General features: G+C 61.7%; 56 protein-coding genes (1 of these 56 only partly in view). 25 read left to right on the plus strand and 31 right to left on the minus strand.

Annotated features, from left to right (window positions below):
* Together mutL and GA0061101_RS02700 are read left to right on the plus strand one after the other, a co-directional pair.
* On the plus strand, nt 1-134 hold the 3' end of the coding sequence (mutL, locus tag GA0061101_RS02695) for a DNA mismatch repair endonuclease MutL (protein WP_092573024.1). Its footprint begins 1,699 nt before the window's first position; the window shows 134 of its 1,833 coding nt (coding positions 1,700-1,833); the start codon falls outside the window, past its left edge; its stop codon occupies nt 132-134.
* 83 nt (nt 135-217) lie between these two features.
* Nucleotides 218-448 (plus strand): DUF2093 domain-containing protein, encoded by a 231-nt coding sequence (locus GA0061101_RS02700; RefSeq protein WP_047560846.1) that lies wholly within the window; start codon nt 218-220, stop codon nt 446-448.
* Between the two features lie 137 nt (nt 449-585).
* Here the strand turns inward: GA0061101_RS02700 and lpxK are convergent, their stop codons facing one another.
* The 6 genes from lpxK to GA0061101_RS02730 all read right to left on the minus strand — a co-directional run bounded on the left by lpxK (nt 586) and on the right by GA0061101_RS02730 (nt 6,460).
* Entirely contained in the window at nt 586-1,635 is a 1,050-nt protein-coding gene (lpxK, locus tag GA0061101_RS02705; RefSeq protein ID WP_047640425.1) for a tetraacyldisaccharide 4'-kinase, read from the minus strand.
* 84 nt (nt 1,636-1,719) lie between these two features.
* Nucleotides 1,720-2,451 carry an HAD family hydrolase gene (locus GA0061101_RS02710; RefSeq protein WP_092572962.1) on the minus strand — a complete coding sequence of 244 codons (732 nt, stop codon included), beginning with the start codon at nt 2,449-2,451 and terminating at the stop codon, nt 1,720-1,722.
* Between the two features lie 12 nt (nt 2,452-2,463).
* Entirely contained in the window at nt 2,464-3,783 is a 1,320-nt protein-coding gene (waaA, locus tag GA0061101_RS02715; protein WP_092572963.1) for a lipid IV(A) 3-deoxy-D-manno-octulosonic acid transferase, read from the minus strand.
* A 180-nt stretch (nt 3,784-3,963) separates the two neighbouring features.
* Nucleotides 3,964-4,209 carry a DUF4170 domain-containing protein gene (locus tag GA0061101_RS02720; protein ID WP_037200836.1) on the minus strand — a complete coding sequence of 82 codons (246 nt, stop codon included), beginning with the start codon at nt 4,207-4,209 and terminating at the stop codon, nt 3,964-3,966.
* Nucleotides 4,210-4,270: 61 nt separating this feature from the next.
* Complete coding sequence (locus tag GA0061101_RS02725) at nt 4,271-5,080, minus strand: 3'(2'),5'-bisphosphate nucleotidase CysQ (RefSeq protein WP_037200835.1); 810 nt, start codon at nt 5,078-5,080, stop codon at nt 4,271-4,273.
* 27 nt (nt 5,081-5,107) lie between these two features.
* A complete protein-coding gene (locus GA0061101_RS02730) occupies nt 5,108-6,460 on the minus strand; it encodes a TldD/PmbA family protein (protein ID WP_047560920.1) in 1,353 nt (450 codons plus the stop codon).
* A gap of 150 nt (nt 6,461-6,610) precedes the next feature.
* Here GA0061101_RS02730 and GA0061101_RS02735 point away from each other — a divergent pair, with 150 nt between their 5' ends.
* Nucleotides 6,611-8,431, plus strand: a complete 1,821-nt coding sequence (locus GA0061101_RS02735) for a monovalent cation:proton antiporter-2 (CPA2) family protein (protein WP_037200834.1) — start codon at nt 6,611-6,613, stop codon at nt 8,429-8,431.
* A gap of 34 nt (nt 8,432-8,465) precedes the next feature.
* Here the strand turns inward: GA0061101_RS02735 and GA0061101_RS02740 are convergent, their stop codons facing one another.
* The 3 genes from GA0061101_RS02740 to GA0061101_RS02750 are packed head-to-tail and all read right to left on the minus strand — an operon-like array spanning nt 8,466 to nt 11,987.
* Nucleotides 8,466-9,332 carry a patatin-like phospholipase family protein gene (locus GA0061101_RS02740; protein WP_092572964.1) on the minus strand — a complete coding sequence of 289 codons (867 nt, stop codon included), beginning with the start codon at nt 9,330-9,332 and terminating at the stop codon, nt 8,466-8,468.
* 18 nt (nt 9,333-9,350) lie between these two features.
* Complete coding sequence (rsmD, locus tag GA0061101_RS02745; RefSeq protein WP_047560834.1) at nt 9,351-9,917, minus strand: 16S rRNA (guanine(966)-N(2))-methyltransferase RsmD; 567 nt, start codon at nt 9,915-9,917, stop codon at nt 9,351-9,353.
* A 6-nt stretch (nt 9,918-9,923) separates the two neighbouring features.
* Nucleotides 9,924-11,987: a pseudouridine synthase gene (locus tag GA0061101_RS02750; protein ID WP_092572965.1), complete on the minus strand. Its 2,064-nt coding sequence runs from the start codon at nt 11,985-11,987 to the stop codon at nt 9,924-9,926.
* Between the two features lie 72 nt (nt 11,988-12,059).
* Between GA0061101_RS02750 and GA0061101_RS02755 the strand changes: the two genes are divergently transcribed.
* Nucleotides 12,060-12,518 (plus strand): nucleoside deaminase, encoded by a 459-nt coding sequence (locus GA0061101_RS02755; RefSeq protein ID WP_037200829.1) that lies wholly within the window; start codon nt 12,060-12,062, stop codon nt 12,516-12,518.
* A gap of 113 nt (nt 12,519-12,631) precedes the next feature.
* On the opposite strand, the gene GA0061101_RS02760 is transcribed toward GA0061101_RS02755, so the two are convergent.
* The 8 genes from GA0061101_RS02760 to GA0061101_RS02795 all read right to left on the minus strand — a co-directional run bounded on the left by GA0061101_RS02760 (nt 12,632) and on the right by GA0061101_RS02795 (nt 22,574).
* Nucleotides 12,632-13,267: a hypothetical protein gene (locus GA0061101_RS02760; RefSeq protein WP_037200826.1), complete on the minus strand. Its 636-nt coding sequence runs from the start codon at nt 13,265-13,267 to the stop codon at nt 12,632-12,634.
* A 135-nt stretch (nt 13,268-13,402) separates the two neighbouring features.
* Nucleotides 13,403-16,285 carry an isoleucine--tRNA ligase gene (gene ileS, locus GA0061101_RS02765; protein ID WP_092572966.1) on the minus strand — a complete coding sequence of 961 codons (2,883 nt, stop codon included), beginning with the start codon at nt 16,283-16,285 and terminating at the stop codon, nt 13,403-13,405.
* Between the two features lie 297 nt (nt 16,286-16,582).
* The gene (mctP, locus tag GA0061101_RS02770) at nt 16,583-18,058 is read right to left on the minus strand and encodes a monocarboxylate uptake permease MctP (RefSeq protein WP_092572967.1); all 1,476 of its coding nucleotides are present in this window, start codon (nt 18,056-18,058) and stop codon (nt 16,583-16,585) included.
* Entirely contained in the window at nt 18,048-18,245 is a 198-nt protein-coding gene (locus GA0061101_RS02775) for a DUF3311 domain-containing protein (RefSeq protein WP_034508488.1), read from the minus strand. The genes mctP and GA0061101_RS02775 overlap by 11 nt, the downstream gene beginning before the upstream one ends.
* A 134-nt stretch (nt 18,246-18,379) precedes the next feature.
* Nucleotides 18,380-19,363 carry a bifunctional riboflavin kinase/FAD synthetase gene (locus GA0061101_RS02780; RefSeq protein WP_092572968.1) on the minus strand — a complete coding sequence of 328 codons (984 nt, stop codon included), beginning with the start codon at nt 19,361-19,363 and terminating at the stop codon, nt 18,380-18,382.
* A 15-nt stretch (nt 19,364-19,378) separates the two neighbouring features.
* On the minus strand, nt 19,379-20,227 hold the full coding sequence (locus GA0061101_RS02785) for a TIGR01459 family HAD-type hydrolase (RefSeq protein WP_092572969.1): 849 nt from the start codon (nt 20,225-20,227) through the stop codon (nt 19,379-19,381).
* A 92-nt stretch (nt 20,228-20,319) separates the two neighbouring features.
* Entirely contained in the window at nt 20,320-21,777 is a 1,458-nt protein-coding gene (gene chrA, locus GA0061101_RS02790; protein ID WP_425349988.1) for a chromate efflux transporter, read from the minus strand.
* Entirely contained in the window at nt 21,753-22,574 is an 822-nt protein-coding gene (locus GA0061101_RS02795) for a chromate resistance protein ChrB domain-containing protein (RefSeq protein ID WP_092573026.1), read from the minus strand. Before GA0061101_RS02795 ends, chrA begins: the two co-directional genes overlap by 25 nt.
* Before the next feature lie 265 nt (nt 22,575-22,839).
* Between GA0061101_RS02795 and groES the strand changes: the two genes are divergently transcribed.
* From groES to GA0061101_RS02810, 4 genes are all read left to right on the plus strand, one after another.
* Nucleotides 22,840-23,136 carry a co-chaperone GroES gene (groES, locus tag GA0061101_RS02800; RefSeq protein WP_034508496.1) on the plus strand — a complete coding sequence of 99 codons (297 nt, stop codon included), beginning with the start codon at nt 22,840-22,842 and terminating at the stop codon, nt 23,134-23,136.
* A gap of 76 nt (nt 23,137-23,212) precedes the next feature.
* Nucleotides 23,213-24,850, plus strand: a complete 1,638-nt coding sequence (groL, locus tag GA0061101_RS02805; RefSeq protein ID WP_037200815.1) for a chaperonin GroEL — start codon at nt 23,213-23,215, stop codon at nt 24,848-24,850.
* Nucleotides 24,851-24,968: 118 nt separating this feature from the next.
* On the plus strand, nt 24,969-25,160 hold the full coding sequence (locus tag GA0061101_RS38520) for a hypothetical protein (protein WP_141694043.1): 192 nt from the start codon (nt 24,969-24,971) through the stop codon (nt 25,158-25,160).
* A gap of 170 nt (nt 25,161-25,330) precedes the next feature.
* A complete protein-coding gene (locus GA0061101_RS02810) occupies nt 25,331-25,777 on the plus strand; it encodes a hypothetical protein (RefSeq protein WP_037200814.1) in 447 nt (148 codons plus the stop codon).
* A 378-nt stretch (nt 25,778-26,155) separates the two neighbouring features.
* Here GA0061101_RS02810 and GA0061101_RS02815 read toward each other — a convergent pair whose 3' ends face one another.
* Nucleotides 26,156-26,863, minus strand: coding sequence for a glutathione binding-like protein (locus GA0061101_RS02815; protein ID WP_047560810.1), 708 nt, complete (start codon nt 26,861-26,863; stop codon nt 26,156-26,158).
* A 212-nt stretch (nt 26,864-27,075) separates the two neighbouring features.
* Here GA0061101_RS02815 and GA0061101_RS02820 point away from each other — a divergent pair, with 212 nt between their 5' ends.
* Nucleotides 27,076-27,519 (plus strand): DoxX family protein, encoded by a 444-nt coding sequence (locus GA0061101_RS02820; RefSeq protein WP_037200811.1) that lies wholly within the window; start codon nt 27,076-27,078, stop codon nt 27,517-27,519.
* A gap of 79 nt (nt 27,520-27,598) precedes the next feature.
* Here the strand turns inward: GA0061101_RS02820 and hisG are convergent, their stop codons facing one another.
* The 3 genes from hisG to hisS are packed head-to-tail and all read right to left on the minus strand — an operon-like array spanning nt 27,599 to nt 30,926.
* The gene (gene hisG / locus GA0061101_RS02825) at nt 27,599-28,294 is read right to left on the minus strand and encodes an ATP phosphoribosyltransferase (RefSeq protein ID WP_037200809.1); all 696 of its coding nucleotides are present in this window, start codon (nt 28,292-28,294) and stop codon (nt 27,599-27,601) included.
* A complete protein-coding gene (locus tag GA0061101_RS02830; protein WP_037200806.1) occupies nt 28,294-29,412 on the minus strand; it encodes an ATP phosphoribosyltransferase regulatory subunit in 1,119 nt (372 codons plus the stop codon). Before GA0061101_RS02830 ends, hisG begins: the two co-directional genes overlap by 1 nt.
* Complete coding sequence (gene hisS, locus GA0061101_RS02835) at nt 29,412-30,926, minus strand: histidine--tRNA ligase (RefSeq protein WP_037200805.1); 1,515 nt, start codon at nt 30,924-30,926, stop codon at nt 29,412-29,414. Before hisS ends, GA0061101_RS02830 begins: the two co-directional genes overlap by 1 nt.
* A 125-nt stretch (nt 30,927-31,051) precedes the next feature.
* On the opposite strand from hisS, the gene GA0061101_RS02840 reads away from it, so the two are divergent.
* The 3 genes from GA0061101_RS02840 to copM all read left to right on the plus strand — a co-directional run bounded on the left by GA0061101_RS02840 (nt 31,052) and on the right by copM (nt 32,463).
* Nucleotides 31,052-31,579, plus strand: a complete 528-nt coding sequence (locus GA0061101_RS02840; RefSeq protein ID WP_037200802.1) for a 2'-5' RNA ligase family protein — start codon at nt 31,052-31,054, stop codon at nt 31,577-31,579.
* A 69-nt stretch (nt 31,580-31,648) separates the two neighbouring features.
* Entirely contained in the window at nt 31,649-32,020 is a 372-nt protein-coding gene (locus tag GA0061101_RS02845) for a hypothetical protein (RefSeq protein ID WP_047640432.1), read from the plus strand.
* A 74-nt stretch (nt 32,021-32,094) separates the two neighbouring features.
* Entirely contained in the window at nt 32,095-32,463 is a 369-nt protein-coding gene (gene copM / locus GA0061101_RS02850) for a CopM family metallochaperone (RefSeq protein ID WP_037200796.1), read from the plus strand.
* Nucleotides 32,464-32,509: 46 nt separating this feature from the next.
* Here the strand turns inward: copM and GA0061101_RS02855 are convergent, their stop codons facing one another.
* Nucleotides 32,510-33,400, minus strand: coding sequence for a LysR family transcriptional regulator (locus GA0061101_RS02855; protein ID WP_245297426.1), 891 nt, complete (start codon nt 33,398-33,400; stop codon nt 32,510-32,512).
* Nucleotides 33,401-33,485: 85 nt separating this feature from the next.
* Here GA0061101_RS02855 and GA0061101_RS02860 point away from each other — a divergent pair, with 85 nt between their 5' ends.
* Nucleotides 33,486-33,782: a YciI family protein gene (locus GA0061101_RS02860; RefSeq protein WP_047560790.1), complete on the plus strand. Its 297-nt coding sequence runs from the start codon at nt 33,486-33,488 to the stop codon at nt 33,780-33,782.
* Nucleotides 33,783-33,922: 140 nt separating this feature from the next.
* On the opposite strand, the gene GA0061101_RS02865 is transcribed toward GA0061101_RS02860, so the two are convergent.
* Nucleotides 33,923-34,972, minus strand: a complete 1,050-nt coding sequence (locus GA0061101_RS02865) for an aldo/keto reductase (protein ID WP_037200791.1) — start codon at nt 34,970-34,972, stop codon at nt 33,923-33,925.
* 305 nt (nt 34,973-35,277) lie between these two features.
* Here GA0061101_RS02865 and GA0061101_RS02870 point away from each other — a divergent pair, with 305 nt between their 5' ends.
* Nucleotides 35,278-35,982 (plus strand): HAD family hydrolase, encoded by a 705-nt coding sequence (locus GA0061101_RS02870; protein WP_037200789.1) that lies wholly within the window; start codon nt 35,278-35,280, stop codon nt 35,980-35,982.
* Between the two features lie 3 nt (nt 35,983-35,985).
* Here GA0061101_RS02870 and GA0061101_RS02875 read toward each other — a convergent pair whose 3' ends face one another.
* Nucleotides 35,986-36,513 (minus strand): hypothetical protein, encoded by a 528-nt coding sequence (locus tag GA0061101_RS02875; protein ID WP_092572970.1) that lies wholly within the window; start codon nt 36,511-36,513, stop codon nt 35,986-35,988.
* Nucleotides 36,510-37,139: a DNA-3-methyladenine glycosylase I gene (locus GA0061101_RS02880; RefSeq protein ID WP_037200786.1), complete on the minus strand. Its 630-nt coding sequence runs from the start codon at nt 37,137-37,139 to the stop codon at nt 36,510-36,512. Before GA0061101_RS02880 ends, GA0061101_RS02875 begins: the two co-directional genes overlap by 4 nt.
* A 302-nt stretch (nt 37,140-37,441) precedes the next feature.
* Between GA0061101_RS02880 and GA0061101_RS02885 the strand changes: the two genes are divergently transcribed.
* From GA0061101_RS02885 to GA0061101_RS02900, 4 genes are all read left to right on the plus strand, one after another.
* The gene (locus tag GA0061101_RS02885; RefSeq protein ID WP_092572971.1) at nt 37,442-38,215 is read left to right on the plus strand and encodes a L,D-transpeptidase; all 774 of its coding nucleotides are present in this window, start codon (nt 37,442-37,444) and stop codon (nt 38,213-38,215) included.
* 229 nt (nt 38,216-38,444) lie between these two features.
* Nucleotides 38,445-39,143: a L,D-transpeptidase gene (locus tag GA0061101_RS02890; RefSeq protein WP_047560778.1), complete on the plus strand. Its 699-nt coding sequence runs from the start codon at nt 38,445-38,447 to the stop codon at nt 39,141-39,143.
* A 309-nt stretch (nt 39,144-39,452) separates the two neighbouring features.
* Complete coding sequence (locus GA0061101_RS02895; RefSeq protein WP_037200780.1) at nt 39,453-40,124, plus strand: outer membrane protein; 672 nt, start codon at nt 39,453-39,455, stop codon at nt 40,122-40,124.
* A gap of 76 nt (nt 40,125-40,200) precedes the next feature.
* Entirely contained in the window at nt 40,201-40,548 is a 348-nt protein-coding gene (locus GA0061101_RS02900) for a DUF6881 domain-containing protein (RefSeq protein ID WP_037200779.1), read from the plus strand.
* A 94-nt stretch (nt 40,549-40,642) separates the two neighbouring features.
* Here GA0061101_RS02900 and glcF read toward each other — a convergent pair whose 3' ends face one another.
* The 3 genes from glcF to GA0061101_RS02920 all read right to left on the minus strand — a co-directional run bounded on the left by glcF (nt 40,643) and on the right by GA0061101_RS02920 (nt 44,820).
* Nucleotides 40,643-41,962, minus strand: a complete 1,320-nt coding sequence (gene glcF, locus GA0061101_RS02905; protein WP_092572972.1) for a glycolate oxidase subunit GlcF — start codon at nt 41,960-41,962, stop codon at nt 40,643-40,645.
* Nucleotides 41,963-42,184: 222 nt separating this feature from the next.
* Entirely contained in the window at nt 42,185-43,384 is a 1,200-nt protein-coding gene (locus tag GA0061101_RS02915) for an FAD-binding protein (RefSeq protein ID WP_092572974.1), read from the minus strand.
* Nucleotides 43,381-44,820, minus strand: coding sequence for an FAD-linked oxidase C-terminal domain-containing protein (locus GA0061101_RS02920; RefSeq protein ID WP_047561094.1), 1,440 nt, complete (start codon nt 44,818-44,820; stop codon nt 43,381-43,383). Before GA0061101_RS02920 ends, GA0061101_RS02915 begins: the two co-directional genes overlap by 4 nt.
* 119 nt (nt 44,821-44,939) lie before the next feature.
* On the opposite strand from GA0061101_RS02920, the gene GA0061101_RS02925 reads away from it, so the two are divergent.
* A complete protein-coding gene (locus GA0061101_RS02925) occupies nt 44,940-45,839 on the plus strand; it encodes a LysR family transcriptional regulator (protein ID WP_037198940.1) in 900 nt (299 codons plus the stop codon).
* Between the two features lie 31 nt (nt 45,840-45,870).
* Nucleotides 45,871-46,434, plus strand: coding sequence for an O-acetyl-ADP-ribose deacetylase (locus GA0061101_RS02930; protein ID WP_092572975.1), 564 nt, complete (start codon nt 45,871-45,873; stop codon nt 46,432-46,434).
* A gap of 12 nt (nt 46,435-46,446) precedes the next feature.
* Here the strand turns inward: GA0061101_RS02930 and GA0061101_RS02935 are convergent, their stop codons facing one another.
* Both GA0061101_RS02935 and GA0061101_RS02940 read right to left on the minus strand, forming a co-directional pair.
* A complete protein-coding gene (locus GA0061101_RS02935) occupies nt 46,447-47,610 on the minus strand; it encodes an adenosylhomocysteinase (RefSeq protein ID WP_092572976.1) in 1,164 nt (387 codons plus the stop codon).
* Nucleotides 47,611-47,719: 109 nt separating this feature from the next.
* Nucleotides 47,720-48,619: a LysR substrate-binding domain-containing protein gene (locus GA0061101_RS02940; protein WP_092572977.1), complete on the minus strand. Its 900-nt coding sequence runs from the start codon at nt 48,617-48,619 to the stop codon at nt 47,720-47,722.
* A 303-nt stretch (nt 48,620-48,922) separates the two neighbouring features.
* Between GA0061101_RS02940 and GA0061101_RS02945 the strand changes: the two genes are divergently transcribed.
* The 3 genes from GA0061101_RS02945 (at nt 48,923) to GA0061101_RS02955 (ending at nt 51,776) form a co-directional block, all read left to right on the plus strand.
* Nucleotides 48,923-49,381, plus strand: a complete 459-nt coding sequence (locus tag GA0061101_RS02945) for an NUDIX hydrolase (protein WP_080760637.1) — start codon at nt 48,923-48,925, stop codon at nt 49,379-49,381.
* A gap of 97 nt (nt 49,382-49,478) precedes the next feature.
* On the plus strand, nt 49,479-51,020 hold the full coding sequence (locus tag GA0061101_RS02950; protein WP_092573027.1) for an inorganic phosphate transporter: 1,542 nt from the start codon (nt 49,479-49,481) through the stop codon (nt 51,018-51,020).
* Nucleotides 51,021-51,038: 18 nt separating this feature from the next.
* The gene (locus GA0061101_RS02955) at nt 51,039-51,776 is read left to right on the plus strand and encodes a 16S rRNA (uracil(1498)-N(3))-methyltransferase (protein ID WP_037198947.1); all 738 of its coding nucleotides are present in this window, start codon (nt 51,039-51,041) and stop codon (nt 51,774-51,776) included.
* 115 nt (nt 51,777-51,891) lie between these two features.
* Here the strand turns inward: GA0061101_RS02955 and GA0061101_RS02960 are convergent, their stop codons facing one another.
* Complete coding sequence (locus GA0061101_RS02960) at nt 51,892-52,503, minus strand: LysE family translocator (protein ID WP_037198948.1); 612 nt, start codon at nt 52,501-52,503, stop codon at nt 51,892-51,894.
* 245 nt (nt 52,504-52,748) lie between these two features.
* Between GA0061101_RS02960 and GA0061101_RS02965 the strand changes: the two genes are divergently transcribed.
* Together GA0061101_RS02965 and GA0061101_RS02970 are read left to right on the plus strand one after the other, a co-directional pair.
* Nucleotides 52,749-54,122: a glutamate--cysteine ligase gene (locus GA0061101_RS02965; protein ID WP_037198951.1), complete on the plus strand. Its 1,374-nt coding sequence runs from the start codon at nt 52,749-52,751 to the stop codon at nt 54,120-54,122.
* Nucleotides 54,123-54,259: 137 nt separating this feature from the next.
* A complete protein-coding gene (locus GA0061101_RS02970) occupies nt 54,260-55,138 on the plus strand; it encodes a DUF937 domain-containing protein (RefSeq protein WP_092572978.1) in 879 nt (292 codons plus the stop codon).
* Nucleotides 55,139-55,490: the final 352 nt, after the last annotated feature.

Consider the following 55,490-nt stretch of genomic DNA (forward strand, 5'->3'; position numbering starts at 1 on the left):
TGCGGCCGGCGGAGATGAACGCGCTGCTGCGCCAGATGGAAGCGACGCCGGGCTCGGGCCAGTGCAACCACGGCCGGCCGACCTATATAGAGCTGAAGCTCTCGGACATCGAACGGCTCTTCGGGCGCAGCTGAAGACGCCCCGTTTCGAAAGGACTGGAAAAGTCCCGTCCGGCGCGGTATGGCAAACAGGTGACAGAGATCGAGGACGGCATCAGATGAATCTTTTCGAAGGACATGGGAACCGCGAGGCGAAAGTTCGCTACCTCGACGGCGACTTCCAGATCCTGATGCCGGGCTCGTACGTCATCTGCGCCATGACCGGCCAGCGCATTGCGCTCGATGAGCTGCGCTACTGGAGCGTTGCCCGGCAGGAACCCTATGCTGATGTGATGTCCTCGCTGGAGGCCGAAAAGCGGGCCGGCGCGCTTCCCAACCAGAAACGCTGAATATCTTGGCTTTTGCCTGACACGGGCCGGCAGCTTTAGAGCAATTTCAGGAAAAGTGCGTAGCGGTTTTCCGTCCGGAATTGCGCAACAACAATAAGCCAGAGCGGTCAGGCGATTCCGTGAAGCGCGCAACCGCTCTAGCCGCTTTTGCCGGTCCTTCCTTCCCGTAAGCGCCGTTCGCGAGCCGTCGCGATCGCCCTGTCGATGATCAGCTTCGGCGCCTGCGGATCGTCGAAAACCATATCGATCTCGATGACGCGGCAACGCTCAAGCAGCTCGTCGGCGCGGCCGTGATGACCGATCAGGCGAACGTAATCCTTTGATGTCGTGACGATCTGGAGGCCTTCGCGCGCTGCGATATCGAGAATATCTGCAACCTCGTCCTCGCCCGGATGCTCATGATCTCCGAAAGTGCGGCGGATGGCGATATTCGCCCCGAGCGTCTCGACCGTGCGGAAAAATTTGCCGGGGTCGGCGATACCGGCGAAAGCGAGCACATTGCGGCCGCGCAGATCCTCCTGGCCGCGCACCTTGACGGAGGCGGCGAAGAAAGGTTTTCCGGCCCGCGCGGCAAGCCGAACGATGCGATCGGCGGCATTGCCATCGCCGACCTTCAACAAAGCGGATGCATAGAGAAGCTGCGTGCGCAGCGGCGCGCGCACCGGACCGCCAGGAACGAGATGGCCATTGCCGATGCCTCTGCCGGCATCGATCACCACCAATGCATAATCGATTGCTAGCTGCGCGCTCTGGAAACCGTCATCCATGATGATGAGATCCGCGCCTTCACGCACAAGCCGCTCCGCGCCCTCGGCACGGCGACGGGCAATCACCGTCAGCGCCTCGCGGGCAAGCAGCAGCGGCTCATCGCCGACAGCCGTGGCATGGTGATGCTCGGGATCGACCACTGTTGTAACATCGAGAGAGCCGCCATAGCCCCGGCTGAGGAACCCGGGCTTCATGCCCTTGGCTTTCGCAGCCTGAGCCAGAGCGAGCGCCGTCGGCGTCTTGCCGGCTCCGCCGACCGTGAAGTTGCCGACGCAAATGACCGGCACCGGCACGGAGGCTCGTTTGCCGTTCACCATGCGGTGTCCGGCAATGCGACCATAGAGGAAGGAAAAGGGTGAGAGCCCCCAGGCGCGCCAATCCGGTTTTCGCCACCAGAAAGGTGGTGCTTCCGATACCATATTTCTAATCCAGCCTCGCCCCTGCGCCTTCAGCAAAGCGGCAGAAAAGGGCAGATCGGGTGAAAAAGCAAGCCTTTGGCAAGATCACGCCAATTGAGCAACCGGCATGAGCAGGCTCTCCAGTTCGGTAATGTCGTTGAGGCAATAGTCGGATGCGGCTGTCAGCGTCTCGCGCGAGCCGGTTCCCGTCAGCACGCCGACGGTCAGCCCCACGCCGGCGTTGCGCCCCATGTGAAGATCGTGATTGTTGTCGCCGACGACAGCGACCTGTACTGGCGAAAGACCGGTTGCCGCATAGAAGCCGAGCACCATGCCCGGCTCCGGCTTGGTGCCGAAACCGCTGTCGTAGCCGGCGATGTAATCGAGATAGTCGATGAAACCGAAGCGGCGGGCGGTCTGGCGAATGGAGCGCTCGTTATCGCTGGAGGCGACCCCGAGCTTATAGCCCCGTTCATGCAACCGACGGAAGAAGCCGGCGAGATCGGTGACGGGCGAGGAAAAATCCGCCGCATGCGCAAAGAGCGCATCAAGCTTTTCTATCAGCTCCGATAGGTCCATCTTCGAGCCGGCCGCCACAAGACCTTCGGAAATCTGGCGCGTGTTGCCGGCCGCCAGCAGACTGTCCGGCACGATATGGCCTGTCTTGGGATCCATGCCGCATGCGGAAAGCAGATGATCCGCGAGGACGGCATCGTCATGCGCGGCAATTCGGGCAAGCTCGCGATTGACCGGCAACCAGCTCGCGTCATAGTCGAGCAGCGTGCCGTCCTTGTCGAAAAGAAGCCCCGCAATCGCTCCCAGCTTGACCGCCGCCATGCCGTTCCTTTCCTAGCCGTTCGCCATCGTCTTCGGCAGCAGCCGCGCCTTCACCGTAAGCGGATTGATATAGGGCTCGAGCCCCTTGATCGTTGCTGCCAGGGCGCCGCGCATCTCATGCACGGCCACGAAACCGGCATCGATCATGCCGCGCCGCGCCGTGTCGTTGGTCAGCAAATAATGAACGCCGCGAGCCAGCATCTCGGTGTCGCGCACCATGCGGGCACTGCCGCGACGGGCAAGCACCTGATAGGCATCGCGGAAATTCTGGACATGGCCGCCGGTCAGGATCGCGCAGCCGAGCATGGCCGGCTCCAGTGGATTCTGGCCGCCCTCGTTTAACAGCGATTTGCCCATGAAGGCAACTTCGGTCATGCGCAGATAAAGGCCCATCTCGCCGATCGTATCGCCAAGGAAAACATCCACGTCGGATGACAATATATCGTTGCGAGTGCGGCGCGCCACCTTCAGCCCCTGTTCCACGAGCATCGCCTCGATCGCATCGCAGCGCTCGGGATGGCGTGGCACGATAATGGTGAGCTGGCCGTTATGCTCCTTCAGCATCTTGTGGACGGAGGCTGCAGCGGCCTCCTCGCCCTCGAAAGTCGAAACCGCAGCCCAGGTCTTGCGGCCGCCGATCTGCTTCATGTAGCCGGCAAGCGTTGGCGCATCGTAGGACGGCGCGTCGGTATCCACCTTGAGATTGCCCGATCTGGTCACCTGCACGGCGCCGAGATCGCGGAAGCGTTCTCCATCGAGATCGGACTGGGCAACGACCAAAGCGAGATTTTCGAACAGCGCTTCGGCAAGCGAGGGATGCTTGCTCCAGCGGGCGTAGGAGCGGTCCGACATGCGGGCATTGACGAGGATCTGCGGAATGCGCCGGCGACCAAGCTCGGTGATGGTGGTCGGCCAGATCTCGGATTCGGCGAAAATCGCGCAATCGGGCTGCCAATAATCGAGGAAACGTCGTATCGCCGGCTTCAGATCGAGAGGCACATATTGATGGATGACCTCCTCGCCGAGACGCTCATGCGCCACCTTCGCCGAGGTGATCGTGCCGGTCGTCAGAATGACGTGAATGTCGCGACGACGGATTTCGCGGATCAGCGGGATGACCGCCGAGGTCTCGCCGACGCTTGCAGCATGGAACCAGATCAGCGGCCCTTGCGGGCGATTGGCGCTCGCATAGCCGGAACGCTCCAGTTTGCGGGAACCATCTTCCTTACCCTTCGCGGCACGAACCGCAAGGTAAGGCCCGATGAACGGATAGACAGCGATCCCGCCAAAACGATAGGCGCTCAAGGCAAAGCGCGCCCTGAGGCTGCTCATCTCGATCGACTCCTATCCCAGCTGATCATCATCGATGCCAAATCCCAATTATCAAACGGCCGAATAAACGGCCGATTTTTCGTTCTTATTGTGTCAAAGATACTGTTTCACAGCCGGATTTAAAGCGATAACGCCTCATCGGAGGGAAATATCAAATGCAAATTTCGGTATGAAACGACCTCAAGATCCCGCTTTTTCCTGCGGATCGAGCAGACGATGCAAATGGACGATGAAATAACGCATATGGGCGTTGTCGACAGTTTGCTGCGCCTTGGATTTCCACGCCGTCAATGCACTCGCATAATCGGGATACATGCCGACGATATCGAGTTCGTTGAGGTTGCGGAACTGGACCTCTTCGAGGTTTTCCAATTCACCACCGAAGACTAGGTGCAGGAGCTGCTTTTTGCCGCTGGTATCAGTCATTTTCGTCTCTTTCTACTGTCGTCCCCCTCCGCCCTTCATCTGCGGGATTTTGACCAAAAGGTCAACTGTCTCGTCGGTGCGAAAGTTGACGGAGAAATTCAGGAAGCTGCGATGCCGGCGCGCCGCAAAGCTCGTCATGCGATACTTCGGCGCGATTGTAGCGCAGCGCATTGCCGGAGAGATCGACGAGCGCGCCGCCGGCCCGCTCCAGAATAAGGTCGGCGGCTGCCAGATCCCAGTCGTGGGAATTGCGCTTGACGAGCGTTGCTTCCAGGCGGCCGTCCGCAACCATGGCAAGGCGATAGGCAAGCGAGGGGATGTGTTTCACCCGTTCGACCGTCTTGCGGAAATCCGGATCGAAGCCCGTGAGCATATCTTCGCCCGTCGCAAGCCGATGAGGATCGTCGCCCAACCTTTGCGAGACATGGATCGGTTTGCCGTTCTTCGACGCCTCGCCTCCGGCTGTAGCCACGAACAGCTCATCCAGGGACGGCGCGTACAGAACCCCCGCCACCGGGCGACCATCCGTGACGACGGCAACGCTGACGCACCACAAGTCCGATCCGGCGAGGAAGCCCCTGGTGCCGTCGATCGGATCGACGACGAAGACGGTTTGATGCGACAGCCGATCGGCGTCGTCATCGGTCTCCTCCGAGAGCCAGCCATAGCCGGGGCGCGCCGAACGCAGGATAGCGGCAAGGCTTTCATTGGCGGCAAAATCGGCGGCGCTCACCGGAGAGAGGCCACCATTCTTCCACCAGACCTCCGGCGATTGCCGGAAGAAACCGAGAGCGATCCTACCTGCCTCGAGCGCGGCCTCGACAATCAAGTCCACATCGCTCAGCCGGCCGGCCTTCTGGCTATCGCTCATTCACAGGTTCCAATCTCTACTTACTCCTCAGCGTCCGGCCAGCGTCATGCCTTCGATGGCGAGCGTCGGGGCGGCGACGCCGAAATCGCGGTCGATGTCGTTGGCCTGCGTCACGCGCATGAACATGTCCTTCAGATTGGAGGCGATCGTCACCTCCGAAACCGGGAAGGTCAACTCCCCGTTCTCGATCCAGAAGCCTGTGGCGCCGCGGCTGTACTCGCCGGTGATCATGTTGACGCCCTGACCGATAAGTTCGGTGACGTAGAAACCTGTTCCGACACTGCGGATCAGCTCCTCCGGGGATATATCGCCCGGTTCCAGCGCCAGATTGGTGGAGGACGGGGATACCGCCGTGCCGCCGCGAACGCCGCGGCCGTTGGTCTTGAGACCACCGCCGATCTCGCGCGCAGCTGACGTGGAAAGGAACCAGGATTTCAGCACGCCATCCTCGATCATGACCAGCCGCTTGCCGGAGACGCCCTCGCCGTCGAAGGGCCGAGAAGCCGGGCCGCGCACGATCAGCGGATCGTCCGTGATCGAAAGCCCGGCCTTCAAGACCTGCTGGCCCATCTTGTCACGCAGGAAGCTGGTCTTGCGGGCAACGGAGGCGCCGTTGATCGCGCCGGCGATATGGCCGACGAAGCCGCGCGCGACGCGCGGATCGAACACGACGGTGACGTTCTTATCCGTGGGAACCTGGCGCGGATTGATGCGCTTGACGACACGATCGCCAGCGCGGCGCCCGATCTCCTCGGCCGTGTCCAGCTCGGCGAAATAGAGGCGGCTGTCGAAATCGTAGTCGCGTTCCATGCCGGTGCCTTCACCGGCAATGACGCTGACGGAGCGGCCGAAGCGCGATCCCATATAGTGGCCGGCAAAGCCATGTGAGGTGACGAGAACCAGGCCGCCCATGCCGGCGGACGCAGACCCACCCACGGAATTGCTGACGCCGGGCACGGCGAGCGCCGCCGCTTCGGTCGCAAGCGCTGCTTCCCGCAATTCGGCGGAGGAAACCTCTGTGGGATCGAAGAGTTCGAGATCGGGGTAGCTCTTGGCAAGGTCGCCTTCGTCGGCAAGGCAGGCGAACGGATCTTCCGGCGACACCTTTGCCATTGCCACGGCACGCTCGGCAAGCGCCTGCAGATCGAAACCGGGATTGGCGGAAACGCTGGCGACACGGTTGCCGACGAAGACCCTCAGCGAGAAATCATCGCTTTCGGAGGACTCGGTGCCCTCCACCTGGCCGAGGCGAACGCTGACGGACTGGGCTCGCGATCGCACGACGACGGCATCGGCCGCATCCGCCCCGGCTTTCCGGGCAAGGTCGATCAACTGGCTGGCACGGGAAAGCAGAGCGGCGGAATCGATTTCTGAAGACATGATTTGGCCTTTCATTCGCGTTCCATTTATTGTGCACTACATAAAGCATCAAGGGCGGCCGAGCCGATTCTTGTTCTAATCTCTTCACGCATGGCTGTTTATCGCAGTCATGTGTTGCAACACCGCCTGCCCTACGGAAAGAAACAGACGATGTCCGCCCCCAATAGCCTTTTCACCGAAACCCTGATGCTGCTCGGAGGCGCCGTCGTCACGGCGCCGATTTTCAAGAAACTGGGGCTGGGCACAGTGCTTGGCTATCTGGCAGCCGGCGTGGTGATCGGCCCGATCCTGCACGGCATCGGCGACAGCGAAGCGGTGCTCGCCGTCGCGGAGCTGGGTGTCGTCTTCCTGTTGTTCATCATCGGCCTCGAACTGAAGCCGTCTCGGCTTTGGCAGATGCGGCGCGATATTTTCGGTCTCGGCTCCGCGCAGGTGATCCTCAGCGGACTGGCGCTGACGCTCGCCGCCTATCTCGCCAATATTGCCGGCTGGCAGGGCAGCATCATCATCGGCTTCGGCCTCGCCCTCTCCTCTACGGCCTTCGCGATGCAGATCCTGGAGCAGCAGGGCGACGTCAACACGAAGTACGGCCAGCGCTCCTTCTCCATGCTGCTCCTGCAGGATCTGGCGATCGTGCCGCTTCTGGCGCTCGTCACCGTTCTCGACGGGCCGAAGGAGGCCACCAATCCCCTGCCTGACCTGGCGGTCGCCGTCGGCGCGGTGGCGGCGATGATCATCGCCGGTCGCTATCTGCTGACGCCGCTGTTCCAGGTGATCGCCCGCACCGGCGCGCGCGAGGCGATGATTGCCGCTGCCCTCCTGGTGGTCATGGGATCGGCGACCTTGATGCAGCTTGCCGGCCTCTCCATGGCAATGGGCGCTTTTCTCTCCGGCGTGATGCTGGCCGAATCCTCCTACCGTCATGAGCTGGAGGCGGATATCGAGCCCTTCCGCGGCGTGCTGCTCGCCATTTTCTTCATCGCGGTGGGCCTGTCGCTGAAACTCGACGTGATCGTCGACAACTGGGTGCTGATCCTGCTTGCCGTCCCCGTCGTCATGATCGTCAAGGCAATCGTGATTTACGCGCTCTGCCGTGTGGCCGGCTCGCCGCATAACGACGCCGTCCGCATCGCCGGTCTGCTGCCGCAAGGCGGCGAATTCGGCTTCGTGCTGTTCAGCGCGGCCAGCGCCAGCGGCGGCCTCTTCTCGGCCAGCACCGCATCGATGTTGATCGCCATCGTCACGTTGTCCATGGCACTGACGCCGCTCAGCGCGGCGCTTTCGAAACGCCTGATAACGGCGGACACGCAGGAGGAATTGGACGAGGATTTCGAGGGCGCCGGTTCCGATGTGCTGATGATCGGCTTTTCGCGTTTCGGCCAGATCGCCGCGCAGATCCTGCTCGCCAGCGGCCGGGACGTCACCGTAATCGACTTTTCCGCCGATCGTATCCGCCAGGCGTCGAGCTTCGGTTTCCGCATCTATTTTGGCGACGGCACCCGCAAGGAGGTGCTGCGCTCCGCCGGGATCGATCGCGCCAAGATCGTCGTCGTCAGCACGCATCTGCGCGAGGTTACTGATAAGATCGTCGAGCTCGTCCAGACGGACTATCCGCATGCGAGCCTCTTCGTCCGCTCCTATGACCGCATTCATTCGATCGAACTGCGCCACAAGGGCGTGGATTACGAGCTGCGCGAGACGTTGGAATCCGGTCTGCTCTTCGGCCGCCGCACGCTGGAGGCCCTCGGCGTCAGCGAAGCCGAAGCCTATGAGATCGGCGAGGATATCCGCAAGCGCGACGAGCAGCGGCTCGTGCTGCAGGTGAGCGAGGGGCTGCAGGCGGGTACCGACATGCTCTATTCACGTCCTGTCAAGCCCGAACCGCTGGTCAAGCCGAAGCGCGCGGCCGAAGCGTATAGCGACGCTGACGATCTCGTGGCGCTGCCGCAGGAGGAGCCGGAGCGGGCTTAGTATCTTTTGACAGGATGTTGGTTCGGAATAGCGCCTAATTCTTCGCTGTCATCACCCGGTCGAGGGCGAATTTCAGCTCGTCCTTGACGCCGGCCGACATCGCGAGAATCTCGCGCGCCTTCAGGAAGTCAAGCACACCGGTGCGGCCGACGGCCGGCCGCAGGAAGATTTGCGGTGCCTGCAGGCGCAGTTTCAAGGCGATGTTGGACTGCATGGTCAGCTGGCCGGCACCGAACAGGCTTTCGATGCGGTTCGGAATATGCCTGCCATTGCCTTCCGGGCCGCCGACGACGTCGATGCCGATGATGATATCGGCAAGCCCGGCCAGATGCTCATAAGGAACGGGGTTCATGATGCCGCCGTCGATCATCACCCGTTCGCCGAGTTTGACCGGCATGAAAACGGCAGGGATGGCAGCGGATGCGGCGAGCACCGGAAAAAGTTCGCCCTTTTCGATCACCACCTCGGCCTGCTCGTAATAATCCGTCGTCACCACTTTCAGCGGTATGTGCAAATCCGCAAAATTCTCAGGAAAGGTGGTCGGCAGGAAAGTGCGCAGGATGCGTTCGAGATTGAACTGACCGAAGCGGATGCTGCGCATGTTTACCGGCCGCAAACTCCAGATCTTATTGAGCACGGCGGGGCGATTGCCGACCGTTGCGAGGGTATGATCGCGGATTTCGGCGCCGCTCATGCCAACCGCCATGGCAGCGCCCATGATCGAGCCGATGGAAGCCCCGGCGATCGCAACGGGGCGAATGCCGAGTTCGTCCAGCGCCTCGATGATATGGATGTGGGCGAGACCCCGCGCGCCGCCACAGCCGAAGGCAACCGCCACGCTCGGCGTGCTGGAGACAGCAAGCGTATAGTCGCTGCCGACGAAATCAGCGTAGTCGCCCATCTTTCTCTCCTTCCCCCGTCAGGCCGCCTGTGGCTGATAACGGAAGAAATGCATCTTGCTGTCGCCGAAGGTCCGCTCCTCCAGAAACAGGAAATCCGACGGGACGGCAATCGTCACGTCTGCCCGCTCTTCGAGGATAGCCAGGGCGCCCGGCACGAGCCAGCCGCCAGCTGCGGCGGCCGCAAAGGCCTTCTCGCCCATCCCCTTGCCATAGGGTGGATCGGCGAAGAGAAGATCGAAAGGTTCGAGGTTACCGACGCTGCCGAGATCCGTCGCATCGCGCCTCAGCATGCGCGTGCGGCCGTGAAGGCCAAGCGCATCGATATTTTCCCAGAGCAAGCCACGGCCCTCGACACTGCTTTCGACGAAAAGCACATGGCGGCAGCCACGGGATGCCGCTTCCAGCCCGACTGCGCCGGTGCCGGCGAAAATATCCATCATCCGCGTGCCGTCGATGGCTTCGGGATAGGCGTGGCTCAGAATATTGAACAGGCTCTCGCGCGTGCGATCCGCCGTCGGACGAATATCGTTCGACTTCGGCGTTGCAAGAGAGCGACCGCGAAACTCACCGCCGACGATCCTCACCGCGCGTCAACCCTTTCCGCCCTTGGGGCCGCCCCTACCAGGGCCGCCACGGCTCGGGCCGCTGCGACTTGGGCCACTGCGAGTTGGGCCACCGGACGGACGGCCCGCGCCGCCGGGCTTGCCTGAGAAACCGCGCGAACCGCCAGGCTTTCCAGCCGGCTTGCCGCCGAAGGATTTGCCGCCGCCCGGCTTTTTGCCGAAGGGCTTGCCGGCCGGCCGGTCACCGAAAGAACGTTCGCCCTGCGGGCGATCACCAGCGGGCCGGTCGCCACGCGGCGGACGATCCCCAAATGGACGATCGCCGCGAGGACGTTCGGAACGCTGCTCGCCATCGAACGATCTTGCGCGCGGACGTTCCTCGCCCTCGGCGCGGGGCCGGCGGTCGTCACGGGGACGGTCGCTGAATGGCCTATCGCCACGGGGCTTGTCACCATAAGGGCGAGCACCGCGCGGCTTGTCGCCAAAGGGACGGTCGCCACGCGGCGGGCGATCCCCGACCGGGCGCTCACTACGGGGACGCTCGGAGCGGGCTTCGCCCTGGAAAGATTTCGCGCGGGGACGGTCACTACCCTCCGGCCGCGAGCCACGTTCGCCGCGGGGACGATCGCTGAACGTCCGCTCGCCACGGGGCTTGTCGCCAAAGGGACGGTCACCACGGGGCTTATCGCCGAAAGGACGGTCGCCACGGGGGCGATCTGAGCGCTTGCGATCGGAGCCTTCGTCATCGCCGCGCGACTTGCGCGGTGCTTCCTCGCTCGAACGGATCCATTCACCATCCGCCTCGTCGACGCGATTGACGCGAACGCGGGGGCCTTCGTCCGGACGGTCGAAACCGCTGCGTTGCGGACGCTCTGGCTCGCCGCGCTTGGCGGCGGTTCTGGTATTCTTGGCAGCTTTCGCAGCAGCCTTTTCGCCGAGCGGACGGGCGCCGGGCGCCATCCAGACATTGGCGCTGCGGCGCGACCCGAGCGGCTGGCGCTTCGGGCGGTCATCCTCCTTGCGGCCGCCTTCGCGGCGTCCCTCGTCGCGACGATCGTCGCGCTTGGTGTCGAGGCGGCTCAAGGCGCGCTCGCGCTTGTCCTCGGGACGCTCGCGGTCACGCCTCGGGCGCTCTTCCTTTGCGGCGTGTGCTGCCGGCTTAGCCTCGGCCTCATCCTCGCCGGCAACCGCTGGGGCATTGTAGAGCGGCGCATCGAAATTCGCCTTGGCGTCTTCGACCAGACGCGGGCCGAGCTGATCGCGCAGCGTGCGGCCGCGCACTTCCAATACACGACCCTCCGGCAGATCGCCAAGCTGGAACGGGCCGTAGGAAATGCGGATCAGACGGTTGACCTCGAGGCCGAGCGCGCCGAGCACGTTCTTGATTTCGCGGTTCTTGCCTTCGCGCAGGCCCATGGTGATCCAGACGTTGGATCCTTGCGTGCGGTCGAGCGTCGCCTCGATCGAGCCGTAGAGCACGCCGTCGACGGCGATGCCTTCCTTCAGCTTGTCGAGCGCGTCCTGATCGATCTCACCATGGGCGCGCACGCGGTAGCGACGCAGCCAGCCGGTGGTCGGCAGTTCCAGCACGCGGGCGAGCCCGCCGTCGTTGGTCAACAGCAGCAGGCCTTCGGTGTTGATGTCGAGACGGCCGATCGACATGACGCGTGGCAGTTCTTCGGGCAGGTTGTCGAAGACCGTCGGGCGGCCTTCCGGATCGGCATTGGTGGTCACCAGACCGGCCGGCTTATGGTAGAGCCACATGCGCGTGCGCTCGATGCCGCGGATCGGCATGCCGTCCACTTCGATCTTGTCCGTGAGGGTCACGTTGACGACCGGCGTATCCAGCAGCACGCCGTTCAGCCTGACGCGGCCGTCCATGATCATGCGCTCGATGTCGCGGCGCGAGGCCACGCCGGCGCGCGCCATCACCTTGGAAATGCGTTCCGCCTTTCCGTCTCCGGCTACTGTCTCATCCGTAGCGCGGGCTACCGCGGCCTTTACCGGCTTCGCGCCATCGCGCTTTATCGTCTGCTTGTCGCCAGCAAAGGGTTTAGACCCAGGCCGCTTGGGCTTGTCATTCATTGTCATTTGTTGTTTGCCTGAATTTTTAAGGCGTGTTCCTATCAGGTCGCGCCCTTGCGGTTAAGTGGAAAATCTTGAATGGCGGCTACAAATCAATTCATGGAGCTTGCGCTGGCCGAAGCGCGCAGCGCCGGCGAACGTGGCGAAGTGCCGATCGGCGCTGTCCTCGTGCTTGACAACCGGGTTGTCGCCAAGGCCGGCAATCGCACCCGCGAGCTCAACGACGTTACCGCACACGCTGAAATCGTCGCCATCCGCCTGGCCTGCGAGGACCTGGGGCAAGAGCGTCTTGCGGGCGCCGATCTGTACGTCACGTTGGAGCCTTGCACCATGTGCGCCGCTGCGATTTCGTTTGCGCGCATCCGCCGCCTCTATTACGGCGCCGAGGATCCGAAGGGAGGCGGCGTCGACAATGGCGTACGCTTTTACCATCAGCCGACCTGCCATCACGCGCCGGAAGTCTACTCCGGTATCGGGGAAACAATATCTGCCGAGATCCTCAGAGGCTTCTTTCAACCGAAACGCTCCGAAGGCTGAAAAGCGGCGGCTTACAGCGCCGCGCGGCGCTGCAACACTTTAAAATGCTGCATAATTTTCCCTAATCGATTCCTATTTAGAGAATTATGCAGGAAGGCCGCCCTGTGAACTGCTTATTGGAAGGGCTTCCACCAACTGCTGTTGTTGGTCTGCTGTGCGGCTTCGGCGTCCTTCTTGCGCTGCTTTTCCTTCTTCGACTCGGGCGTACCGACATCGTTGAGGGCAGTCGGATCGGAAACCTGACGATATTGCTGCGGCGGGTCGATCAGGTAGCGGCGCTGGTCGATATAGGTGCCGGCCTGATCCTGACGCGCGGCGCGATAGGCCGCCGTCTGCTGTGCTTCGGTCATGCGGTTTTTGGTACTGTCGGCCTGAGCCAGCGGCGAACGATAATTGACGTCGTTCTTTTTCTGGTCTGCTTCATCGGCAAGACGCTTGCGTGCGTCTTCAGGCGATTCCAGCCAGGCCGGATTGTCCTTGCTTGCCAGCGACTGCTGCGGCTGAGTCAGGTTGGCCTTGTCCTTGTCGGGAGGAACGACCAGACCGGGGCGGTTCGGATATTTCACGCCCTTGTCCTTCGGCGTCGCGGCCGAAATGGAAGCGATATCGCCAAGATCGTCCAGAAGCTGCACACCTGCCGTCTTGTCGGTGCCGTAAGTCGGGCTGCTGAGGCAGCCAGACATCACGCCGCAGCCAATCACAAGTGCCGCCAAGCTGACGCCGACACGAACGCTATGCATCGCTCTCATGAAAACCCTTCCCAGCCATGCCGGAACAAAATGTAGCAGAACCCCATTCAACGGCAACTGCCGTAAAAATCAGGCCATTTTCAGGCAGCTTTTACCGGATGAACGCCGCAAAGGCAATTCACCCGGCAATTTTCTTCAGTTGACAGCCATCAATTCGCGCAGGGCCGCGGCGTCACGCGCCGAGACATCCGGGTATTGCGGATCGGAGCCGACATCGGTGGTGATGCGCCAGGAGCGCGCGCATTTGCGGCCTTCGGCAAGCTTCGGCACGACGCTGACCTTGGCGGCATCATCGAGACGGAAAGCATCCGCCGGGCCTTCGCCACTCTCGATCGCGATGCCCGAAGTGATGCAGATTTCCGAGAAATCCTGTCCTTCAAGCACCTTCAGCAGCTCCGGATCGGCGACATAGACGATCGGGGCGGCTTCCAGCGACGAGCCGATACGCTTGTCCTTGCGCTCGATTTCCAGCGCGCCGGTGACGACGCTGCGCACGGCACGGATCTTCTTCCACTTCTCGGCCAGGGCCTCGTTCTTCCATTCGACTGGTACGGCGACGAACTGTTCGAGATGGACTGATACCGCCGACGGATTGCGCGACAACCACGCCTCTTCCGTCGTGAACGGCAGCATCGGCGCCAGCCACGTCACCATGCAATCGAAGATCGTGCGGATGACGGCGAGCGACGCGCGGCGGCGCAGGCTCGACGGCGCGTCGCAATAGAGCGCATCCTTGCGAACATCGAAGTAGAAGGCCGAGAGCTCGACATTCGCGAAATCGATGAGGGCGCGGGCAATGCGCTTGAAGTCGAAGGCGTCGTAGCTTTCGCGCACCAGCTCATCGAGCTCGGCGAGGCGATGCAGCATCAGCCGCTCCAGCTCCGGCATGTCGGCGTAAGCGATCACCTCGCCCGTGTCGTGCGCCAGGGTGCCGAGCATCCAGCGGATGGTGTTGCGCAGCTTGCGATAGGCATCGACATTGGTCTGGATGATGGCCTTGCCGAGACGCTGATCCTCCCAATAGTCCGTGGTCATGACCCAGAGGCGCAGGATATCGGCGCCCGCGTCCTTCATCACATCCTGCGGGGCGACGACGTTGCCGAGCGATTTCGACTGCTTGCGGCCCTGCTCGTCCATGGTGAAGCCATGCGTGACCACCGTGTCATAAGGCGCGCGGCCACGGGTCGCAGCACTTTCGAGCAGCGACGAATGGAACCAGCCGCGATGCTGGTCCGAGCCTTCGAGGTAGACGTCCGCCGGCCACTTGAGGTCCGGACGATCTTCCAGCGTGAACGTATGGGTCGAGCCCGAGTCGAACCAGACATCGAGGATATCCATGACCTGCGTCCAGGGCTCGTTGGCCTTCTCGCCGAGGAAGCGCTCGCGGGCGCCGTCTGCGAACCAGGCGTCAGCCCCCTCGCCTTCGAAGGCTTCGAGGATGCGGGCATTCACGCCGTCATCCTGCAGGATGTTGCCCTGCTCGTCGACGAAGATGCAGATCGGCACGCCCCAGGCGCGCTGACGCGACAGAACCCAGTCCGGGCGCTGCTCGATCATGGCGCGCAGACGGTTCTGGCCGGCAGCAGGCACGAAGCGGGTATCGTCGATCGCCTTCAGCGCGCGCGACCGCAGCGTGGAGCCGTCCGCGAAGTCCTTGTCCATGTAGACGAACCATTGCGGTGTGTTGCGGAAGATCACCGGCTTCTTCGAGCGCCAGGAATGCGGATAGGAATGCTTCAGCCGTCCGCGCGCGAAGAGCGTGTTCGTCTCGATCAATGCCTTGATAACGAGATCGTTGGCATTGCCCTTCTTGCCGTTGTCGTCCATGACGCGGCCGCCTTCGAAACCAGGGGCATCGGCGGTGTAGAAGCCAGCGTCGTCGACGGGGAACGGGATGGTGGACGAGATTCCCCGCGCTTCGAGCGCACGCGCATGTCCCGTCCACGCGTCGAAGTCCTCGCGGCCGTGGCTGGGTGCGGTATGCACGAAGCCGGTACCCGCATCGTCGGTCACGTGATCGCCGTCGAGCAACGGCACCTTGAAGCCGTAGCCGAGCGAAGCCAGCGGATGCGCGCAGGTAAGCGTGGCCAAGTCGTCGGCGGTGACATCGTTCAGGCGCTTGTATTGTAGCTTTGCCTTGGCGAAGGATTCCTCGGCCAGCTTGTCGGCAAAGACCAGCTTCTCGCCGGGGCGCGGGCCAAAATCATTGGCGGCTTCCGTCACTTCGTAGAGGCCATAGGAAACGCGCTGGGAATAGGCGATCGCGCGGTTGCCGGGGATCGTCCAGGGCGTGGTCGTCCAGATGACGACAAAGGTCCCGGCAAGCTCGGCCGGGCCTTCAACGACCGGGAACTTCACCCAGATCGTATCACTCTCGACATCCGCATATTCGACTTCGGCTTCCGCCAGCGCCGTGCGCTCGACCACCGACCACATGATCGGCTTGGAGCCACGATAAAGCTGCCCGCTGCGGGCGATCTTCAAGAGCTCACCGGCGATACGGGATTCCGCATGGAAATTCATGGTCAGATAAGGATTATCGAAATCGCCAACGATGCCGAGGCGCTTGAACTCCTCGGCCTGGATCTTGATCCAGCCGGCGGCAAAATCACGGCATTCCTGGCGAAACTCGTTCACCGGAACCTCGTCCTTGTTCTTGCCCTTCTCGCGGTATTTTTCCTCGATCTTCCACTCGATCGGCAGGCCGTGGCAGTCCCAGCCGGGAACGTAGTTGCTGTCATAGCCGCGCATCTGGAACGAGCGGGTGATGACATCTTTCAGGATCTTGTTGAGGGCATGGCCGATATGGATGTGGCCATTGGCGTAGGGCGGGCCGTCATGCAGCACGAATTTCTCGCGGCCGGCGGCGGATGCGCGCAGCTTTTTGTAGAGATCCATGTCCTTCCACCGGCTCACCAGCTCCGGCTCCTTCTGCGGCAGTCCGGCGCGCATCGGAAAGTCGGTTTCCGGCAGGTAAAGGGTCTTGGAATAATCCATCTTTTCAGCGGTATCGGTCATAGTTCTGACAATTGCCTCGGTGTCTCGGGCGTCTTGCGCCAAACAGGCGCAGCCATATGGGGATTTTTCGGCGGCGGAAAGCGCCTCGGGAACGGGCGCCAAGAACCCGGACCTCCCGGCAGCTTAAAGCGCGCGGAAGGCCGGGCCAATAATTCGTATCGATAGGCTCAGCCGAAATTGGGTCATGATCGCCGGTTCATAGGCGTTTTTTCCAAGGAAAGGAAGAGGAAACAGTGCCGGCAACGCACAGAAAGGCCGCGGACGTTTCCGCCCGCGGCCGACAGGATATTGCTTCGATCAGGCGTGTGCCGTCGCCCGCGCCGGCATGACCGCATTGAGGATCACCGACACAACGATGTTTGCTGCCAGCGCCAGCAGCCCCGTATAGACGGTGAAGCTTGCGTCTCCGAGCGTGACTATGTGCAGCGGCTTCCAGCCGGCATCCCACACGAGGTAGGTGCCGCCGAAGAAGCCGACGAACCAGCCGGCAAGCAGAGCCGGCGCCCGGAACCACTTGGTATAGAGGCCGAAGACCAGGGCCGGCAGCGTCTGCAATATCCAGATGCCGCCCAAGAGCTGCAGATCGAGCGCGAATTGCGTCGGCAGGAAAATGATGACGAGAAGCGCACCGACCTTGACGACGAGCGAGGTCATCTTGGCGACCTTTGCCTCGCCGGCATCGGAAACCTGCGGATCGACATAGGCCTTCCAGAAGTTGCGGGTGAAGAGGTTGGCGGCACCAATGCTCATCACGGCGGCGGGAACCAGCGCACCGATGGCGATGGCCGCAAAGGCAAAGCCGGCAAACCAGCTCGAGAACAGCGACTGGAACAGCGCCGGAACGACATCATTGGGGCTATCCAGCTTCAGATGTGCCGCGTGGCCCATATAGCCGAGCAGGGCCAACAGGCCGAGCAGCAGCGTATAGGCCGGCAGCAACACCGCATTCTTGCGGATGGTATTGCCGCTGTTGGAAGCGAAGATGCCGGTCAGCGTGTGCGGATACATGAAGGCCGCGAGCGCCGAGCCGAGCGCCAGCGTCGCATAGGCGACATACTGGTTGCCGCCGAGCAGCAGGCTGCCTGCACCCTTGGCCTGGAAGTCCGCATCGGCTGCCGCAAAGACATTGGCGTAACCGCCGAGTTTCGCCGGAATGAGCGCGATGGCGGCAATGACAACGATGTAGATCATGATGTCCTTGACGAAGGCGATCAGCGCCGGCGCGCGAAGACCGGCCGAATAGGTGTAGAGCGCCAGGATGATGAAGGCGACGGCGAGCGGCAGTTCGCCGTGAAGCCCGAGGGCCTTGAACACTGCCGTCATGCCAACGAGCTGCAAGGCGATATAGGGCATGGTGGCGATGACGCCGGTGAGCGCGACCGCCAATTCGAGCGCCCGCGAGCCGTATTGGCCGTGCACGACATCGCCCGCGGTGACGTAGCCGTGATCCTTTGCCCGCCTCCAGAGAAGCGGCATCACCATGAAGACAAAAGGATAGACGACGATGGTATAGGGCAGCGCGAAGAACCCATAGGCACCGACCGTGTAGACCAGGGCCGGGACGGCGATCACGGTATAGGCCGTGTAGAAGTCGCCGCCGACGAGAAACCAGGTAATCCACGTGCCGAAGGTGCGGCCGCCAAGGCCCCATTCGTCAATATGGGCAAGGGTCTTCGGCCGGCGCCAGCGCGCGGCGACAAAGCCCATGACGGTCACGAGCGCCAAGAAGAAGATGAAGACGGCGAGTGCGGTCGGATCGATCTCAGTCGTCATGGCGCATGCTCCGATAGGCGATCCACGTCAGGACAGCGGTGATCGGCACCCAGGCCAGCTGATACCAATAGAAGAAGGGGAAACCGAGCAAGACCGGATCATGGCTGTTGTAGAAGGGGACCCAGAGCAAGCCGATATAGGGAATGACGAGCAGCCAGCAGGCCGCCGTTCCAAAGCGTTTATCCATTCGAATACCTTTCGGAGACTGGCGCGCCGACTCACGCCTCATCGCCGATAAGGATTAACGCATATGAAGGTTGGCTCAAGGCAAAAAAATGCTGCGGTGCGGCACGCTTCGCCCAGCCAACCCCTTGCATGGTATCAGGAAAAGGCGATGCAGCGATCGATTTCGCCAAGCGGTCGGACGCCGGCGAGCAGCGCCCTCGCCTCATCCTCGTCCTTCCTGATCTGCGCGACCAGCGCATCCAGACCGTCGAACTTCAGTTCGGGGCGGAGATAGCCGAAGAAGGAAACCGAACAGATCTGGCCGTAGAGGTCGCCGCTGAAATCGAAGACATAGGTCTCGAGCAGCGGCGCGCCGTTGTCGGTGACCGTCGGACGGCGGCCGTAGCTCGCAACCGCGTCGCGGATGACGCCGTCCGCTGCACGGAACCGCACGGCGTAGATACCGGCCTTCAGCGATATTTCCGGCGGAAGCTGCATATTGGCTGTGGGGAAACCGAGCGTGCGACCGAGCTTCTCGCCGCCGATGACAGGCGCTTCGACGGTATAGCGGTATCCGAGCATGCCGGCGACCTGGCCCACGTCTCCCTCGGCCAACAGCGTGCGGATGCGGCTCGAGGAGATGACCTCGGTATTCTCGTCGCGAAAGGCGTCGATAAGCGTCACGCCGAAACCATTGTGGCTGCCGGCGTTCATCAGGAAGGCGGGGCCGCCCTGACGGTCGTGGCCGAAATGGAAATCGAAGCCGGTGACGACTTCCGAGGCATGCAGCCAGTCGATGAGGATCGAATGGACGAATTCATCCGCCGAGCGCTGCGAAAAAGTACGGTCGAACGGATATTCGATGACGGCGTTAAAGCCGAGGGCTTCCAACAAGCGCGCCTTCAGCGGTGCCGGCGTCAGGCGGAAGACCGGCCGATCCGGCTTGAACACGGTGCGGGGATGCGGCTCGAAGGTCAGCACCAGAGCTGGAACGCCCCGCTCCCTGGCGATCTCCAGCGCCCGATCGAGGACCGACTGATGACCGCGATGCACACCGTCAAAATTGCCGATGGCGATGACCCCGCCCTTGAGATCGTCGGGAAGCGGGTCGCGGGTCTCGTTGCGATGGAAAACGGTCATCGTCTGCCACTCCGGTCAAGCAAGGCGCGGCATCCACCACTTCGGCGAGGCCTGCTCGCGCGCCAGGAAGGCGCCGAGTGCGGCTTCGTCGGTGTGACCGTCGACGACGTATTCGCGGGCGTGGATGCCATGGCTGATGTAAAGAAGATCGAGGCCGTAATCGAGCGCGCCGCGCACGTCGGTCGGCATGCCGTCGCCGATGGCGACGACGCGCGACAGCGGGAATTCGCTTCGCACCTCGCGGGCTGCCGCAATCGCGGCTTCGTAGATCGGCTGATGCGGCTTGCCGGCGATCCGCGTCTGCCCGCCGAGCCGCTCGTAATAGGCGGCCATGGCGCCGGCGCACGGGATCATCCGGTGGCCGCGCTCGACCACGAGGTCGGGATTGGCGCAGATGAGCGGCACCTTGCGGGCAGACCAGGCCGTCAGCATGTCGGTATAATCGTCAGGCGTTTCGGTCTCGTCGTCGAAGAAGCCGGTGCAGACGATGCTTTCGGCTTCGCCCGCCTCGACACGCTGCACGTCGAGCCCTTCGAGGATGCCGATGTCACGCTCCGGCCCCAGCAGGAACACTTTTTTCGGACCCTCGGCGATCAGGCTGCGGGTGACATCGCCCGATGTGACGATGCGGTCGTAGGCACTGTCGGGAACACCGATCACGCGCAGCTGCTCGACCACCCTCGGAGCGACGCGCGGGGAATTGGTGATGAGCACGACGGTCAGACCCTGGCTGCGAGCCGCCTCCAGCGCAATGGACGCTTCCTTGTAACCGGAGACGCCGTTATGCAGCACGCCCCACACATCGCAGAGCGCAACATCATAAAGTCCGCCGATCTCGCGAAAGCTTCCGATACGTTTGCCCATGCGGTCCTCGCGTCAAATAAATCACGGGCTGACATCGCAAACCGGCCGGCAAATTACAAGAGCGATACGCAGGTTTTTGCGTCGCACAGGGCTCAAGCGGCAAGCCGGAGCAAGGAACCCGCCACGGCGGAAACGCCGAGCACGGTGGCAACACCGGCGCGCTGACGGAAAACCAGGACGGCCGCGAGGACGAAGAGCAACAGCGCCGAAATATCAAGGGTGCCCCAATTCGGCCACGCGATACCAGCGATCGGTACATTGGCGAAATCGCCGCCGTCAATCCTGACGGGGTGACTGAACAGCACCAGCCGATCGACATTCGCAAACAGCACATGCAGCCCGAACCAAACCGAAAGGTTGGTCATGACGCCGACGATGGCCGCCGTGATGGCGGCAAGCGCGCCCGAAAGACCCGCATGGCCGCGCAATTTTTCGATGTAAGGCGCACCGGCGAAGATGAAGAGGAAGCTCGGCGCAAATGTCGCCCAGGCCGCGAGGCTCGCTCCGAGAAAACCGCCAAACAGAGGATCGAAGCCGAAGGGATTGCGAAATCCCGCCATGAAGCCGACGAAGCACAAAACCAATACGAGGGGCCCAGGAGTCGTCTCGGCAAGTGCGAGACCATCCAGCATTTCGCCCGGCTTCAGCCAGGCATAATGCTGTACCGCCGTCTGCGCGACATAAGCCAGAACAGCATAGGCGCCGCCGAAGGTGACGATCGCCATGCGTGAGAAAAAGGAGAAAATGGCGCCGAATACGCTTGTTTCACCGCTGAGCGCCTCGGAGACGACATCCTGTGGACCGTGGAGAGCATGCACCAACAACAGTGGCGCCTGCCAGATCAATACCCAAAGCAGGATCGTCAGGACGGACGCCTTCGCTTGAGCGCCTCCGAGCCATCCGAAGCGGCTGGTTGGCGCCGTCAGGCGCGGCAATCGTGGTCGCCACTGTTCGTCACGCCAGGCTCGATAGAGGACCCGCCCATATCCGGTAAGGCCGGCCAGCAGCACGACCATGGGAAAGGGCAGATCGAAGATGAAGAGAAGGACGAAGCTGGCAATCGCCATCGCCACATGGAAGCGGCTCTTGAGGGCACGGCCGCTCAGCCGCATCAGCGCCTGCAACACGATCGCCAGCACGCCCGCCTTGATGCCGAAGAAGATCATGGCAAGCAGGCTGGTGTCATGGAAAATGGCGTAGAAAGCCGAAAGCGCCAGAATGACGACAAAGCCCGGCAGGATGAACAGCAGACCGGCAATCAAACCGCCGCGCCAGCCATGCAGCAGCCAGCCGATGTAAGTCGCAAGCTGCTGTGCCTCCGGGCCTGGCAAGAGCATGCAGTAGCTCAAGGCATGCAGGAAGCGCTCCTCATCGACCCAACGCCTCTCGTCGACGATCATGCGATGCATGAGGGCGATCTGCCCGGCCGGGCCGCCAAAGCTCAAGGCGCCGACGCGCGCCCACACGCGTGTGGCTTCGCTGAGGGACGGGCTCGCAACCAGATCGTCAGCCAAAACGGTTTCGGTCACGATCTTCTTGCTCCATGCGATACCCAATCATGCTTTTCCTGGGTCGCGTCTCGCGACCAGCGATAAAGCGCGTCATAACACAACATGCCTGCATCCAACTGTTCGATATCGTCAGCAAACATGCGCGAAAGGCCGAGCGAAACGGCAAGCAAGCCAGCCGCCTGCGGTTCAAGATCGAGCCGGTTGGTATCGGCGCCCCTGATGATGCGGGAAAGATGGTGAAGTGCCGGGAGGTCGAGCTGGAATTCTTTCACCATGGTATCGAAAGTGCATTCCTCCTCGCGGTGGCTCCAGAATACCCCCTCCACATCGAAGGGTGTCGCGCCGAAGCGTTCGGCGACGCCGTCGACTTCCTGAGCCGTCACGAAGAGAAACGAAGCGCCGGGATCAACGAAGCGGCGGATCAGCCAGGGACATGCGATACGATCGATCTTCGGCCGGGCGCGGGTTACCCACACGGTTGCACCGGACGCGTTGGCATCGGGCAGGATCGAAACCGGGATCAACGGCAATCCTGCCGCCCGCCAGGCGTCGAGACCGCCGTCGAGGATTTCCGCCGCGGCACCAGCCAGCCGCAGCCAGGCGGCGACGCCTTCGCTGAGCTTGCCGCCGTGCTGACAGAGGCAAACGACATTCCGGTTGTGAAATTCGGCGGCCCAAGCCTGAACATCCTTGTAATCCCGGCGGCGCGAGGCCGGCACCAGACAGGGATCGGCGTCGAAATCCTCGACGCTGCGAACGTCGAGTATCGCGGGCGCTTTCGGCGTGCCCAGCAGACGAAGAAGCTTTTCGGGGGTGATGGCGCTGAACGAAGTCATGTTACGTCCCTTCCAAAAGAGATGGACGCGAAACTCCGGCATGACGCCTCGTGGGGTATCCGCAAACCCCATGCCCAGGATTTTCCGGCAAAACCGGCAGCAAGTCAATGAAGAGCGGTTTGAAAAAATTCACGGGCACGTTCTTGACTCGTTTGCTAGCCACCCCTAAATCACCGTCGCTAGCACTCGCCAATGCTGAGTGCTAACGCAGCCCATACGGATCCCCCGCTGATCCGTGAATGTCATTTGATCGAGGGATTAGACAATGGCAAGCACCAATTTCCGCCCCCTTCATGACCGCGTCGTCGTTCGTCGCGTCGAGTCCGAAGCAAAGACCAAGGGTGGTATCATCATTCCCGATACCGCCAAGGAAAAGCCGCAGGAAGGCGAAATCGTCGCCGTCGGCTCCGGCGTTCGCGATGACTCCGGCAAGATCGTCCCGCTCGACGTCAAGGCCGGCGACCGCATCCTGTTCGGCAAGTGGTCGGGCACCGAAGTCAAGCTTGACGGCGAAGACCTTCTCATCATGAAGGAAGCCGACATCATGGGCATCATCGGCTGATCCAGCCGGTTTCCCCTTTTCCGATACAGCTGACGGGCCATAAACCCGGACAATGCGAATTCAGGAGTTTTTAGACATGGCAGCTAAAGAAGTAAAATTCGGCCGCAGCGCCCGCGAAAAGATGCTTCGTGGCGTCGATATTCTCGCCGACGCAGTCAAGGTAACGCTCGGCCCGAAGGGTCGTAACGTCGTTATCGACAAGTCCTTCGGCGCTCCGCGCATCACCAAGGACGGCGTCACGGTCGCCAAGGAAATCGAACTCGAAGACAAGTTCGAAAACATGGGCGCCCAGATGGTCCGCGAAGTTGCTTCGAAGACCAACGACATCGCCGGCGACGGCACGACGACTGCAACCGTTCTCGCCCAGGCCATCGTTCGCGAAGGTGCCAAGGCAGTTGCAGCCGGCATGAACCCGATGGACCTGAAGCGCGGTATCGATCTCGCCGTTTCAGAAGTCGTCAAGGATCTCCAGGCCAAGGCCAAGAAGATCAACACGTCGGAAGAAGTCGCACAGGTCGGCACGATCTCGGCAAACGGCGAAAAGCAGATCGGTCTCGATATTGCTGAAGCCATGCAGAAGGTCGGCAACGAAGGCGTCATCACGGTTGAAGAAGCCAAGACCGCCGAAACCGAACTCGAAGTCGTCGAAGGCATGCAGTTCGACCGTGGCTACCTCAGCCCCTACTTCGTGACCAACCCGGAAAAGATGATCGCCGATCTCGAAGACGCGTTCATCCTGCTGCACGAGAAGAAGCTCTCGAACCTGCAGGCCATGCTCCCGGTTCTCGAAGCCGTCGTTCAGACCGGCAAGCCGCTCCTCATCATCGCTGAAGACGTCGAAGGCGAAGCTCTTGCAACGCTCGTCGTCAACAAGCTGCGTGGCGGTCTGAAGATCGCTGCCGTCAAGGCTCCTGGCTTCGGCGATCGCCGCAAGGCCATGCTTGAAGACATCGCCATCCTCACGGGCGGCACTGTCATCTCCGAAGACCTCGGCATCAAGCTCGAGTCGGTCACCCTCGACATGCTCGGCCGTTCCAAGAAGGTTTCGATCTCCAAGGAAAACACCACGATCGTCGACGGCGCCGGCCAGAAGTCCGACATCGAAGGCCGCGTTGCCCAGATCAAGGCTCAGATCGAAGAAACCTCTTCCGATTACGACCGCGAAAAGCTGCAGGAACGTCTTGCCAAGCTCGCTGGCGGCGTTGCCGTCATCCGCGTCGGTGGCTCGACGGAAGTTGAAGTGAAGGAAAAGAAGGACCGCATCGACGACGCTCTCAACGCGACGCGCGCTGCTGTTCAGGAAGGCATCGTACCGGGCGGTGGTATCGCTCTCCTGCGTTCCTCCACGAAGATCACCGCCAAGGGTGAGAACCAGGATCAGGAAGCCGGCGTCAACATCATTCGTCGTGCGCTGCAGGCGCTGGTTCGCCAGATCGCTGAAAACGCTGGTGACGAAGCTTCGATCGTTGTCGGCAAGGTTCTCGACAAGAACGAAGACAACTACGGCTACAACGCTCAGACGTCTGAATATGGCGACATGATCGCCATGGGCATCGTCGACCCGGTCAAGGTTGTCCGCACGGCTCTGCAGAACGCAGCTTCTGTTGCTTCGCTGCTGATCACCACCGAAGCCATGATCGCCGAACTGCCGAAGAAGGACGCTCCGGCTATGCCTGGCGGCATGGGCGGCATGGGTGGAATGGACATGATGTGATAGGGCTTTAGCCTTATTATGACTGTTCAATCCGGCATCCGGAATTGACGAAGGGCGGCCCTCGGGTCGCCCTTTTCATTTGTGCCGAAACAGTTTTGATGCAAGTTCGGCAAGTTTCATGGCCATGCAAATTTACGCAAACTGCCCCATTGCCGTTTTCAAAAAAGTCCCTATAAATCCCAGCGCAGCGATTTTAGAGGGTAAGCTGCAATGCACACAAATTTTACTTATTTTCGGCACGCTTAATCAGCGCCTGCGTACAATCATGACATCAGGGAATGATGGCGTCCGGATTTATTACTTGAAATGACTTCATAGACGGGATCGACAACCCGAAAAGCATGGCGAAAGACGGAATCGGCGGAGATGCGGCTCTGCTTTTCCTGAAGGCGCGACATGCGGGGGAGACGTTCCATCCGAAGATGGACGGAATTCGAATGAAGCGCGCTCGGGGGACCATGCGCTCAAGTGAGGATTATATTGTTCAAGATTGCCAAGGCCAATTTTTCCGCACCCTTTGCTCCCGGCTCGCTGGAATTCGGGGGGCATGATCCCGATCTTCTGGCGCAGTTTTGTGTTTCCGAAGGTTGGACGGGCGACCTGTCGAGCGGCATCATCCGGCTCGGTCAGTGGAGCACCATGCTGCACGGGCTGAGCTCCTCGGAATGCGGTCTCTTGAGCCTGATGCATTGCTATGATGCGCATGATCGCATCCGCATCCTCGATATTTTCGAGCAAGGGGCTACCGCTGCATCCTGCTTCTGCTACTCAACGACGATCCTTGGTACCGGCGGTCATCGCCAGCCAATCTTCTGCGTCGGCGAATCCATCGCCGCCGACGGAAAACATGCCGGCAGCCTGGTCGGCGTCTTCCTGTTTCCGCGCTTCAAGCTGGAGCCGGGCAGCCAGCTGGCCATCCGGCAGTAGAAGCCACTGTCGATGATAGTCAGGTGAATTCACCATCGTCGCCCCTGCGTGCCCGCCCCTCACCCCAACCCTCTCCCCGCAAGCAGGGAAAGGGAGTCTCGTCCTCTAAAATCGGCACCTTCATTGCTGAGTGAGATCCCGCCGCAAACGCGGGACGGACCCCCCTCGCCCCGTCTACGGCAGGGCAATCGCATATGAGATGAGATCGTCGCCGCACAACCCCTTCTCCCCTCGGGGAAAAGGGGTTGTGCGGCACTGGCATGCCCCATAAGCAATTGCCCTGCCGTCTACGGGGAGCGTGCTGGCGTGAGAGGCCAGGCACATAGACGCCGACAAAGACGGACCTGACCGACCTGCTCCCGAAGAGATCGGAGCCAATCAATCCCGCTTTGGAATGTTCAACCCGCGCTGGCTCGCCGGACGTGCAAGAGCGCGCTCCAGCCAGCTCATGACCGAGGGGAAGCTCTCGAATTCGAGAACGTCCCGGCCGCCATAAAACACATCGACGCCGCGAACCCACGGAAACGTCGTGATGTCGGCAATGGTGTATTCGTCGCCCATGATCCACTGGCGCCCCTTCAGGCGCTCTTCCAGAACCCCTAAAAGACGCTTGGCCTCGTCGCGATAACGTTCGACCGGATAGGGATTGTTGGCGACCTTATCAGCCGCAAACTTGAAGAAGTGGCCGAACTGGCCGAACATCGGACCAATGCCGGCCATCTGGAAGAAGACCCATTCCAACACCTCGTAACGCCCGGCCGCATCCTTGGGCATAAGCTTGCCGGTCTTTTCGGCGAGATAGACCAGGATCGCACCGGACTCGAACAGGCCGATCGGCTTGCCGTCCGGACCATTGGGATCGATGATCGCGGGAATGCGACCGTTCGGATTCAGCGACACGAATTCCGGCGACTTCTGGTCGTTGGTGCCGAAGGAAACCAGATGAGGCTCATAGGGCAGACCCAGTTCTTCGAGCGCGATCGACACCTTGACGCCATTTGGCGTCGGCAGCGAATAGAGCTGGATGATATCCGGATTACTGGCGGGCCAGCGCTTCGTGATTGGAAAAGACGACAGATCGGCCATGGGGGCTCCTTCCAAGATTATGATTTTGGCGGATGAATTTGCGTCACCATAACCGATACGGAGCCGATGGGAAGAGTGCCGAGCGCCAGCATTGTTCACTGATTGTGAACTAATTGTGCGCAGTTGTTTATCTTTTCAATCTCCCAAAAATCACGAATATCTGTCTTCAGAAATTGTCGCCACCGACCCAACCGCTTTCATTGGAGACTATCATGTCCAACACCAACAATATCGTCATCCTCGTGGCGCGCATCCTGCTCGCCTTCATGTTCATCTTCGCCGGCTTCGGCAAGCTGACCGATCCGGCAGGCACCGCCGGCATGATCGCCGGCGCCGGCATGCCCTACGCAACGCTTCTCACCTATCTCGCCGGCACCTTCGAATTCGTGACGGGCGTTTGCGTTCTCATCGGCTTCCAGGTCCGCATCGTCGGCTGGCTGCTCGCCGCCTTCTGCGTGTTCACCGGTGTTATCTTCCACCTGCCGACCGTCAACGTTCCGGACTTTCCGGCTGCCGCCAACGGCTGGATCAACGGCCTGAACTTCGTCAACTTCCTGAAGAACGTCACGCTCGCCGGCGCCTACATCATGCTCGCCACCAACGGCGCAGGCGTCTATTCGCTCGACGCACGCCGCGGTGCTTACGCCACCGCTTGATTGCAGCGCATCTCCCAGGACTAAAAAAGCCCGCCGGATCGCTCCGGCGGGCTTTTTTCATGCGTGAATATCCAAAAAATCAGAGCGCGGCACGCACCGCCGCGACGATGCGCTGAACCATGGGGTTGCCCTCGTGGCTTTGCTTGCGGGCGCGAACGAGGCACGCCTCCGAGCGCAGGATGACGCCATCAGACAGAACCTTGAGATGGTTCGCCCTCAGCGTCGAGCCGGTGGAGGTAATGTCGACGATGATATCGGCGGAGCCGGCGGCCGGCGCACCCTCGGTAGCGCCGAGGCTTTCGACGATGCGATAGAGCTGGATGCCGTGCTGGCTGGAGAAGAACTGCTGCGTCAGCCGCCAATATTTGGTGGCGACCGTCAACCTGCGGCCATGACGGGCGCGGAAATCGGCGGCGACATCGCCGAGATCGGCCATGGTGTCGACATCGAGCCAGATGTCAGGCACGGCGACCACGACATCGGCATGGCCGAAGCCGAGGCGGGCTGAGAATTCGACGCGGCGATCCGCCTCCGCCATGCCCTCACGCACGAGGTCCTCGCCGGTGACGCCGAAATCGACGCTGCCATTGCCGAGCTCGCGCGAGATTTCCGAGGCCGACAGGAAAGCGATCTCGACATCCTCCCAACCCTCGACGCGCCCGCGATAGGAGCGGTCATTGCCGACGGCGACAATGGGCATGCCGGCGCGTTCGAAGATCGCCGAGCAATCGTCCTTCATCCGGCCCTTGGAGGGAAGCGCAATGGTGATCGTCATCAGGCTGCCCTCGCGGTTTCGATGCGGTCGAGCCAGAGCGCAAAGCCGACGGCGGGGATGTGATCCCTAGCACCGAGCAGGGTCAGCAATCGGTCGAAGCGGCCGCCGCCGGCGAGCACCGCCGTCGACCCCTCCACCGTCGCCTCGAAGACGAGGCCGGTATAATAGTCGAGCGGGCGGCCGAAGGCGGCGCGATATTCGATCATCGATGTATCGACCCCGGCATTGGCGAGCGCCGCGACACGGGCATCGAAACCTTCCAGCGCCGCGCCCAGCTTCAGGCCCGCCGCGTCGGCAAAGCCGGCCAGCGCTGCAGACGCGTCTGCCAGCGGCAGGCTCAACGACAGAAACTCTTCCAGCACGCCGAAGGCGGCATTATCGAGACGGGTTTCCGACAGAACCAGCTTCTCGCGAAGACGGCGAGCGATCTCCTGTGGCGAGCGGCTGGCATTGGTGGAATAGCCGGTCGCCTGCATGGTGTTGTCGATATGAATGACCAGCCCCTGCTCGTCGCCGCGATTGAGGAAATCGAGGGCATGCGGATCGAGCCCGGTGACCGGATGCGGGCTTGCCAGACGCGCCAGCAGGGTTTCGAGCTGCATCATGTTGCCGAAGGCATGGATCAGCCGCTTCTGCCAGCCGGAGGGCAGACCGAGCGCCTGGACGACCGCCTCGAACACGGCCTGGTCGCCCAGCGTCACCGACAATGCCTTGCCGGGGACCAGGCGGTTGAGGATGGCGATGGCATCGCCGATGGCGCGCGCATCGGCGCTTGCCGTATCGCGGTCGCCTAGATCTTCGATGCCAGCCTGATAGAATTCATGGCCGCCCTCGCGGCGCTGGCGAAAGATTTCACCCAGATAGGAATAGCGCTTCGGCGTGCCGGTCGCGGTTTCGATGTGGCGCAGGCACACGGGAATGGTGAATTCCGGACGCAGGCAAAGGCTGGCGCCGGTCTCGCTTTCGGTCATGAAGATGCGGCGGCGAAGGTCTTCGCCCGCCATGTCGAGAAACGGCTCAGCCGGCTGGATGATGGGCGTGTCGACCCGCTCCGTCCGGCGGCCGGTAAATTCGGCAAGGAGGTCACCGGCAAAATCCGGAAGGTTGATCAGGGCCATCAGCCCGCCCTCTTCCTGTCTTCCGCCTGTGCCGCCAGTATTTCCTGTACCTTGGCGACCAATTCTGCCTCCGGCACAACGTCCTGCGCGACGCGGGCTTCGCGCCAGCTGGCATTGTCCTCGATTTCGCCGGAGAGGCGCTTTCCCTCGATCAGGTCTTTGAGCTGGACGACGCCCTGGGCGCGCTCATCGCCCCCCTGGATGATGGCGATCGGGCAGCCGCGGCGGTCGGCATATTTCAGCTGGTTGCCGAACTTCTTCCAATTGCCCTGGAACATCTCGGCGCGGATGCCGGCGGCACGCAGCTGCTGCGTGAAGCGCTGATAGCGGCCCATGGCCTCGACATCGCCGTCCATGACGGTGACGAGGACCGGAGCGATCACTTCGTCCTGGCCGAGCTTACCTAGGTTCTTCAGGGCCGTCATCAGACGGGAGACGCCGATGGAGAAGCCCGTGGCCGGCACCGGCTGGCCCATGAAGCGCGAGACGAGCCCGTCATAACGGCCGCCGCCGCCGACGGAGCCGAAGACGACCTTTTCGCCCTTCTCGTTGGTGACATCGAACAGCAGCTCGGCCTCATAGACCGGGCCGGTGTAATATTCGAGGCCGCGGACGACGGAGGGGTCGATCTTGATGCGATCAGCCTGATAGCCGGCGCTGGTGACGAGGCTGCCGATGAAATTCAACTCCTCGACGCCCTCGCCGCCATTCGAGGTGCCGGCGACCAGCTCGGCGAGCTGGACGGCGCTTTCGGCATAATCCTTGATGCCGACAAAGAAGAGCACCTTGTCGATCTGCTCGACATCGAGCCCGGCGCCCTTGGTGAAATCGCCGGATTCGTCCTTGCGGCCGGGTCCGAGCAGCAGTGCCACGCCTTCGGGACCGAACTTGTCGAGCTTGTCGATGGCGCGCAATACGTTCAACCGCTGGCCGGCCTTGTCGTCGCCGCCAAGGCCGATCGCTTCCAACACGCCATCCAGAACCTTGCGGTTGTTGACGCGGATCACATAGTCGCCGCGCTTGATGCCGAGGGCTTCCAGCGTATCGGCCATCATCATGCACATTTCGGCATCGGCCTGTACGCCCGGCGCGCCGACGGTGTCGGCATCGAACTGCATGAACTGGCGGAAGCGGCCCGGGCCTGGCTTCTCATTGCGGAAGACATAGCCGGCGCGATAGGTGCGATAGGGAAGCTGGATCTCGTTGAAGTTCTCCGCGACATGACGAGCGAGAGGCGCCGTCAGGTCGTAGCGCAGCGACATCCATTGCTCGTCATCGTCCTGGAGCGAGAACACGCCTTCGTTGGGCCGGTCGCTGTCGGGCAGGAACTTGCCGAGCGCATCGGTATATTCGAACAGGGGCGTCTCGACGGGATCGAAACCATAATGCTCGTATACGCTACGGATCTTTGCGGTCATCTCGTTGACGGCGCGGATATCGCTTGCCGAACGATCGACAAAGCCGCGCGGCAGGCGGGCCTTGAGCTTCTGTGGTTTCTTCTGCTTGTCGCTCATCTGTAGGGTAATCCGGTACGGGAACAGTGGCGGTTAACTAGCGGATTGGGCGGAATGCGGCAAGGATTGTTATATGTTAGCGCCTAGCAAAACCGACAAAAGCTAGAGAGGGCGACAGAGACGCCATGCCATACGCGATCGTTCTGAAATGTTCGAATGCCACCGCCGCTCCTGTCTTGGATCTCTGGCGAGAGGCCAGCGGGTTCGAAAGCATCCCGTCCATGGCGCGTCTGGACTATCCTCCGCATCTGACCTTCGCCATCTACGAGGACATTCTGCCGACCGTTCTCTTCGCGACGGCCCAAAAAGTGTTCGGCAATATGCCGGCCATATCGATCGAATTTGCGGATATCGGCCATTTCCTCAACGAGATGCTGGTTCTATGGGCGCGTCCCGCCGACGATCGAGTTCTGAGGCAAATGCATCGCACTATCCATGACGACATCGATCCCGCTCTCTGCCACGAGCACTATCGCCCGGACCATTGGCAGCCGCATTGCACCATCGCCATGAGCATTCCGGCTGCTTCGGCGGCGCAAGCACTGGAATGGGCGGCGAGAAAACGTTCGGGATTCACCGTGACCTTCGATGCCGTCGATTGCATCAGCTTTCCTCCGGTCGAAATCATCAAGCAGGTCGAACTGCTGCCCTGATCGCCACACAATGTCGCGCCGCTGCAATTTGCACTTGCCTTCGAAGCACGCGCATCTAGGTTCTTGCTCATGCGCTTCTTCGCGATCCTGACGATGTTGATTGCCTGGCTGTTCTACGGTGCCATGCCGGCGCTGGCGAGCTGTCCTATCTGCGATTCCGTGATGGCGATGCCGGCTGCATCCGCGATGAGCATACACGGCGATATGCCTGGCATGGCAGGTCATGGCGACATGGCTCAGCACGAGGACAGGAAGCCGGAAAATCCTTGTGCCGGCGGCATGGCGCATGTGCCGTCCTGCGCGGCCTGCCTGGCCGTGACGCCAGTGCTTGCGGCTGCCGACAGCAGGCAGGATGCATTCTCCTATCCGGTGCCGGCACCCGGCCAACGTCTTGCCGGCTCCCGCCCGGAGCCGACGGCGCCGCCGCCCCGTTTCGCCTGACGACCCTCTGTTTTCATCGCAAGAGCGGTTTTCCGCTCACATTCAGATATCGTCCAGAAATGGAAAGGACGCCTATGTCTATGTCAAGAACCCTTATCCTCGCCGGCGCTTTCGCCTTTGCCTTTACCCTTCCCGCCCTTGCCGACGACATGTCGGGCATGGACATGAGCAAGCCGATGGGCGACCAGGGCGCCTCCAGCAAGGCTTTCAACGATGCCATGGGCAAGATGCACAAGGACATGATGATCACCTATAGCGGCGATGCCGACGCGGATTTCGTCCGCGGCATGATCCCGCACCATCAAGGCGCGATCGACATGGCCAAGGTGGAGTTGAAATACGGCAAGGATCCCGAACTGCGCAAACTGGCGGAGGCCGTCGTCACCGCGCAAGAAGCCGAGATCAAGGAGATGAAGGCCTGGCTGAAGAAGCACGGCAAGTAATTTCGCGAAAACGGGAGGCGGCACGCGAGCGCCGCCTCCCTTGCCGTCATTCAGGCTGTTGAGAGGGTGGGCGGCAGAATACCTTGTCCAGCCAGCCCGAAACGGCGCGGATGCGGGCGAATTGGCGAAACTCCGCATGGATCAGCAGCCACACCTCACGCACCGGCAGGCTTTCGTCCCCGCTGTCGACGCGGCACAGACCGTCGGCATCCTCGGCCAAGACTCTTGGCAGGAGCGCGCGCCCCAGCCCGGCAATCGCGGCCTGGAGCAGGGATTCCGCATCATTGACCGCAAGAGCGCCGGCGCGGCCGGACTTCTCCGCTTGGGTTGCGATCCAGCGGGCGTGCGGCAGATGCGCCATCGCCTCTTCATAAACAATCCAGGGCAAGCTTTCCGCCTGATCCCGCTGCCCTTCCGCCACATAGACGGCATAGTCCAGCGTCGCGATGCGTCGCGCCACGACCTTGCTGTTCGCCATATCGGCCGGCCTTGCAAGCCGCAGCGCCATGTCTGCCTCGCGCCGGGTCAGGTTGAAGTTGCGGGCATCGCCGATGAGCTCGAATTGCAGGCCAGGATGTTGCGACAGGAGACCGGGTACCGCCGGGATCAGCAGGCGATTGATGAAGGATGGCGGCGCCGTCAAGCGCACCCTGCCGAGTGCCATGGGGTCGGCGGCCTCCAAGGCCCCTGACAGCGCCATGACTTCCGCCTCGATCGCGTCTGCCCGCGCCACAGCAATTTCTCCCGTCGGCGTCGGCAACATCATGCCGCCTGCATCGCGCTGGAACAGGGCCGCGCCAAGATGCCGTTCCACTATTCTCAGGCGTCGGCCAACGGTCGTCGCATCGGTGCCGAGTTCCCTTCCGGCCGCGGCGAAGGAGCGGCAGCGGGCCAGAGCAAGAACATAGCGCAGGTCATTCCAATCGATATCGTGCAATTTTGCAGCTCCTCACGGCAAATTCACCGCATGCAATCGCATTATTGCAGTCATAGGCTGGGAGGGTCCAGCCAAGGAGGCTACAATGAAACTATTCGCGGTTTTGTTCGAAGACGAACGGCAAGATGCCGCCGCCATTCGCAAGGAATATCTGGGGCGCCACTTCACCTTTCTGGAGGAGAACGCAGCCTCCATCAAGACGGCGGGACCGCTCAACCGGGAAGACGACACTTTTGCCGGCGGGCTATGGCTCGTCGAAGCTGAGAGTTCCGATGATGTCGACCGACTGGTGAAGAAAGATCCCTTCTGGTCAGCCGGGCTCAGAAAATCGGTGCAGATCCTGGCGTGGAACCGGGTGTTTGCAGACGGCAGGCGTCTCTAGCATCGACCATCGCTATAGTTTCGGCGAGGTTCCGGCCGCCTTCGATCATCTCGATCGCGGTGCCTTCGGCAAGATCGTCATCGGGTTGTGATGACAGGCGAGCCGCCGTCCCTCAGACGGCGGCTCGGTCTCGGCATAAATCAAGCCTTCGGTTCGAAGGGCTGGGGCACGCGCAAGGCGCCCTGGCGGACCAGCATCCAGCCGGGATATTCAGGCGCAAGCGCGCTGACCTGGTCGAGCTTGGCGATATCGTCGGCATCAAGCTTCAGCTTGACGGCGGCGAGATTCTGATCGAGCTGATCGAGACGCTTGGCGCCGATGATAATGCTGGTGACGAAAGGCTTCGCCAGGATCCAGGCAAGCGCCACGGTGGCGACGCTTGCGCCATGTTTGTCGGCCACTTCGCGCATGGCAGCGACGCAGGCCCAGGCACGGTCCTTGTCAACGGGCGGGAAGTCGAAGCTCGCCCGTCGTCCCTCGCCATTGCCCGGGGCTCCCGGGCCATACTTACCGGACAGCAGGCCGCCCGCGAGTGGCGACCAGACCATGAGGCCGAGCTTTTCCTCGGCCATCAGCGGCACGATTTCACGCTCCAGATCGCGGCCGGCAATGGAATAATAGGCCTGAACCGTCTCGAACCGGGCAAAGCCGCGGCGTTCGGACAGGCCGAGCGCCTTGGCGATGCGCCAGGCCTGCCAGTTGGAAACGCCGACATAGCGGACGAGACCGCGCGAGACGAGATCATCCATCGCCCGCAGCGTCTCCTCGATAGGCGTCACTGTGTCCGTCGCATGGATCTGGTAGAGATCGATGTGATCCGTCTGCAGGCGGTCGAGGCTTGCCTGCACAGAGTCCATGATATGGCCGCGCGATGCGCCGCGATCATTCGGCTTGTCGCCCATGACGCCACAGACCTTGGTGGCGATGACGACATCCTTGCGGGGAACACCGAGGTTCTTCAGGGCCTGGCCGAGCAGCTTTTCGGAATTGCCGAGCGAATAGACGTCGGCGGTATCGATGAAATTGATGCCGGCGGCGAGCGAGCTTTCGACGATCTTGTCGGCCAGCGCCTGGTCGACGTCTGCGATCGAGCCCCAGGTGCTGTTGGGATTGGCTTCGCCGAAGGTCATCGTGCCCAAGCAAAGCTCGGAGACGAACAGGCCGGTATTACCGAGTTGATTGTAACGCATAGGAGAAAATTCCCTTGTGGTCAGCCGGAAGAGACTTCCAGTCTGTGAGTTCTTATCTCTTGGCTATAATTGGCCCCGGCATGGCAGCCGCTTGTCCGTGCCGCCGTGGAGAGGTCAGAAGACAGTCGTCGAAGCTCGGCTCTGGCGCCGTCGCAATCGAGACAACAACGACATAATGCACCGGAATTGGCTTTCAACGCGAGACCTCCGATCGATCACGATGCGGTTACCATTGCTCGCTCTTGCTTCCAGTCCGGCGCAGGATAGACTCCAACCTTCATCCCCTGCGCAGAACGGAAATACCGATGACGCAACGCCCGCTGACCACGATCGGCTTCGATGCCGATGACACGCTCTGGCAGAACGAACAATTCTACCGGCTGACGGAACAGCAGTTCATCGATCTGCTCTCCGACCATGCCGACAGCGACCGTGTTTCGGCGCGGCTGCTGGAGGCGGAGAAGCGCAATCTGCGCCACTACGGCTTCGGCATCAAAGGCTTCACGCTCTCGATGATCGAGACGGCGATCGAGATCACGGAGGGCCATGTGCCGGCGACCGTCATCGCCGAGATCCTCGATATTGGCCGGGATCTTCTCGCCCATCCCGTCGAAACGCTGCCGCATGTCCGCCAGACGCTGGAAGCGCTGTCCGGCAACTATCTGCTGGTGCTGATCACCAAGGGCGACCTCTTCGATCAGGAGCGCAAGCTCGCCCAGTCCGGCTTGGGCGATCTCTTCGATGCGGTCGAGATCGTCTCGGACAAGAACGCCTCCACCTATCGCCGCATCTTTTCCAAGGTGGGCGACGGACCGGAGCGGGCGATGATGATCGGCAATTCGCTGAAATCCGACATCGTGCCGGCGCTTGCCGCCGGCAGCTACGGGGTCTTCGTGCCGCACGAACTCACCTGGGCCTTCGAACATGTCGAGGAGCCCACGGAAGCCCCGCGTTTCCGCAAGATCGGTCATCTCGGAGAATTGGCAAGCGTAATCGAAGGGCTGTCCTGAGCCCTACTGCCCCTGCTTGGAACGCGGCGGGAAAAGCATCGGTCCCTGATCCTTCCGCTGATCGGCGGGCGGTTGCTGCGCGGCCGGCGGATTGGGATCGATGAGGATTTCATAGGGCGCGCCGAGACCGCGACGACGCGTGACGCGAGAATAATAGGGCTTGATCAGCCAGGTGGTATCCTCGTTGACTGTGACATCAGCGGTGTTGCCGTCCTCGTCCGTGCCGAAGAAGGATTCGTCATCGTTCGAGGACAGATCGAAAATCGCCATATAGGTGTATGGGCTCTTCGAACTGAAGGTGATCCGCACATGCTGGCCCTTCTTGAGCGCCAGCATGTAGACCTTGCCCTTGCCGAACTTCGTCCAGCCCGTCAATTTCTCGAGCACGGCAGGCAGGCCGATCTTCTCGATCGTCTCTCCCCGATCGAGCTGCGGCAGTTGCAACTGCTGCTGCGTATCCTCCGCATAGACGACCCGGCCGTCAAGGAGCGCGAGGACGGACAGCGAAAGACCAAGGGCCAGACCTTTCATGGCCGCACCAATGCGCGGCGCATCGCCTCCACCTCTTTCCGGCAAAAGCAACCCTCTATGTGATCGTTGACGAGGCCCATGGCCTGCATGAAAGCGTAAACTGTCGTTGGGCCGACGAAAGTCCAGCCGCGCTTCTTCAGATCCTTCGAAATCCGCACGGAAGCAGGTGTCGTCGGGTTGGCGCGAAGGTGCGCAAAGTCGAAGACATCGGGGCGCTCCGCAGTGCCGGGCTCATGGCTCCAGAAATAGCGGGCGAGCGATCCGAATTCCCCGCGCAGCTCAATGGCGCGGCGGGCATTGTTGATGGTGGAGACGATCTTGCCGCGATGGCGGATGATGCCCGCGTCACCAAGGCAGCGTTCGATATCTGCCTCTTCGAACCGGGCAACCTTCTCGAAATCGAAACCGGCAAAAGCGGCACGAAAGTTCTCGCGCTTGCGCAGGATCGTCAGCCAGGAGAGGCCGGATTGAAAGCCCTCCAGGCAGATCTTCTCGAACAGCCTGATGTCGTTTACGACCGGGCGCCCCCATTCCTCGTCGTGATAGCGCAGATATTCCGGCAGATTGCCGTGCCAGAAGCAGCGGTCCTTGCCGTCCTCGCCGGTGATGATGCCCGTTTCGGTCATTTTTGCGATTCGTCTCCCAATTCAGCGGGCACCACCGGAAACCGGTAAGCAACTATCGGATAAAATCAGATCAATCAAACGCTTAAAATCATAGACGCATTTCGGCGATCGCGCATTCCGATTCCAGATTTACCACTTGCAAACCATATTTCCAAACCAGGCGGTAACCCTGACAAAGCTTTATCGGCTTTCCGGCATTTTGATGAATAGATGTTTACCATTCGCTCGCGCGCAGGTGGCACCATAGTCGTGACCGGGCGCTGTCGCGCCCATCCTCGGCCCATGTGTAGAGAGTTTGTCCGATGATGAAACACGCCATTCTATGTGCTGCCGGCGCCTTGAGCCTGGTTGCCTCAACCGCCTTCGCAGACGATCGCTACCAGTCGCGCCCGCCTGTGATCGTCAGTCCCGATCTGACCGCTCCCTGGGTGATGCAGCTCGGCGGCAACGGCGTCCAGCCGGTCGTCTATCCAGTTCGTCCGATGGCGCGGCGCGCCGCCGAACAGCAGGTCAATCCGCAGGTTCGCCAGGTCGTGCAGCCGCGTGGGCTGTTCTCGCGTCCCGTCGTGCAACAGGTCGCCATGGCCCGCCCGCAATATCCGGCAATCCGCGGCCAGATCGATCCTCAATTCCTGCCGCAGGTCGTCGACTACCAGACCAAGGAAAAGCCCGGCAGCATCGTCATCGACACCAACAACCGCTTCCTTTACCTGGTGATGGAAGACGGCAAGGCACGGCGCTATGGCGTCGGCGTCGGCAAGCCCGGCTTCGAATGGGCCGGCGCCCACACCGTCACCCGCAAGCAGGAATGGCCGGACTGGAACCCGCCGTCCGAAATGGTGGCACGGGAAGCTGCAAAGGGGCACTATCTGCCGGCACACATGGAAGGCGGCGAAGGCAATCCGCTCGGCGCGCGCGCCATGTATCTCGGCTCAACCCTTTATCGCATCCACGGCACCAACGCGCCCTGGACGATCGGCAACGCCGTCTCGTCAGGCTGCATCCGTCTGCGAAACGAGGATGTCATCGACCTCTATAACCGGGTGAAGGTCGGAACCCGCGTTATCGTAATGTGATCTGCAGATCACTCTGGGGAATGCGCGGCGATCTCGCTCCCGATCGAAGGAGCCTCGGGGTTCGCCGCGCCAGCCTTATCCTCCCACACACTACAGCCCCGACTATAGCCGACCGGACGACAGAAGAGATGGCGCTCCTTTGAGGCCAATCTTTGCATCGGACATTTTGATCTTGATCCCCTCGCAGGTTTCGGTAGTTTCTTGCTGAATTCAGCGAGGGGAATGACATATGAAACCAGCACTATCCGTCGTGGCGGCAGGCGTCGTTACGGCGTGTCTTCTTGCGGCATCGAACGCCGCGGCTTTCAGCGCTTCCGCACCCTATGCGGCGCCGGCCACGCGCAGCGATGTGATCCGGGTGGCGATGGAGCCGCGGGGCCAGGTCAAGCCACAGTTCCAGCGGCGGTTGGTCAGGCTGGCGACCAACGAGCAGCCGGGCACCATTATCATCGATACCAACAACAAGTATCTCTATCTCGTCGAAGGCGATAACCGCGCGCGACGCTACGGCATCGGCGTTGGCCGCGACGGCTTCGGATGGTCGGGCGTCGTCAAGGTTGGCCGCAAGGCGGAATGGCCGGGCTGGACGCCGCCGCCGGAAATGCGTGTCCGCGAAGCCAAGAAGGGCCACAAGCTGCCAGCCTTCCAGGAAGGTGGCGAGGACAATCCGCTCGGCGCACGCGCCATGTATCTCTATCGCAACGGCAACGACACAGCCTTTCGCATCCACGGCACCAATCAGCCCTGGAGCATCGGCCTGAACATGTCCTCCGGCTGCATCCGCATGATGAACAAGGATGTGACGGATCTCTACGATCGGGTGCCGATCGGCACCAAGGTCATCGTCGTCGGGCCCGGTAACAAGCAGGGCGAGGTCAGCTATCAGGATCGCGGTGTCGACGTGCTGAGGACGATCTTCGGCGGCTGACCGGCTGATCCCGTTCGCGACTCACACTCAAGCCTGAATCACGAGCGCCCTGAGCCATGGACAGGCTCAGGGCGCTCGTGTCGCCTTGGAACACGGCTCCGTTTCCGTTTCGTACCGGTACGGTGAAGCGCGCTGTTGCGTTGTTGTTACATCCTCGAACTTATCGGGACTGACTTCCGGAAAATGGCCGCTTATATTCAGTTTCGTGTCAGTTTTCCCGCCTAAGCCACATCCAGTTACCAGTGTGTGCAATAGAACTGTCATGGAAGCGCGTTTAGATAGCATCAATTTGCCATCCGGGGATTTCATATGCATCGCGCATTTCGCATCAAGCAGCCGGCTGTCGCCGCGCTTGCGATTTCAGCATTCCTATTCGCCGCCAACTCTGCCTCGGCGGAAATGCAGTTTTCAGCTTATGGCGGCTTCCAAGGTGCCACCGGCAGCAATGTGAAGACATCGGACGGTGCCGATTTCGACCCCAACTGGTCGGGAAAATCCTTCAAGATGCCGCCCTATTTCGGCTTCCGCGGCATCTGGTGGCTTGACGAATTCGACAAGTCGAACTGGGGCGTGTCGCTCGACTACACCCATGCGAAGGTTTACGGCGATCTCGGCAATACGCCCGGCTGGTCACATTTCGAGTTCACCGACGGCCTGAACATGCTGACGCTGAACGCGCTCTATCGCTTCCAGGATCCGACCCGCAAGTGGACGCCCTATGTCGGCCTCGGCGCCGGCATCAACGTGCCGCATGTCGAAGTCACGCGCTCGTCGGGCCGCACCTTCGATTACGAATTCGGCGGCGCGTCGCTGCAGGCACAGGCCGGTGTCAGCTACCAGTTCAGCAAGCGCTGGTCGACCTTCGTCGAATACAAGGGCAACTACAATTTCGTGGACAATGTCTCGATCGACAGCGGCGACACGCTGAAGACCAGGGTCTTCACCCACGCCCTCAACTTCGGTGTCTCGTTCAGCTTCTAGAAATATTTTGGCTGGGCTAGCGATGGATCCCCTAAACCGGTTCAGGGTTAGGGGATTTTGTGCTATGCAATAGAGCATGAGCTTTTCTTATTATCGGTGTGACTGGATCCATCCGGAAAGCGAGGAGCCGGTCGTCGTCTACTACGAGGTCGATGTCGCCGGCGACGTTCCGCGGCTGATCGACGTATTCGCTGACGGTCGCCGGCAATGCATGTCGGTTGCCGATTTTTCCGCGCGCGAGCACGACATGCGGCGCATCACCAGCCTGGTGGAAGGCTCGTTTTACGACGGCGTTGCGGATCTGGTGGACGGCATCTTCTTCGAGGAAGGGCAGGAGCGCATCAGCATGACGCAGATCGCTGCCGATAAATTCGAGATCGAATGGCAAACATACCGCCCGACCCCGCCGGACAAATTACATTAGAGCGGTTGCGCATTTCACGGAATCGCTTAACCGCTCTATGTTGTTTTACGCACTTTCGGACGGAAAACCGCTGCGCACTTTTCCTGGAGTTGCTCTAGGCTGCCGCAGGCTCCAGTCCCTTCAACTTTGCCGGCATGTCGCCGCCATAGGCCCAATCCAGCAATTCGACCGTATGCAGAATGGGAATGCCCGTTGCCGTCGCGATCTGCGTGATGCAGCCGATATTGCCTGTCGCGATGACATCGGCTCTCGTCGCTTCGAGATTCCTGACCTTGCGGGCCTTCAGCTCGGCTGAAATCTCCGATTGCATGATGTTGTACGTGCCGGCCGAACCACAGCAGAGGTGCCCTTCCGCCGGGTCGCGCACCGTGAAGCCCGCCGCTTTCAGCAGGAGTTTCGGCGCCATGGTGATCTTCTGCCCATGCTGCATGGAGCAGGCGGAATGATAGGCAACCGCGATGCCGCGTGGCATGTGCGAGGGCAGATCGAGGCTCGCGAGATATTCGGTGATGTCCTTGGCAAGCGCCGAAACCCTGGCCGCCTTTTCGGCATAGGCGGGATCGAGGCGCAGCATGTGCCCATAGTCCTTGATCGTCGTGCCGCAGCCGGATGCAGTAATGATGATCGCATCGAGCCCTCCGGCCTCGATCTCGCGCATCCACACGTCGACATTGGCACGGGCGGCGGCAAGCGCCTGCTCTTCCCGCCCCATGTGGTGCACCAGCGAGCCGCAACAGACTTCCCCCTGCGGCACGATCACCTCGACGCCGAGGCGCGTCAGCAGGCGGATCGTCGCCTCGTTGATCCCCGGATCGAGCACCGGCTGGGCGCAACCCGTCAGGATAGCCACCCGCCCTCGTCGCTCCGCCTGCGGCTCGTGCCGACCGGGCTTGGCAAACGCGGAGGGTGCAGGAACCGTGCGGGGCGCAAGATCGAGCATGGCGGCAAAGGGTTTCAGCGCCGGGATGCGTTTCAACGCACCTTTAAGCGGCCGAGCAAGGCTGGCGAGATGCAAAGCCAGCCGGAAACGGCCGGGATACGGCAAAACGACCGCCAGCACATTGCGGGTTAGCCGATCCATCAGCGGGCGCTTGTAGGTATTCTCGATATGGACGCGGGCGTGGTCGATCAGGTGCATGTAGTCGACACCCGAGGGACAGGTGGTCGCGCAGGCGAGGCAGGAAAGACAGCGGTCAATATGCGTTGTTACCTCGGCATCGGCGGGCCTGCCGTTTTCCAGCATATCCTTGATGAGATAGATGCGGCCACGCGGACTGTCGAGTTCGTTGCCAAGCGTCACATAGGTGGGACAGGTGGCTGTGCAGAAGCCGCAATGCACGCATTTGCGCAGAATGGCCTCGGATTCGGCCACATGCGGATCGGCAAGCTGGGCAGGGGTGAAATTGGTTTGCATCAGGCTTTCCCTACTTTCTCACCGATGAAGAGAAAACCGCGCAGAGCCCCCTCGTCCGCCCTATCGGGCACCTTCTCCCCGAGGGGAGAAGGGGAGACAGGCACTCTCGCCGTCTTCTTGCCAGCGAGGGCATCGAGAAGCGGCGCAGAATCGGGTGATCCCCTCTCCCCCACGGGGAGAGGGCTAGGGTGAGGGGGGGCCAAGCCAAAGACGCCATCCGCATCACCCCATCTTCCCGGGATTAAAAATTCCCGCCGGATCGAATTTTTCTTTCACGCGCGCCGAAAGCAGCGCCACGGCCTCTGGCTCCGGCTGGAAGGCTGGTGTCGTCGCGCGGTGGGCCGGCGTGGCGCGCAGCAAGGTCGCATGGCCGCCACCCAGCGCATGAATATAGCGGCGCAGCACGTCACCTTCCGGCTCCGCCTCCATCCGCATCCAGACAAGACCGCCCTGCCAATCATAATAGGCATCGACGCCGGCTTCCAGGCGAAGCGCGGCAACGAGTTGGTGGCCGATGCCGGGCGCGACCGACACGCGCCAGACGGGGCGCATCGTGCCATCGACATAGGGCTTCACATCGCGGATTTGCCGCCAAAGCCTGTGGCTTTCTTCTTCCGCGAGACGCGTCACCCGACCAAGGCGGCTCATGGCGGCAATCAGTTTCTCCGCTCTTACCGAAACGGAGCCAGGCAGACCCTCGATGCGCAACACCGTCGCCTCGCCTTCCGGCAGCTTGCCGTCCAGGAAGCACCAGCCGACCGTAAGCGGCAGATGGGCTGCCCCCGATATATCGAGCGGCAGCGCCATGGCGGCGGCCATCGCATTGGCCGCCTCGGCGTCGTTGAGGCCGGAAACGATGATCGTCTCTTCCGTCTTCGCTCGCGGCGGCACGCGGAAAGTGACCTCGGTCAGAAGGCCGAGGGTGCCATGCGAGCCCGCCATCAGCTTGACCAGATCGAGGCCGGTGACATTCTTCATCACCCGCCCACCGGCCTTGACGATCTCGCCCCTGCCATTGACGAAGCGGACGCCAAGCAGGCTGTCGCGCGCGGCTCCGCTGACGAAGCGGCGCGGGCCGGAAATGTTGGCTGCAAAGACGCCGCCGATCGTCGGCTCGCCCTCGGTCGCCATCAGCGGCCGGTGGTCCATCGGCTCGAAGGTCATCATCTGGCCGCCTTCGGTCAGTGCCGCTTCGATCTCGGCAACCGGCGTGCCCGCACGCGCGGTCATCACCATCTCTCCGGGATTATAGGCGACGATTCCGGTGAGGCTGCGCGAAGACAGTGTGGCTTCGGCGGCAACCGCATTGCCGAAGCCGGAGCGCGTATTGCCGCCGACAACCGCCAAGGCCGCGCCGCGCGCCGCATGGTCGCTGATGATGGAGGCCGCCTCCGCCTCCGTCTTCGGATGGAATTCGCTCATGCCGCGTTGCGTCCATCCAGCGGGAAGACCTTGGAGGGATTGAGGATCCAGCCCGGGTCGAAAGCCGCACGCACCGCCATCATCTGGTAGAGATCGACCTGCGCATATTGATGCCGCATCAGGTCGCGCTTCTCGATGCCGACGCCGTGTTCACCGGTCAGGCAGCCGCCGGCGTCGACGCAGAGCCGCAGAATATCGTTGCCGGCCGCCTCCGCCTTGGCCGCCTCCTCGGGATCGTTGGCGTCGAACAGGATCAGCGGGTGCATATTGCCATCGCCGGCATGGAAGACGTTGGCGACCCGCAGACCGTAGCGATCGACGATCTCAGTGGTTTTTTGCAGAACATAGGAGAGCTGGCTGAGCGGCACGGTGCCATCCATGCAGATGTAGTCGGCAATGCGGCCGGTGGCGCCGAACGCGGATTTGCGGCCCTTCCAGATCAGCGCCGCCTCCGTCGCCGACTGGCATTCGCGCACGGTCTTGACGTTATGACTGCGGGCGATGTCGACGATGCTTTTCAGCATGTCGTCCATTTCGGCTTCTGAGCCCTCGACTTCGACGATCAGCAGAGCGCCGACGTCGAGCGGATATCCCGCATGGGCAAAGGCCTCGCAGATCTCGATCGCCTGCTTGTCCATGAATTCGATGGCGACGGGAACGATGCCGGCCGCGATGACATCGGCGACGCAGGCACCCGCCTCCTCCGACGTGTCGAAGCCGAACAGCACCGGCCGGGCACCCTCGGGTTTGGCAATCAGCCGTACCGTCGCCTCGGTAACGATGCCGAGCTGGCCTTCCGAGCCGCAGACGAGGCCGAGCAGATCGTAGCCCGCCGCATCCAGCGCCTTGCCGCCGAGATCGATGATCGTGCCGTCGCTCAGCACCAGCTTGACGCCGAGCAGATTGTTTGTCGTGACGCCGTATTTCAGACAGTGTGCGCCGCCGGAATTCATGCCGACATTGCCGCCAATGGTGCAGGCGAGCTGAGAGCTCGGGTCCGGCGCATAGAAGAAACCATCGGCCGAGACGCTTTCAGAGACGCTCAAGTTGGTGACGCCGGCCTGCACCGTCGCCGTGCGATTGGCAAAATCGATGTCGAGGATGCGGTTCATCTTGGAAAGGCCGAGCACAACGGCGTCTTCCTGCGGAATGGCGCCGCCGGAAAGCGAGGTGCCCGCGCCGCGCGGCACGACGGGAATGCCGTAGCGATGGCAGTATTTCATCACGGCCGCCACTTCAGCCGTCGAGCGCGGCAACGCAACAGCGAGCGGCACGCGACGGTAGGAGACGAAGGCATCGGTTTCGAACGGGACGAGCTCGCGCGCCTCATGGATCAGACATTCGGGCGCCAGAAGATCGGCAAGGTCGGCAACGATGGCGCTGCGGCGGGCAAGAACGTCCGCGCGCGGCTCCAGAAATGAAATGGCCTCGGCCATGTCGTCCTCCTCCTGCATCCGACTTCGACGCAGCCTCTTTTAACGCATAACACGCTTACCGCCTTCCCAAAATCGGCGCAAATGATAAGCATTTATTCCAAAACAGGAAATAGTTGCGAATGACCACAAACCTAGGGGATCTCGAAATCTTCGCCAGCGTCGTCGCAACGGGCAGCATGTCGCTCGCCGGCCGCGCGCTCGGCTTTTCGCCGGCTGTCATCTCCAAGCGCATCAAGCGCCTGGAAGACAGGCTTGGCACGCGGCTGCTGCAGCGCACGACACGACAGATTTCGCTGACGGAAGCCGGCCAGGGCTTCTACGACCGGGTGCTTGCCATCCTCGCCGGGCTGGAAGAGGCGGAAGCCTATATTGCTGGCCGTTCGGCGCAGATGCAGGGCACACTGAAGATATCGGCCCCGACGTCCTTTGGCCGGCTGCACATCGCCCCACACCTGATATCCTTCATGCAGGCCCATCCCGAACTGGCGATCAATCTGGTGCTGAGCGACGAATTCGTCGATATCGTCGGCGGCGGCTACGATCTTGCCATCCGCATTGCCGAACTCACCGATTCCAGCCTCGTGGCCCGCCGGCTGGCGCCGGTGCGCAGGGTGCTCTGCGCTTCACCCGCCTATATCGCTGCCCACGGCATGCCCGAGGATATCGAGGATCTGCGCCGGCATACCTGCCTGCCGGCGCATAATCACGATCCCTGGCGGCTCGACGGTCCGAAGGGAGGGCTGACCTTCCGGCCGGAGGGAAAGCTGATCACCAATTCCAGCGAGGTGATCCGCGAAGCCGTCATTGCCGGTCTCGGCATCGCGCTGCGCTCCACCTGGGACGTCGGCCCCGAGCTTCGGGACGGCCGCCTCGTGCAGGTGCTGCCGGCCTATGAAGGGTCGCACAATGTCACCCTCTCGGCCGTTTATCCGAGCCGGCAATTCCTGCCGGCGAAGGTCCGGGTCTTCATCGATTTCCTGACGGAACTTTACGGCCCCTTGCCCTATTGGGAGCGGTAGAAGAGCTTTTCCCAGGATCGAGGAGATCAGCATGTCCGCCCTTGAAAGCATCCGCTCCGATCTATCCCGCACAACCAGGACGCGGTTCACCGTCATTCTTGGCGACATCACCAAGCTTTCGGTCGACGCTGTCGTCAATGCGGCAAACAGCAGCTTGCTCGGCGGAGGCGGCGTCGATGGCGCGATCCATCGCGCAGCAGGACCGGAGCTCGTTGCGGAATGCAGAATGTTGAACGGCTGCAAGACCGGACAGGCGAAGATCACCAAAGGATATCGCCTGCCGGCAAGGCATATCATCCACACGGTTGGCCCCGTCTGGAATGGTGGCGGCGACGGCGAGGAGGATCTCCTCGCAAGCTGCTATCGCAGCAGCCTCGGCCTTGCTCGGCAGCACGGCCTGAAGACTATCGCCTTTCCTGCCATTTCCACGGGCATCTATCGCTTTCCCGCTGCACCGGCCGCCGGGATCGCGACACGCACCGCCGTTGCCGAAAGCCAAGACGGCGCCTTTGACGAAATCATCTTCTGCTGCTTCGGCGACGAGATGGCCGGGCTCTATGACCGATGGCTGCCGGAGGCTCTGGCCAGGGCCTGACCGCATGGCCTGCTAGCGCGCCAGGTCCAGATAAGCGGAAGCGACCATGGCATCGATATCCTTGGGAACGGGAATGACGCAGGCCTCCTTGCCGAGCCCGCCCTTGGCAACGCGCTCCAGGCAGCGGGCCTGCAAGGTGAAGCCAAGATCCATGGATTCGACGCTGTTGCCGAGCGGACGCGGGCCGGCCAGATTGGCCATATGGCCGCTGCCGAGGATGTGGAGGGCGCGGCCGTCACGCATGCGCACGGTCTCGATATGCTCGGCGGCATAACGATCGACGCCGGCGACTTCGGGGCTGTTGCGGAACGCCTCGACATCGATCTCATGCGGGAAATGGCCGCCATTCATCAGGATTGCGCCGTCCTTGATCAGCGGCAGATCGGCCGCGGTGATGATATCCGGATAGCCTGTGACCGTGACGAGGATATCGGCAGAGCGGATTGCCGCCTCGCGCAGCGGTGTCGAGAAGCCGTCCAGATGCGCCTCCAGCGTCGTCACCGGATCGATATCGACGACGCTGACCGCGGAAAAGGCGTTGCGGAAGCATGCCGCCGTCCCCTTGCCGCAGGCGCCGTAGCCGAAGACGGTGACGCGTTTGCCATTGGTGGAGCGGTTGGTAAAGCGCAGATAGCTCTCGAACAGGCTTTGGCCAACGGCATGCCGGTTTTCCGCGAATTGCTTGATCGGGCTGTCGTTGATAACCAAGATCGGCATGTTGAGCTTGTCGCGCAGGGGCAGCAGCCGGGTGCGGCCTGACGTCGTCTCTTCGGTGCCGCCGAGAAGATTGGCATAGGGCTTTTCGGCGGCGCGAACGAATAGGTCGCCGCCATTGTCGAGCAGCAAGTTCGGCTTCTCGGCAAGGATCGCATCGAGGCTCGCGCCATGCTCATCGGCATTGCTTGTCTGCGTGGCAAAGACGGTGATGCCCTGAGCGCGGAGATAATCGACGGTTTCCGGCTGGGTGCTGTTGAGATTGCCGGTGCAGACGAGGTCCGCACCGCCAGCGCGCAGCGTCATCAACAGGGCGACCGTCTTCGGCTCCAGATGAATGCCGGTGCCGATGGTGAGACCGGCAAAGGGCTTCGTCGCATGAAACTCCTTGGCCGTCGCCGCCAGCAGCCGGCAGCTTCCGGCAACCCAATCGATGCGGGACAAAGAAGAAGACTGATCCATGATGCGCTCCTGGCGGCTGGTTTCATGCCGTGATCTGGCATGCCGGTCGGCGGCCTGTCGATGGACATTGGAATGCACAGCATGGCAGAAAATCTGCCATGCTGGCTCGCTAAGCGCCTGCGGCGATCAACCAATCCGCCAGCCGGGCCAAAGCCGGGTCTTTTGCGTCGCCACTGCGGATGCTGAGGCTGTAGCCGGCCGGCCGGCGAATGAAGCCGTAAGGCGCTACCAAAGTACCGCGCTCGAGGTCCTCGCCGATGGCCGTGCGCGGCGCGATGGCGACCCCAAGGCCGGAGCGGGCGGCGCCGATCGCAAGCAGCAGATCCTCGAACTCACGATTGCCGGCAAACCGGACGGGCGCATGGCCGCTTTCCGCGAACCAGTCATTCCAAAGGCTTGGGGCGGAACGGCTACCCAAGGCGACAGCGCCGGCCAAAGCCGGAACGCCGGCGGCAAGGCCGAGGCGAGCCGCAACCTCCGCAATCGCGACCGGGCCGAACTCATCCTCCATGAAGCGAACGGCCGTGATATCGCGCGTCGGCCTGTATTCGCCACCCATGATCACCGCTTCGAGATCGGGACGCCTGGCCAGAGGCTCCACTGCCGCCATCGGCACGATATCTATGTCGATGTCCTGAAGTGCCACCTGCAGATCGGCACCGCGCGGCATCAGCCACCAGACGGCAAAGGCCGAGGGCACGCCGAGCCGGATGGAGCGCCGGTTCCCGGCCGAAAGCTCCGCCGAGGCCCGCGCCAGGATGCCGAAGGCGACACCGATGGAATCGGCGAACGCCCTGCCCTTCGCCGTCAGGACGAGCCGGCCGTTCTCCCGATCGAACAAAGACACGCCGAAATGAGCTTCCAGCACGTTCAATTGCTGCCTGACGGCACCGCGCACGACGCCGAGTTCGTCGGCCGCCTTCAGGATGCTGCCACGACGCGCGACGGCGTCAAAAGCGCGCAGCGCGTTCAAGGGTGGCAGGCGTCTGGACGAAGCATGTTGGGACATGACAAAGATTTATCTTTTTTTCCAGTATGATAGCGGGCCCGTTTAAGCAACTGCGCCGTCTGCGGCATAAAAATGCTGTTGAATGTCGCTTTCAGCACAATCGCCGGCGAATATCAGAAGGCAAATCCTGCCACTTTTAACTACTCACCACTCAATAAATTTGTGGGGAAATACCATATACCGCCATATGGACCGCAAAACTTTTCCACACGATGTTATTATAGAATACAACCTTCACTCCAGCCCCAAAAGGTGAACCGACAATTGGCCATTTTCAGCCGCATAGCGAATGATGTGCAACTGATGTTTCGGCGTCCGCCGCGACAGCAGTATGCCGCGCTCTGTTATCGGGTGAAGAAGAAGACACGCGATCTCGAAGTGCTGCTGCTGACCAGCCGCGATACAGGTCGCTGGGTCATTCCCAAGGGTTGGCCGATGCCGGGCAAGCTCTCCCATGAAGTCGCGGCGCGTGAAGCCTTCGAGGAGGCCGGCGTGCGCGGCACCGTGGAAACCGCGCCGCTCGGCGCGTTCAGCTACGACAAGGTGCTGAAGGACGGCATTCAAGTGCCGTGCCGTGTGCAGGTCTATGCACTCGAAGTCAGCGAACTCGTCAAGAACTTCAAGGAAAAAGGCGAACGCTCCATCGAATGGGTCTCTAGCGACGAAGCGGTCAAGCGCGTTCGCGAGCCGGAATTGCGCGACCTCATCCTTGTCTTCGCACAGCGGATGACGCAAACATCCGCCGTGGAACAGACGAAGTAAGCCACAATACTCACAAGAAACTGTGCCAGGATGCAGGGTGCATATTGCGCCGCCCGTCGGGCAGCGCAATACGAGAGGTTTCGATTCAGAGAATGGCATGCCCGACCAGCCGGCAACACCAGTAAAGCGGACACTCGACAAGGACCTCGACAGATTCACCTATGTCGAGGATGCGACCCATCATGTCACCAAGCGTCTGGTTGCGCCCGGCATCGGCCTGATCTTCCTTGGCCTCGCCATGGTTTTTGCCGGTATCTACGTACTCGACCAACCGCGCGCGACATTGATCTTCGCCGCCGTGGCGCTCGCCGGCTACATGGCCATGAATATCGGCGCCAAGGACGTGGCCAACAATGTTGGTGCGGCGGTGGGCGCACGCGCGATCACCATGACGCAAGCGCTGATCATGGCGGCCATATTCGAAGTTCTCGGCGCAGCGATCTCGGGCGGGCCGGTCATCAACACCATCTCGACGCATATCGTCGACACCAACCGCATCATCAGCAGCGGCAAGCTCGCATGGCTGATGATGGCGGCACTTCTGGCGGCTGCACTCTGGATCAACTTCGCCACCTGGCTGAAAGCCCCCGTTTCGACCACGCATGCGATCGTCGGCGCCGTTGTCGGCGCGGGCGCCGCGGCCGTCGGTCCGGAACTGGTCAATTGGCGAATGCTGGCGGCCATCTCCGCCGGCTGGGTCGTGACGCCTTTTCTCGGCGGCGCCATCGCCGCCAGCATCCTCTTCTTCATCAAGAGCACCATCATCTATCGCGACGACAAGCTCGCAGCCGCCAGATACTGGATCCCAATATTGATCGGGCTGATGGCCGGCGCTTTCTCCGCTTATCTCATCGTGCAGCTCGTGCCCAAAGGGGCGATCTCAGGCCTGCTGAATATCGCAATCGGCTTTGGCTTTGGCGTCGGCGTCATAACATGGCTCGGCGCGCGACCGCTGGTGGCGGCGCAATCGACCGGGCTCGAGAACAAGAACAGTTCGTTGCGCAAGCTTTTTCGCCTGCCGCTGATCGGTGCGGCAGCGCTGATGTCCTTTGCGCATGGCGCCAATGACGTCGCCAATGCAATCGGTCCGCTTGCGGCGATCGTTCGCGATATCGGCCTCGGCGGCTCGCTCAGCGTAGTGGCGGAAACCACCACCCGGAACGCCCCATACTGGGTCGTCCTCATCGGCGGCTGCGGCATTTCCGTCGGCGTGCTGCTCTACGGCCCGCGCCTGATCCGCCTGATCGGCGAACAGATCACCAAGCTCAATCCAATGCGGGCCTATTGCGTCGCCACATCGGCGGCGCTCACCGTCATCGTCGCGGCCTGGTTCGGGTTTCCGGTGAGCTCGACCCATATCGCTGTCGGGGCGGTCTTCGGCGTCGGCTTCTTCCGCGAATGGTATACCAGCCACTCCAGGCGGAGGCTCGCCTACATGCGCGGCAAGGCTGAAGCCGCCGGCATCCCCTGGCACGAGGCCAATAATACCGACGAACGCAACCCTGACGAAATCCATCGCCGGCGCCTGGTGCGCCGCTCGCACTTCATGACCATTATCGCCGCCTGGGCGATCACCCTTCCGATGTCGGCTGTGCTTGCCGCCGTCGTGTATTGGGTTATGGTCGCGCTCTTCATCTAAGGGATTCGAGAGGTATCCATGCGCGCCAATTTCCGCATGCAGCGGCTGTTCGTGACTTCAGACATCGAGGCGGGCAGTGCCATCGAAGCCGATCAGGATCAGTTCAACTATCTCGCCAACGTGCTGCGCATGGAGGACGGCGCGGAGCTGCTGATCTTCAACGGCCGCGACGGCGAATGGAGAGCCAGCATCTCCTTCCCCTCCCGCAAGCGCATACAGCTCACGCCCGTCGAGGAAGCACGGCCGCAGCCGGCCCCTTCCGACCTGCACTATCTCTTCGCGCCCCTGAAGGTCGGGCGGCTCGATTATCTCGTGCAGAAGGCCGTGGAAATGGGCGCGGGCCTGCTACAGCCAGTCATGACCCAGCATGTGCAGGGCAAGATCACCAATCTGGACAAGGTCAGGGCCAATGTCATCGAGGCGGCGGAGCAATGCGGCATCCTCGGCATTCCCGATGTCGCCGAACCGGTGAAGCTTGCCGATCTGCTCGCCCGCTGGCCGCGCGAGCGGCGCATCATCTATTGCGACGAAGGCGATGCCGGCCAGAATCCGCTGCCGCTGCTGACAAAAGTCAGGGAGAAGCATCTGGCGTTGCTGGTTGGCCCCGAGGGCGGGTTTTCGGAAGAAGAGCGCGCGCTGCTGCGCAGCCTCGATTTCGTCACGGCCATCCCCTTGGGACCGCGCATCCTGCGCGCCGACACGGCCGCCGTCGCGGCCATGGCCGTGATCCAGGCCGCGATCGGCGACTGGAACTAGAGCAATTCCAGGAAAAGTGCGTAGCGGTTTTCCGTCCGGAATTGCGTAAAAACAATAGCATAGAGCGGTCAGGCGGTTCCGTGAAACGCGTAACCGCTCTAGGCTCGCCTCGCCGTCAGCCCACCACGGCGAACGCCGTCGCAACGACCAGCAGGACAGCCAGCGAGATATTGACCGCCCGCGAAACCGTGGGGTGCTGAAGGAAGCGCGACAGAGAGGCGCCGACGAGAAGCCATACGATATGGATGGCGACGATCATCCCCGTCAGCAGCGCGATCTTCACTGTGGTATCGAGCAGCCGCCGATCCTGAAAGACGCTGACACCGGCGAAGACTGCGGCGATCGCCACATAGGCCTTCGGATTGGCGACAGCCAAAAGGAAGCCACCGGAAAATGCGGGAGCGGCGACCTGATCGTCACTGCGTGCCAGCGGCGGCGCCGTCGCGATCCTGAAGGCGAGGTAAAGGATGTAAACAGCCGAAACCACCGTCAGCACGAGCGCGCCATGCGGCACGGAGAGCAATACGGCAACGACGCCGGCTGCCACGGCCAGCAATACCGCAACAGTGCCGACGATGAGGCCGGACACATATCCAAGCGATCGCCGGAAGCCATAGGCAGCACCCATCGCCGTCGCGCTGATCGTCGAAGGACCGGGGCTCCCCATGATGACCAAGGACGCCAGAAGCAGCGTCAGGATGGGATAAAGGCCATTTTCACCGAACATGGATATGCTCCGTTCATTGTCAGTCGAAGCAAACTATCCGCGGGAATGGCTGGAGGTCTTGAACACTTGTGCAAATATGCCGGCGAGTGGCACAGTCGCGATGCGACCTCTAAGACACAAAATCCTATTTTTTTGAACGACCCTTGAAAGAAATTCACTTGCACCGTACCTCAATCCGCGTCAATCACCCTTCCAATTGGCCTGCGGCTGGCGCGGGTTCTCTTTCCGAGATCTAAGGTAATACCATGGCGCGCGACACCACCGACCAGACTCCGCTCTCATCGGTCTCGGAAATGACGGCCTATCTGGCCGCCGGCAGCAGGCCCAAGGAGGACTTCCGCATCGGTACGGAGCACGAGAAGTTCGTGTTCTTCCGCGCCGACAACAGCCCTGTGCCCTATTTCGGCGAAGCCAGCATTTCCGCACTCCTGAAGGGGCTGCAGGAAAAGAGCGGCTGGGATCCGATCATGGATCGCGGCAACATCATCGGGCTCAGTGAGCCCACAGGCATGGGCGCGATCTCGATCGAGCCGGGCGGCCAGTTCGAATTGTCAGGCGCGCCGCTCGAAACCATCCACGAGACCTGCAAGGAATCCAACAGCCATCTGGCAACCGTGCGCGAGATCGCCGAGCCGATGGGCATTCGCTTCCTCGGGATTGGCGGCAGCCCGAAATGGACCCTGGCCGAAACCCCGCGTATGCCGAAATCCCGCTACGAGATCATGAGCCGCTACATGCCGAAGGTCGGCACCCAGGGTCTCGACATGATGTACCGCACCTGCACGATCCAGGTGAATCTCGATTTTTCGTCGGAAGAGGACATGCGCCGCAAGATGCGCGTGTCGATGAAGCTGCAGTCGCTGGCAACGGCGCTCTTCGCCTCCTCGCCCTTCACCGAGGGCAAGCCAAACGGCCTTTCCTCCTGGCGCGGGGACATCTGGCGCGATACCGACAACAGCCGCGGCGGCCTGCTCGACTTCACCTTCCGGGATGATTTCGGCTTCGAAGACTACGTGAAATGGGCGCTCGACGTTCCCATGTATTTCGTCGTCCGCGACGGTCGCTACCATGACTGTACGCATGTCACCTTCCGCCAGTTCATGAACGGCGCCTTGAAGGGCGAGATCGCGGCCTGGGAGCCGACGATGGGCGACTGGACGAACCATCTTTCGACGCTGTTCCCCGACGTGCGTCTCAAGCGCTTCCTGGAGATGCGCGGCGCCGACGGCGGCCCCTGGCGGCGCATCTGTGCCCTGCCGGCCTTCTGGGTCGGCCTGCTTTACGACGATGCCGCGCTGACGGCTGCCGACGAGCTGACCAAGGACTGGAGCTTCGACGAGGTCAATGCGCTGCGCAACGTCGTGCCGGCGCAAGGCCTGAAGGCTGTGATCAAGGGGCATGGCCTGATGGACATTGCCCGCGAAGTCGTCGGCATTTCCCGCATCGGCCTGAAGAACCGCGCGCGGCTGAATGGCGACGGGCAGGACGAAACCGTCTTCCTCGCACCGCTCGATGAGGTGCTTGCGAAGAAGGGCACGCTCGCCGACGATCTGCTGATGCTCTACAACGGCCGCTGGAACCAGTCGGTCGAGCCGATCTTCGAAGAATATCAATACTGATAGCGGATCTGCCTGCCTTCATCGCCTGGACGGCACGACGGCAGAAACCGGTATGCGCTCTCTTTTTTCCCGCTATACTATCGGAATCATGCGCCGCGTGATTCCGAAGCGGCGTTACTGCGGGGAAAGGGACTTCGATGCTGCCACTCTTCGACATGATGATGCAGGCACAGAACGGCGCCGCGACTGAGGCCATGGCCAAGCAGTTCAACCTCGCGCAGGAACAGGCGACCAAGGCGATGGCGGCGCTGATGCCGGCCTTCTCGACCGGCTTCAAGCGCAGCGCGGCGGACCCTTATAATTTCATGGGCGTGATGCAGGACATCACCTCAGGCAACTATGCCAAATATTTCGAGGACATGGGCAAGGCCTTCACGCCGGAAGGCATTGCCGATGGCAACGCCGTCTTGGCGCGCCTCTTCGGCTCCAAGGAAGTCTCCCGTGCGATCGCGGCGCAGGCCGCACAAATGACCGGCGTCGGCCAGGAGATCTACAAGCGCATGCTGCCTGCCATGGCCGATACGCTAATGGGCGGCCTGTTCAAGGAGACCAGCGGCCAGATACCGCCAATGGCCAATCCCTTCCTCAACACGGCGATGGGCGAGATGATGCAAGGCTGGCTGCAGACCATCGGTTTCGCGCCGAAGCAGCGGCCGTCTCCGCAGGCAAACATCTTCAACAACCCCTTCACCCAGGCGATGGAACTGATGTTCGGCGGCGATCCGGCCAAGCACGGGAAGGCCGAACCCGCCAATCCCTTCCTCGACAATCCCTTTGCCAAGGCGTTTCAGGACATGATGCGCAACTTTCCGATGTCGCCAGTCGAGCCGCCGAAGGAAGAACCCAAGGCGAAGCCCGCCGCCGGCGTCGACATGGCCGCCTATACCGACATGTTCAACGCCATGTTCGACAGCGGCCTGGAAGCGCAGAAGAACTACCAGAAGAACATGGAAACGATCTTCGATAGTTATATGCAGAACGGCAGCCCGGCCAAGACGCCCGAAGGCAAGTCCTAGAGCGTTTTGTTTCTTTACGCATTCCAGACGAAAAACCGCTTCGCACTTTTCCTGGAAATGCTCTAACCGCGCTGCCACACGCGGCGTGCAGGCTGGAGGCGACCGATGGGCCTGCGCGGCAAGCGTCGGATAGTCGATATAGCCCTTGGCTCCGGGCGCATAGAAGGTCGAGCGATCCGGTTCGTTTAGAGGCGCGTTGCGGCGAAACGCTCCGGCAATCCGGGTTGGCGAGAAATGCCGTGCCAAAAACCACCGCGTCGGCTTTGCCTTCCCTTAAGAGCTCTTCCGCACGCGCCTGAGTGAGCCCACCGCCGATGATATATGATCCGGCGAGACGCGGGCGGAGCAGCTC

The organism is Martinezella lusitana (assembly GCF_900094565.1).
In the GTDB taxonomy this organism is placed as follows: Bacteria; Pseudomonadota; Alphaproteobacteria; order Rhizobiales; family Rhizobiaceae; genus Rhizobium; species Rhizobium lusitanum.

Bases quoted from the DNA above. Each gene is read 5' to 3' on its own strand.
- GA0061101_RS02730 (WP_047560920.1), bottom strand. From the start codon at position 6,460: ATGTCTTCAGAAATCGATTCCGCCGCTCTGCTTTCCCGTGCCAGCCAG.
- GA0061101_RS02970 (WP_092572978.1), top strand. From the start codon at position 54,260: ATGCTGCCACTCTTCGACATGATGATGCAGGCACAGAACGGCGCCGCG.
- GA0061101_RS02760 (WP_037200826.1), bottom strand. From the start codon at position 13,267: ATGAGAGCGATGCATAGCGTTCGTGTCGGCGTCAGCTTGGCGGCACTT.
- ileS (WP_092572966.1), bottom strand. From the start codon at position 16,285: ATGACCGATACCGCTGAAAAGATGGATTATTCCAAGACCCTTTACCTG.
- groL (WP_037200815.1), top strand. From the start codon at position 23,213: ATGGCAGCTAAAGAAGTAAAATTCGGCCGCAGCGCCCGCGAAAAGATG.
- GA0061101_RS02950 (WP_092573027.1), top strand. From the start codon at position 49,479: ATGCCCGACCAGCCGGCAACACCAGTAAAGCGGACACTCGACAAGGAC.
- GA0061101_RS02780 (WP_092572968.1), bottom strand. From the start codon at position 19,363: ATGACCGTTTTCCATCGCAACGAGACCCGCGACCCGCTTCCCGACGAT.
- glcF (WP_092572972.1), bottom strand. From the start codon at position 41,962: ATGCAAACCAATTTCACCCCTGCCCAGCTTGCCGATCCGCATGTGGCC.
- GA0061101_RS02830 (WP_037200806.1), bottom strand. From the start codon at position 29,412: ATGGCCCTGATCAACCTTCCGGATTTTGCCGGTGACCTCCTTGCCGAA.
- GA0061101_RS02940 (WP_092572977.1), bottom strand. From the start codon at position 48,619: ATGTCCCAACATGCTTCGTCCAGACGCCTGCCACCCTTGAACGCGCTG.
- GA0061101_RS02915 (WP_092572974.1), bottom strand. From the start codon at position 43,384: ATGAGCGAATTCCATCCGAAGACGGAGGCGGAGGCGGCCTCCATCATC.
- copM (WP_037200796.1), top strand. From the start codon at position 32,095: ATGTCTATGTCAAGAACCCTTATCCTCGCCGGCGCTTTCGCCTTTGCC.
- GA0061101_RS02960 (WP_037198948.1), bottom strand. From the start codon at position 52,503: ATGTTCGGTGAAAATGGCCTTTATCCCATCCTGACGCTGCTTCTGGCG.
- GA0061101_RS02860 (WP_047560790.1), top strand. From the start codon at position 33,486: ATGAAACTATTCGCGGTTTTGTTCGAAGACGAACGGCAAGATGCCGCC.
- GA0061101_RS38520 (WP_141694043.1), top strand. From the start codon at position 24,969: ATGGCCATGCAAATTTACGCAAACTGCCCCATTGCCGTTTTCAAAAAA.
- GA0061101_RS02875 (WP_092572970.1), bottom strand. From the start codon at position 36,513: ATGAAAGGTCTGGCCCTTGGTCTTTCGCTGTCCGTCCTCGCGCTCCTT.
- GA0061101_RS02725 (WP_037200835.1), bottom strand. From the start codon at position 5,080: ATGAGCGATAGCCAGAAGGCCGGCCGGCTGAGCGATGTGGACTTGATT.
- GA0061101_RS02775 (WP_034508488.1), bottom strand. From the start codon at position 18,245: ATGGATAAACGCTTTGGAACGGCGGCCTGCTGGCTGCTCGTCATTCCC.
- GA0061101_RS02840 (WP_037200802.1), top strand. From the start codon at position 31,052: ATGCCATACGCGATCGTTCTGAAATGTTCGAATGCCACCGCCGCTCCT.
- GA0061101_RS02870 (WP_037200789.1), top strand. From the start codon at position 35,278: ATGACGCAACGCCCGCTGACCACGATCGGCTTCGATGCCGATGACACG.
- mctP (WP_092572967.1), bottom strand. From the start codon at position 18,058: ATGACGACTGAGATCGATCCGACCGCACTCGCCGTCTTCATCTTCTTC.
- GA0061101_RS02920 (WP_047561094.1), bottom strand. From the start codon at position 44,820: ATGGCCGAGGCCATTTCATTTCTGGAGCCGCGCGCGGACGTTCTTGCC.
- GA0061101_RS02885 (WP_092572971.1), top strand. From the start codon at position 37,442: ATGATGAAACACGCCATTCTATGTGCTGCCGGCGCCTTGAGCCTGGTT.
- GA0061101_RS02785 (WP_092572969.1), bottom strand. From the start codon at position 20,227: ATGGGCAAACGTATCGGAAGCTTTCGCGAGATCGGCGGACTTTATGAT.
- GA0061101_RS02720 (WP_037200836.1), bottom strand. From the start codon at position 4,209: ATGACTGATACCAGCGGCAAAAAGCAGCTCCTGCACCTAGTCTTCGGT.
- GA0061101_RS02795 (WP_092573026.1), bottom strand. From the start codon at position 22,574: ATGACTTCGTTCAGCGCCATCACCCCCGAAAAGCTTCTTCGTCTGCTG.
- GA0061101_RS02750 (WP_092572965.1), bottom strand. From the start codon at position 11,987: ATGACAATGAATGACAAGCCCAAGCGGCCTGGGTCTAAACCCTTTGCT.
- GA0061101_RS02700 (WP_047560846.1), top strand. From the start codon at position 218: ATGAATCTTTTCGAAGGACATGGGAACCGCGAGGCGAAAGTTCGCTAC.
- GA0061101_RS02865 (WP_037200791.1), bottom strand. From the start codon at position 34,972: ATGCGTTACAATCAACTCGGTAATACCGGCCTGTTCGTCTCCGAGCTT.
- waaA (WP_092572963.1), bottom strand. From the start codon at position 3,783: ATGAGCAGCCTCAGGGCGCGCTTTGCCTTGAGCGCCTATCGTTTTGGC.
- hisG (WP_037200809.1), bottom strand. From the start codon at position 28,294: ATGACGATCACCATTGCGCTTCCCTCCAAGGGCCGGATGAAGGACGAT.
- GA0061101_RS02880 (WP_037200786.1), bottom strand. From the start codon at position 37,139: ATGACCGAAACGGGCATCATCACCGGCGAGGACGGCAAGGACCGCTGC.
- groES (WP_034508496.1), top strand. From the start codon at position 22,840: ATGGCAAGCACCAATTTCCGCCCCCTTCATGACCGCGTCGTCGTTCGT.
- lpxK (WP_047640425.1), bottom strand. From the start codon at position 1,635: ATGGTATCGGAAGCACCACCTTTCTGGTGGCGAAAACCGGATTGGCGC.
- GA0061101_RS02815 (WP_047560810.1), bottom strand. From the start codon at position 26,863: ATGGCCGATCTGTCGTCTTTTCCAATCACGAAGCGCTGGCCCGCCAGT.
- GA0061101_RS02710 (WP_092572962.1), bottom strand. From the start codon at position 2,451: ATGGCGGCGGTCAAGCTGGGAGCGATTGCGGGGCTTCTTTTCGACAAG.
- GA0061101_RS02955 (WP_037198947.1), top strand. From the start codon at position 51,039: ATGCGCGCCAATTTCCGCATGCAGCGGCTGTTCGTGACTTCAGACATC.
- hisS (WP_037200805.1), bottom strand. From the start codon at position 30,926: ATGAGCGACAAGCAGAAGAAACCACAGAAGCTCAAGGCCCGCCTGCCG.
- GA0061101_RS02965 (WP_037198951.1), top strand. From the start codon at position 52,749: ATGGCGCGCGACACCACCGACCAGACTCCGCTCTCATCGGTCTCGGAA.
- GA0061101_RS02945 (WP_080760637.1), top strand. From the start codon at position 48,923: ATGTTTCGGCGTCCGCCGCGACAGCAGTATGCCGCGCTCTGTTATCGG.
- GA0061101_RS02735 (WP_037200834.1), top strand. From the start codon at position 6,611: ATGTCCGCCCCCAATAGCCTTTTCACCGAAACCCTGATGCTGCTCGGA.
- GA0061101_RS02755 (WP_037200829.1), top strand. From the start codon at position 12,060: ATGGCGGCTACAAATCAATTCATGGAGCTTGCGCTGGCCGAAGCGCGC.
- GA0061101_RS02925 (WP_037198940.1), top strand. From the start codon at position 44,940: ATGACCACAAACCTAGGGGATCTCGAAATCTTCGCCAGCGTCGTCGCA.
- GA0061101_RS02740 (WP_092572964.1), bottom strand. From the start codon at position 9,332: ATGGGCGACTACGCTGATTTCGTCGGCAGCGACTATACGCTTGCTGTC.
- GA0061101_RS02900 (WP_037200779.1), top strand. From the start codon at position 40,201: ATGAGCTTTTCTTATTATCGGTGTGACTGGATCCATCCGGAAAGCGAG.
- GA0061101_RS02890 (WP_047560778.1), top strand. From the start codon at position 38,445: ATGAAACCAGCACTATCCGTCGTGGCGGCAGGCGTCGTTACGGCGTGT.
- GA0061101_RS02820 (WP_037200811.1), top strand. From the start codon at position 27,076: ATGTCCAACACCAACAATATCGTCATCCTCGTGGCGCGCATCCTGCTC.
- GA0061101_RS02845 (WP_047640432.1), top strand. From the start codon at position 31,649: ATGCGCTTCTTCGCGATCCTGACGATGTTGATTGCCTGGCTGTTCTAC.
- GA0061101_RS02935 (WP_092572976.1), bottom strand. From the start codon at position 47,610: ATGGATCAGTCTTCTTCTTTGTCCCGCATCGATTGGGTTGCCGGAAGC.
- GA0061101_RS02930 (WP_092572975.1), top strand. From the start codon at position 45,871: ATGTCCGCCCTTGAAAGCATCCGCTCCGATCTATCCCGCACAACCAGG.
- GA0061101_RS02895 (WP_037200780.1), top strand. From the start codon at position 39,453: ATGCATCGCGCATTTCGCATCAAGCAGCCGGCTGTCGCCGCGCTTGCG.